Origin of the sequence: Serratia sp. FGI94 (genome assembly GCF_000330865.1) — a bacterium.
GTDB classification, from domain to species: Bacteria; Pseudomonadota; Gammaproteobacteria; order Enterobacterales; family Enterobacteriaceae; genus Serratia_B; species Serratia_B rubidaea.
The window spans coordinates 3376789-3434016 of the sequence record NC_020064.1 but is presented as its reverse complement, the minus strand read 5'-3'; the positions used below and the strand labels follow the sequence as shown (position 1 = coordinate 3434016).

At 61.5% G+C, this 57228-nt stretch carries 52 protein-coding genes (1 of these 52 only partly in view); 29 read left to right on the top strand and 23 right to left on the bottom strand.

Annotated features, from left to right (window positions below; genetic code table 11):
• From tkt to rpiB, 3 genes are all read right to left on the bottom strand, one after another.
• On the bottom strand, positions 1–1375 hold the 5' portion of the coding sequence (tkt, locus tag D781_RS15695) for a transketolase (protein ID WP_015673314.1). Its footprint begins 620 nt before the window's first position; 1375 of the gene's 1995 nt are visible here — the first part of the coding sequence; the start codon lies at positions 1373–1375; its stop codon lies off the left edge, out of view.
• A gap of 17 nt (positions 1376–1392) precedes the next feature.
• Positions 1393–2343: a transaldolase gene (tal, locus tag D781_RS15690; RefSeq protein WP_015673313.1), complete on the bottom strand. Its 951-nt coding sequence runs from the start codon at positions 2341–2343 to the stop codon at positions 1393–1395.
• A 228-nt stretch (positions 2344–2571) separates the two neighbouring features.
• A complete protein-coding gene (gene rpiB / locus D781_RS15685) occupies positions 2572–3030 on the bottom strand; it encodes a ribose 5-phosphate isomerase B (RefSeq protein ID WP_015673312.1) in 459 nt (152 codons plus the stop codon).
• A 317-nt stretch (positions 3031–3347) separates the two neighbouring features.
• Here rpiB and D781_RS15680 point away from each other — a divergent pair, with 317 nt between their 5' ends.
• The 6 genes from D781_RS15680 (at position 3348) to D781_RS15655 (ending at position 9404) form a co-directional block, all read left to right on the top strand.
• Positions 3348–4460 carry an erythritol/L-threitol dehydrogenase gene (locus D781_RS15680; RefSeq protein ID WP_015673311.1) on the top strand — a complete coding sequence of 371 codons (1113 nt, stop codon included), beginning with the start codon at positions 3348–3350 and terminating at the stop codon, positions 4458–4460.
• A gap of 65 nt (positions 4461–4525) precedes the next feature.
• Entirely contained in the window at positions 4526–5794 is a 1269-nt protein-coding gene (locus D781_RS15675) for an MFS transporter (protein ID WP_015673310.1), read from the top strand.
• Positions 5795–5828: 34 nt separating this feature from the next.
• Positions 5829–6599 (top strand): GolD/DthD family dehydrogenase, encoded by a 771-nt coding sequence (locus D781_RS15670; RefSeq protein WP_015673309.1) that lies wholly within the window; start codon positions 5829–5831, stop codon positions 6597–6599.
• A 26-nt stretch (positions 6600–6625) separates the two neighbouring features.
• Positions 6626–7627 carry a dihydroxyacetone kinase subunit DhaK gene (locus D781_RS15665; RefSeq protein WP_015673308.1) on the top strand — a complete coding sequence of 334 codons (1002 nt, stop codon included), beginning with the start codon at positions 6626–6628 and terminating at the stop codon, positions 7625–7627.
• A 4-nt stretch (positions 7628–7631) separates the two neighbouring features.
• Entirely contained in the window at positions 7632–8288 is a 657-nt protein-coding gene (dhaL, locus tag D781_RS15660) for a dihydroxyacetone kinase subunit DhaL (protein ID WP_015673307.1), read from the top strand.
• Positions 8289–8441: 153 nt separating this feature from the next.
• Positions 8442–9404 (top strand): sugar-binding transcriptional regulator, encoded by a 963-nt coding sequence (locus tag D781_RS15655; RefSeq protein WP_015673306.1) that lies wholly within the window; start codon positions 8442–8444, stop codon positions 9402–9404.
• Positions 9405–9474: 70 nt separating this feature from the next.
• On the opposite strand, the gene D781_RS15650 is transcribed toward D781_RS15655, so the two are convergent.
• Positions 9475–10068 carry a lytic polysaccharide monooxygenase gene (locus D781_RS15650; protein ID WP_015673305.1) on the bottom strand — a complete coding sequence of 198 codons (594 nt, stop codon included), beginning with the start codon at positions 10066–10068 and terminating at the stop codon, positions 9475–9477.
• Between the two features lie 354 nt (positions 10069–10422).
• Here D781_RS15650 and D781_RS15645 point away from each other — a divergent pair, with 354 nt between their 5' ends.
• Positions 10423–11352 carry a LysR substrate-binding domain-containing protein gene (locus D781_RS15645; RefSeq protein WP_015673304.1) on the top strand — a complete coding sequence of 310 codons (930 nt, stop codon included), beginning with the start codon at positions 10423–10425 and terminating at the stop codon, positions 11350–11352.
• A 275-nt stretch (positions 11353–11627) separates the two neighbouring features.
• Positions 11628–13907, top strand: coding sequence for an NADP-dependent oxaloacetate-decarboxylating malate dehydrogenase (maeB, locus tag D781_RS15640; protein ID WP_015673303.1), 2280 nt, complete (start codon positions 11628–11630; stop codon positions 13905–13907).
• Positions 13908–13964: 57 nt separating this feature from the next.
• Here maeB and mmuM read toward each other — a convergent pair whose 3' ends face one another.
• Both mmuM and mmuP read right to left on the bottom strand, forming a co-directional pair.
• On the bottom strand, positions 13965–14906 hold the full coding sequence (gene mmuM / locus D781_RS15635; RefSeq protein ID WP_015673302.1) for a homocysteine S-methyltransferase: 942 nt from the start codon (positions 14904–14906) through the stop codon (positions 13965–13967).
• A complete protein-coding gene (gene mmuP, locus D781_RS15630; RefSeq protein WP_015673301.1) occupies positions 14896–16317 on the bottom strand; it encodes an S-methylmethionine permease in 1422 nt (473 codons plus the stop codon). The genes mmuM and mmuP overlap by 11 nt, the downstream gene beginning before the upstream one ends.
• A 157-nt stretch (positions 16318–16474) precedes the next feature.
• Between mmuP and D781_RS15625 the strand changes: the two genes are divergently transcribed.
• Positions 16475–17317 (top strand): ChaN family lipoprotein, encoded by an 843-nt coding sequence (locus D781_RS15625; protein WP_015673300.1) that lies wholly within the window; start codon positions 16475–16477, stop codon positions 17315–17317.
• On the opposite strand, the gene D781_RS15620 is transcribed toward D781_RS15625, so the two are convergent.
• The 3 genes from D781_RS15620 to amiA all read right to left on the bottom strand — a co-directional run bounded on the left by D781_RS15620 (position 17314) and on the right by amiA (position 19633).
• Positions 17314–17763, bottom strand: coding sequence for a YaiI/YqxD family protein (locus D781_RS15620; RefSeq protein WP_015673299.1), 450 nt, complete (start codon positions 17761–17763; stop codon positions 17314–17316). The genes D781_RS15625 and D781_RS15620 overlap by 4 nt on opposite strands.
• Complete coding sequence (hemF, locus tag D781_RS15615; RefSeq protein ID WP_015673298.1) at positions 17763–18683, bottom strand: oxygen-dependent coproporphyrinogen oxidase; 921 nt, start codon at positions 18681–18683, stop codon at positions 17763–17765. The genes D781_RS15620 and hemF overlap by 1 nt, the downstream gene beginning before the upstream one ends.
• A gap of 65 nt (positions 18684–18748) precedes the next feature.
• Positions 18749–19633, bottom strand: coding sequence for an N-acetylmuramoyl-L-alanine amidase AmiA (gene amiA, locus D781_RS15610; RefSeq protein WP_015673297.1), 885 nt, complete (start codon positions 19631–19633; stop codon positions 18749–18751).
• A 202-nt stretch (positions 19634–19835) separates the two neighbouring features.
• Here amiA and D781_RS15605 point away from each other — a divergent pair, with 202 nt between their 5' ends.
• On the top strand, positions 19836–20261 hold the full coding sequence (locus tag D781_RS15605; RefSeq protein ID WP_015673296.1) for a GNAT family acetyltransferase: 426 nt from the start codon (positions 19836–19838) through the stop codon (positions 20259–20261).
• Between the two features lie 36 nt (positions 20262–20297).
• On the opposite strand, the gene D781_RS15600 is transcribed toward D781_RS15605, so the two are convergent.
• Positions 20298–20690: a YgiW/YdeI family stress tolerance OB fold protein gene (locus D781_RS15600; protein ID WP_015673295.1), complete on the bottom strand. Its 393-nt coding sequence runs from the start codon at positions 20688–20690 to the stop codon at positions 20298–20300.
• Between the two features lie 195 nt (positions 20691–20885).
• On the opposite strand from D781_RS15600, the gene D781_RS15595 reads away from it, so the two are divergent.
• The 10 genes from D781_RS15595 (at position 20886) to D781_RS15550 (ending at position 30308) form a co-directional block, all read left to right on the top strand.
• Positions 20886–21341 carry a DUF2919 domain-containing protein gene (locus D781_RS15595; protein ID WP_015673294.1) on the top strand — a complete coding sequence of 152 codons (456 nt, stop codon included), beginning with the start codon at positions 20886–20888 and terminating at the stop codon, positions 21339–21341.
• 152 nt (positions 21342–21493) lie between these two features.
• Positions 21494–22078: an RpoE-regulated lipoprotein gene (locus tag D781_RS15590; protein WP_015673293.1), complete on the top strand. Its 585-nt coding sequence runs from the start codon at positions 21494–21496 to the stop codon at positions 22076–22078.
• 136 nt (positions 22079–22214) lie between these two features.
• On the top strand, positions 22215–23117 hold the full coding sequence (locus D781_RS15585) for a Dyp-type peroxidase (protein ID WP_015673292.1): 903 nt from the start codon (positions 22215–22217) through the stop codon (positions 23115–23117).
• Positions 23118–23320: 203 nt separating this feature from the next.
• Positions 23321–24343: a sulfate ABC transporter substrate-binding protein gene (locus tag D781_RS15580; protein WP_015673291.1), complete on the top strand. Its 1023-nt coding sequence runs from the start codon at positions 23321–23323 to the stop codon at positions 24341–24343.
• Complete coding sequence (gene cysT / locus D781_RS15575; RefSeq protein ID WP_015673290.1) at positions 24343–25182, top strand: sulfate/thiosulfate ABC transporter permease CysT; 840 nt, start codon at positions 24343–24345, stop codon at positions 25180–25182. The genes D781_RS15580 and cysT overlap by 1 nt, the downstream gene beginning before the upstream one ends.
• A complete protein-coding gene (gene cysW, locus D781_RS15570; protein WP_015673289.1) occupies positions 25182–26051 on the top strand; it encodes a sulfate/thiosulfate ABC transporter permease CysW in 870 nt (289 codons plus the stop codon). Before cysT ends, cysW begins: the two co-directional genes overlap by 1 nt.
• Positions 26048–27136 carry a sulfate/thiosulfate ABC transporter ATP-binding protein CysA gene (gene cysA / locus D781_RS15565; protein ID WP_015673288.1) on the top strand — a complete coding sequence of 363 codons (1089 nt, stop codon included), beginning with the start codon at positions 26048–26050 and terminating at the stop codon, positions 27134–27136. Before cysW ends, cysA begins: the two co-directional genes overlap by 4 nt.
• 78 nt (positions 27137–27214) lie before the next feature.
• Complete coding sequence (gene cysM / locus D781_RS15560; RefSeq protein WP_015673287.1) at positions 27215–28096, top strand: cysteine synthase CysM; 882 nt, start codon at positions 27215–27217, stop codon at positions 28094–28096.
• A 206-nt stretch (positions 28097–28302) separates the two neighbouring features.
• Positions 28303–28983 (top strand): response regulator transcription factor, encoded by a 681-nt coding sequence (locus D781_RS15555; RefSeq protein ID WP_015673286.1) that lies wholly within the window; start codon positions 28303–28305, stop codon positions 28981–28983.
• A 5-nt stretch (positions 28984–28988) separates the two neighbouring features.
• Complete coding sequence (locus D781_RS15550; RefSeq protein ID WP_041412178.1) at positions 28989–30308, top strand: ATP-binding protein; 1320 nt, start codon at positions 28989–28991, stop codon at positions 30306–30308.
• A 42-nt stretch (positions 30309–30350) separates the two neighbouring features.
• Here D781_RS15550 and crr read toward each other — a convergent pair whose 3' ends face one another.
• The 5 genes from crr to cysZ form a co-directional block, all read right to left on the bottom strand.
• Complete coding sequence (crr, locus tag D781_RS15545; RefSeq protein ID WP_015673284.1) at positions 30351–30860, bottom strand: PTS glucose transporter subunit IIA; 510 nt, start codon at positions 30858–30860, stop codon at positions 30351–30353.
• A gap of 49 nt (positions 30861–30909) precedes the next feature.
• The gene (ptsI, locus tag D781_RS15540; protein ID WP_015673283.1) at positions 30910–32637 is read right to left on the bottom strand and encodes a phosphoenolpyruvate-protein phosphotransferase PtsI; all 1728 of its coding nucleotides are present in this window, start codon (positions 32635–32637) and stop codon (positions 30910–30912) included.
• A 46-nt stretch (positions 32638–32683) separates the two neighbouring features.
• The gene (gene ptsH / locus D781_RS15535; protein ID WP_004960145.1) at positions 32684–32941 is read right to left on the bottom strand and encodes a phosphocarrier protein Hpr; all 258 of its coding nucleotides are present in this window, start codon (positions 32939–32941) and stop codon (positions 32684–32686) included.
• Between the two features lie 402 nt (positions 32942–33343).
• The gene (cysK, locus tag D781_RS15530; protein ID WP_015673282.1) at positions 33344–34312 is read right to left on the bottom strand and encodes a cysteine synthase A; all 969 of its coding nucleotides are present in this window, start codon (positions 34310–34312) and stop codon (positions 33344–33346) included.
• Between the two features lie 240 nt (positions 34313–34552).
• Positions 34553–35314, bottom strand: coding sequence for a sulfate transporter CysZ (gene cysZ / locus D781_RS15525; protein WP_015673281.1), 762 nt, complete (start codon positions 35312–35314; stop codon positions 34553–34555).
• 223 nt (positions 35315–35537) lie between these two features.
• On the opposite strand from cysZ, the gene zipA reads away from it, so the two are divergent.
• From zipA to D781_RS15510, 3 genes are all read left to right on the top strand, one after another.
• Positions 35538–36527, top strand: a complete 990-nt coding sequence (zipA, locus tag D781_RS15520) for a cell division protein ZipA (protein ID WP_015673280.1) — start codon at positions 35538–35540, stop codon at positions 36525–36527.
• A 77-nt stretch (positions 36528–36604) separates the two neighbouring features.
• Entirely contained in the window at positions 36605–38626 is a 2022-nt protein-coding gene (ligA, locus tag D781_RS15515; protein WP_015673279.1) for an NAD-dependent DNA ligase LigA, read from the top strand.
• The gene (locus D781_RS15510; RefSeq protein WP_015673278.1) at positions 38626–38841 is read left to right on the top strand and encodes a DUF3820 family protein; all 216 of its coding nucleotides are present in this window, start codon (positions 38626–38628) and stop codon (positions 38839–38841) included. Before ligA ends, D781_RS15510 begins: the two co-directional genes overlap by 1 nt.
• A 31-nt stretch (positions 38842–38872) precedes the next feature.
• On the opposite strand, the gene D781_RS15505 is transcribed toward D781_RS15510, so the two are convergent.
• Positions 38873–39862 carry a bile acid:sodium symporter family protein gene (locus D781_RS15505; protein ID WP_015673277.1) on the bottom strand — a complete coding sequence of 330 codons (990 nt, stop codon included), beginning with the start codon at positions 39860–39862 and terminating at the stop codon, positions 38873–38875.
• A gap of 97 nt (positions 39863–39959) precedes the next feature.
• On the opposite strand from D781_RS15505, the gene D781_RS15500 reads away from it, so the two are divergent.
• Entirely contained in the window at positions 39960–40880 is a 921-nt protein-coding gene (locus D781_RS15500; protein ID WP_041412177.1) for a LysR family transcriptional regulator, read from the top strand.
• 2 nt (positions 40881–40882) lie between these two features.
• Here the strand turns inward: D781_RS15500 and D781_RS15495 are convergent, their stop codons facing one another.
• From D781_RS15495 to D781_RS15485, 3 genes are all read right to left on the bottom strand, one after another.
• Positions 40883–41323: a FlxA-like family protein gene (locus tag D781_RS15495; RefSeq protein WP_015673275.1), complete on the bottom strand. Its 441-nt coding sequence runs from the start codon at positions 41321–41323 to the stop codon at positions 40883–40885.
• Between the two features lie 59 nt (positions 41324–41382).
• On the bottom strand, positions 41383–41931 hold the full coding sequence (locus D781_RS15490; RefSeq protein WP_015673274.1) for a nucleotidyltransferase family protein: 549 nt from the start codon (positions 41929–41931) through the stop codon (positions 41383–41385).
• 62 nt (positions 41932–41993) lie between these two features.
• Positions 41994–42896 carry a LysR family transcriptional regulator gene (locus D781_RS15485; protein WP_015673273.1) on the bottom strand — a complete coding sequence of 301 codons (903 nt, stop codon included), beginning with the start codon at positions 42894–42896 and terminating at the stop codon, positions 41994–41996.
• Between the two features lie 391 nt (positions 42897–43287).
• Between D781_RS15485 and budA the strand changes: the two genes are divergently transcribed.
• Positions 43288–44067 carry an acetolactate decarboxylase gene (gene budA, locus D781_RS15480; RefSeq protein WP_041411843.1) on the top strand — a complete coding sequence of 260 codons (780 nt, stop codon included), beginning with the start codon at positions 43288–43290 and terminating at the stop codon, positions 44065–44067.
• 69 nt (positions 44068–44136) lie between these two features.
• Positions 44137–45822 (top strand): acetolactate synthase AlsS, encoded by a 1686-nt coding sequence (gene alsS / locus D781_RS15475; protein WP_015673271.1) that lies wholly within the window; start codon positions 44137–44139, stop codon positions 45820–45822.
• Between the two features lie 136 nt (positions 45823–45958).
• Here alsS and D781_RS15470 read toward each other — a convergent pair whose 3' ends face one another.
• Positions 45959–48244, bottom strand: a complete 2286-nt coding sequence (locus D781_RS15470) for a TonB-dependent siderophore receptor (RefSeq protein WP_015673270.1) — start codon at positions 48242–48244, stop codon at positions 45959–45961.
• A 313-nt stretch (positions 48245–48557) separates the two neighbouring features.
• On the opposite strand from D781_RS15470, the gene fes reads away from it, so the two are divergent.
• From fes to D781_RS15455, 3 genes are all read left to right on the top strand, one after another.
• The gene (gene fes / locus D781_RS15465; RefSeq protein ID WP_015673269.1) at positions 48558–49940 is read left to right on the top strand and encodes an enterochelin esterase; all 1383 of its coding nucleotides are present in this window, start codon (positions 48558–48560) and stop codon (positions 49938–49940) included.
• Positions 49918–50127, top strand: coding sequence for an MbtH family protein (locus tag D781_RS15460; RefSeq protein WP_015673268.1), 210 nt, complete (start codon positions 49918–49920; stop codon positions 50125–50127). The genes fes and D781_RS15460 overlap by 23 nt, the downstream gene beginning before the upstream one ends.
• 65 nt (positions 50128–50192) lie before the next feature.
• Positions 50193–54089, top strand: coding sequence for an enterobactin synthase subunit F (locus D781_RS15455; protein WP_102024980.1), 3897 nt, complete (start codon positions 50193–50195; stop codon positions 54087–54089).
• Positions 54090–54247: 158 nt separating this feature from the next.
• On the opposite strand, the gene D781_RS15450 is transcribed toward D781_RS15455, so the two are convergent.
• From D781_RS15450 to fepD, 3 genes are read right to left on the bottom strand one after another with little or no spacing between them, the layout of a single operon-like run.
• Positions 54248–55051, bottom strand: a complete 804-nt coding sequence (locus tag D781_RS15450; protein WP_015673266.1) for an ATP-binding cassette domain-containing protein — start codon at positions 55049–55051, stop codon at positions 54248–54250.
• Complete coding sequence (gene fepG, locus D781_RS15445; RefSeq protein WP_015673265.1) at positions 55048–56073, bottom strand: iron-enterobactin ABC transporter permease; 1026 nt, start codon at positions 56071–56073, stop codon at positions 55048–55050. Before fepG ends, D781_RS15450 begins: the two co-directional genes overlap by 4 nt.
• Positions 56070–57146 carry a Fe(3+)-siderophore ABC transporter permease gene (gene fepD / locus D781_RS15440; protein WP_015673264.1) on the bottom strand — a complete coding sequence of 359 codons (1077 nt, stop codon included), beginning with the start codon at positions 57144–57146 and terminating at the stop codon, positions 56070–56072. The genes fepG and fepD overlap by 4 nt, the downstream gene beginning before the upstream one ends.
• Between the last annotated feature and the right edge of the window lie 82 nt (positions 57147–57228).

The following is a 57228-nucleotide window of genomic DNA, read 5'->3' as shown; positions in this document are numbered from 1 at the left end:
AGACGAACACGTTGCGCTGCTTCATCAGCGCCGCCATGCGCACCGCGTTACGCGCGTATTCCACAAACATCAGGAAGGTCGCCGAGTACGGCAGGAAGCCGCCGTGCAGCGCGATGCCGTTGGTGATGGCGGTCATGCCGAACTCGCGCACGCCGTAGTGGATGTAGTTGCCCGCCGGGTCTTCGTTCAGCGGTTTGGAGCCGGACCACATGGTCAGGTTGCTCGGCGCCAGGTCGGCGGAGCCGCCGAGGAATTCCGGCAGCAGTTTGCCGAAGGCTTCCAGCGCGTTCTGCGACGCCTTGCGGCTGGCGATGTTGGCCGGGTTGGCCTGCAGCTGCTCGACGTAGGCTTTTGCCTGCGCCTGCCAGTCGGCCAGCAGCTCGCCGCTCATGCGGCGGGTGAACTCGGCGGCCAGCTCCGGGAAGGCCTGCGCGTAGGCGGCGAACTTGTCGTTCCAGGCGGCTTCACGCGCCTGACCGGCCTCTTTGGCGTCCCACTGGGCGTAGATGTCCTGCGGGATTTCAAACGGCGGATAGTGCCAGCCCAGCTGCTCGCGGGTGGCGGCCACTTCGGCCTCGCCCAGCGGCGCGCCGTGGGAATCGTGGGTGCCGGCCTTGTTCGGCGAGCCGAAGCCGATAACGGTCTTGCACATCAGCAGGGACGGCTTGTCGGTGACCTTGCGGGCTTCCTCGACCGCCGCCTTGATGGCGTCGGCGTCGTGGCCGTCCACGCCGCGCACCACGTGCCAGCCGTAGGCTTCAAAGCGCTTGGCGGTGTCGTCGGTGAACCAGCCGTCGACGTGGCCGTCGATGGAGATGCCGTTGTCATCGTAGAAGGCGGTCAGCTTGCCGAGCTTGAGGGTGCCGGCCAGGGAGCAGACTTCGTGGGAGATGCCTTCCATCATGCAGCCGTCGCCCATAAAGACGTAGGTGTTGTGGTCGACAATGTCATGGCCGGGACGGTTGAACTGGGCGGCCAGGGTGCGTTCGGCGATGGCGAAGCCGACGGCGTTGGCGATGCCCTGGCCGAGAGGACCGGTGGTGGTCTCGACGCCGGCGGTGTAGCCGTACTCAGGGTGGCCCGGGGTTTTGGAGTGCAGCTGACGGAAGTTTTCCAGCTCGCGCATCGGCAGGTCGTAGCCGGTGAGATGCAGGAGGCTGTAAATCAACATGGAGCCATGGCCGTTGGAGAGGACGAAGCGGTCGCGGTCGGCCCAGTGCGGGTTGGTGGGGTTGTGGCTGAGGTAGTCGCGCCACAGGACTTCGGCGATATCGGCCATACCCATCGGGGCGCCCGGGTGACCGGATTTTGCTTTTTGTACGGCATCCATGCTGAGGGCGCGGATGGCGTTGGCTAATTCTTTGCGTGAAGACATAGTAAAGCTCCGGATAATTACAGTTCTGCGGCCAGCATGTCTTCCAGCTTCTGCTGGTCAACGGCGAACAGGCGGATGCCCTCGGCCAGTTTTTCTACCGCCATCGCGTCCTGATTATGCAGCCAGCGGAATTCTGCTTCGGCCAGCGGTGCCGGCTGATGGAAACCTTCGGTGGACGGCGTTAGTTTGCGCTCAACCGGCTGTTCGCTGTGCTTCAGCTGTTCCAGCAGGTTTGGCGCGATGGTCAGGCGGTCGCAGCCGGCCAGCGCCAGGATCTGCTCAACCTTGCGGAAGCTAGCGCCCATGATCACGGTCTGATAGCGGTGCTGTTTATAGTATTCATAGATATCACGCACGGACTTCACGCCCGGATCCTGCTCGACGTCGTAGTCGGCGCTCGGCTGTTTTGCCTGATACCAGTCATAGATACGGCCGACGAACGGCGAGATCAGGTACACGCCGGCTTCGGCGCAGGCGCGGGCCTGGGCGAAGGAGAACAGCAGCGTCAGGTTGGTGTTGATGCCTTCTTTTTCCAGCTCTTCCGCCGCCTTGATGCCTTCCCAGGTGGCGGCCAGTTTGATCAGGATGCGCGACTTATCGATCCCTTGCTCCTGATACATGGCGATCAGCTTGCGCGCCTTGGTGACGCACATACCACGGTCGAAGGACAGGCGGGCGTCCACTTCGGTGGAGATGCGGCCCGGCACGCTTTTCAGAATTTCGACGCCGATATTGACCGCCAGTTTGTCACAGGCGTTGATCAGCTGGATTTCTTTATTGCCGCCCTGCTGGCGCGCGTAGGACAGCGCTTCGGTAATCAGCGCCTTGTACTGCGGCAGCGCTGCGGCTTTCAGGATCAGTGAAGGGTTGGTGGTTGCATCTTCCGGTTCGAACTGGCGAATGGACTCAATGTCGCCGCTGTCGGCAACCACTACGGTTAACTGCTTGAGTGCGTCTAATTGGTTCATGTATAGCTCCTTGATTTACCCTTCATCTCTAAGGGGGCAGCAGCGCAGCAGCGCGCTTTTGCGCCATCAGGTTAAACGTCTATTTAATAGGGTGAACACACTGCATCATAGGTGTGCCAAATAAAATGCGCTTTTTCTGATTGTTGCGATGGATAAGAACAATGGATCCCGAGTAAACGCAGGCAGGGCGCGCATTGGCGCGCGCCTGCCCCTGGCCGGAAAGCGGTGTCAGCGTGGTTGGGCCGCCTGTTCGTAGTGGCTGATCTTCGCCACTTTGGGCGCCGATCCGCCGCCTTCAAACTCGGAGGCCAGCCAAGCGTCGACGATGGTTTTCGCCAGTTCCGCGCCGATCACCCGCGCGCCCAGCGTAATGATCTGGGCGTCATTGCTCTTGCGCGCCCGCTGTGCCGAATAGGTATCGTGGCACTGGGCGGCGCGTATCCCCGGCACCTTATTGGCAACGATGCTCATGCCAATCCCGGTGCCGCATAACAGAATACCACGTTGATGCCGTTCGTTCCTGATGGCTTGCGCTACCTGGAAGGCGATATCGGGGTAGATCCCGTTATCGTCGCCGCGATCGCGGGTGTAATCGGTGACGGCGATATCGCGTTGCTGCAGATAGGCAACGATCACGTTCTTCAATTCAATGGCGGCATCATCGGCGCCGATGGCAATAGGCAACATAACGATCTCCTGGTTGATAGCGGAAAGGCTGACGATCCTCGCGGGTACGTCTGCTGTTGAAGATATCGCCAACGATACAAATGTTCAATACACGTTCTTTTGTTTTGTCTGTTTTAAGTGTGAATGTGGCATTTTAAGTGATGATGATCACGTAAATGACGCTTGATAGCGCTTTTGTCGCGTTGAAAGGCGAGTTTTTGAGCGTAATCACAGTTTGAAAAGTTCATGGTGGGCAAATCTGTCGGCTGAGTTTAGTGTTCATTTGTTCTTATTTTGTATTAATGTTCATGATAGTGACCCAGCCAGAGGATAAAACTATGTGTCAGACCTGTGTAACAGCGGCAAAAATGGCGGACGGCATCCCAGAAACCATGAAGGCGATCGTTGCCTACGCGCCAAAGGATTACCGCCTGGAAGAGGTAGCGGTGCCGAAGATCGGCCCGAAAGAGATCCTGGTGAAGATCGAGGCCTGCGGCATCTGCGCCGGCGATATCAAGGCGTTTGAAGGCGCGCCGAGCTTCTGGGGTGATGAGACGCAGCCGGCCTATATCAAGGCGCCGATGATCCCGGGGCATGAGTTTATCGGCCACGTGGTCGGCTACGGCGAGGGCGTGGAAGGGTTTGAGATCGGCGACCGGGTGATCTCCGAGCAGATCGTCCCCTGTTGGCAGTGCCGTTTCTGCAACCGCGGTCAGTACTGGATGTGTGAAAAACACGATCTGTACGGCTTCCAAAAGAACGTCAACGGCGGCATGGCCGAATACATGAAGTTCACCAAAGAGGCGATTAACTACCACGTACCGGCGGATCTGCCGATTGAAAAAGCCATTCTGATCGAACCTTACGCCTGTTCGTTCCATGCGGTGCAGCGCGCCAATATCAAACTGGGGGACGTGGTGGTGCTGGCCGGGGCCGGTACGCTGGGCCTGGGGATGATCGGCGCGATTAAAAAATCCGGGCCGTCGAAGCTGATCGTGCTCGATCTGTCGGATGACCGGCTGGCGCTGGCGAAGACCTTCGGCGCGGATCTGACGCTCAATCCGACCCGCGACGACGTACCGGCGATCGTCAAACAGCTGACCGACGGCTACGGCTGCGATATCTACATTGAAGCCACCGGCGCGCAGAAATCGGTGGAGCAGGGGCTGACGCTGATCCGCAAGCTCGGCACCTTCGTGGAGTTCTCGGTGTTCAAGGATCCGGTGACCGTTGACTGGAGCATCATCAGCGACCGCAAAGAGCTGGACGTGCTCGGCTCTCACCTTGGCCCGTACTGCTATCCGCTGGTGATTGAAGGCATCCACAACGGCGATTTGCCGACCGAAGGGGTAGTGACCCACACCCTGCCGCTGGAGCAGTTCGCCGAAGGTTTCGAGCTGATGAAACGCGGCATCGGGTCGATCAAAGTGGTGCTTAATCCAAACCTGTAAACCTGCGCCATTCCTCGGGTGCAGGCCTGCCTGCGCCTCCACAATGACATGTGTTGGGGTGTTCTATGTTGCACGGACTGATTCATCGCATTGGTCTTTCACCGAAACTGCTGCTGGGCTATGCCGGCGTGCTGGTGTTTATGATGGGGGAAGGGCTGGAGCAGGGCTGGCTGTCGCCCTATCTGATCGGCAAGGGGCTGAGCATTCAGGAGTCGGCGCTGCTGTTTAGCGTGTACGGCTTTGCCGCCGCCATCGCCGCCTGGTTCTCCGGCGTGCTGGCGGAAATTTTCACCGCCCGCCGGGTGATGCTGGCCGGCCTGCTGCTGTTCCTGTTCGGCTCGGTGTGTTTTCTGCTGTTTGGCCTGCCTAGCAATAACCTGTCGATTATGGTGCCGACCTACGCCCTGCGCGGGCTGGGCTACCCGCTGTTCGCCTACGGTTTTCTGGTCTGGGTGGCCTATGAGGCACCGCCGGAAAGGCTGGGCTCCGCCGTGGGCATTTTCTGGTTTGTCTACAGCGGCGGGCTGAGCGTGCTGGGCGTGCTCTACTCCAGCATCATGCTGCCGTATCTCGGCGAGATTCATACCCTGTGGAGCGCGCTGATCTTTGTGGTGCTGGGGGCGGCGATCGCTCTGTTGCTGAACCGCGGAACGCCTGACGGGCAAAGCGCCAATAAAGAGAAGGCGTCGCTGAGCTATGTGCTGAAGGGCATCACCATCGCGTTTGAAAATCCGAAGATTGGTCTGGGCGGCATCGTGCGCACCATCAATACCTCGGCGGCTTACGGCTTCGTGGTGTTTATGCCGATGTACATGATGGATATGGGCTTCACCCGCACCCACTGGCTGCAGATGTACGCCGCGCTGTGGACGGTGAACATTATTTTCAACCTGATTTTCGGCGTGATCAGCGACGGCCTGGGCTGGCGTAACGTGGTGATGTGGTTCGGCTGCGTCGGCTGCGCGATTACCACGCTGATGTTCTATTACGCCCCGCAGTTCTTCGGCGCCAATTACCTGATCACCGTGGCCGCCGCCGGCCTGTTCGGCGCCTGCCTGGCCGCCTTTGTACCGCTGTCGGCGATTATGCCGTCGCTGGCGCCGGAGAATAAAGGTGCGGCGATGTCGATTTTAAACCTCGGCGCCGGCCTGAGCACCTTCGTCGGGCCGGCGGTGGTGGGGCTGTTTATCGGCAGCCTCGGCGCGGTCGGGGTGATCTGGATCTTCACCGGTCTGTATCTGTTCAGCGGCGTGCTGATGAAATTCGTCACGCTGCCGAAAGAAGCGCCCGGCGGGGCCAAAGACGCCAACCCCAGTTTGGCGAAAATATCCTGATGCAACGTGATACCCATCGTTTAGGGAGAGAAAGATGAACAATCAGCAACGGGCAGGCGACAGCGCGCTGACCCTACAGGGCAAGGTGGCGCTGATCACCGGCGGCGGCGCCGGCATCGGCTACGCGATTGCCGAACAGTATGTGCAGCACGGCGCGCGCGTGGTGCTGCTGGACCGCGCCCCCGACGTGGCGGCCACGGCGCAGGGGCTTGACGCCGAACATGCGCTGGGCCTCGTCGCCGACGTGACCGATCGGGCCTCGGTGGAACAGGCGCTGGCCGACGCTCTGGCGCATTTCGGCCGGCTGGACGTGCTGGTCAACAGCGCCGGCATCGTGGCGCTGAATCCGGCGGAGGAGGTGACGGAGGCGGAGTGGGACGCCACGCTGGCGGTGAACCTGAAGGGCGTTTTTCTTACCAGTCAGGCCGCTGGACGGCATTTTATCCGCCAGCGCAGCGGCAGCATTATCAACCTGGCTTCGCAGGCGGGCGTGGTGGCGCTGCCCAACCATCTGGCCTACTGCGCCAGCAAGGCCGGCGTCATTGGCCTGACGCAGGTGCTGGCGCTGGAGTGGGGGCCGCACAACGTGCGGGTGAACGCCATATCGCCCACCGTGGTGCTGACCGAACTGGGGCGCAAGGCGTGGTCCGGCGAACCGGCGCGGCAGATGCTCGACAAAATCCCGCTGCGCCGCTTTGCCGAACCGCAGGATATCGCCGCCGGCGCGCTGTTTCTGGCCGGCGACGGCGCAGCAATGATTAACGGCGCGAATCTGGTGATCGACGGCGGATACACCATTCAGTAATTCATCTTCAGGCGAGAGAGGCAGCAATGAACAGAATTATCAACGACCCCGACCACGTGGTGGAAGACGCGATTCAGGGCTATCTGCAGGCGCATCCCGACTATTTCAGCCCTACCGAGAACGCCCGGGTGCTGAAGTATCCCGCCGCGCCGATCGGCGGCAAGGTGGGTATCGTCACCGGCGGCGGTTCCGGCCATGAACCGGCGTTTCTGGGCTATGTGGGCAAAAATATGCTGGATGCGGTGGCGATCGGCGAAATCTTCTCGTCGCCGACCGCCGGCGCTTTTCTTGACGCGTTTAAAGCCGCCGACGGCGGCGCCGGCGTCGCCTGCCTGTACGGCAACTATGCCGGCGATAATATGAACGTCAAAATGGCGATGAAAAAGGCCGCCGCCGCCGGCATTACGGTGAAAACCGTGGTGGCGAACGATGACGTAGCTTCAGCGCCGGCCAGTGAAATCGACAAACGCCGCGGCGTGGCCGGGGAAATCATGATGTGGAAAGTCGGCGCCGCCGCCGCCGCCAAAGGCTATGACCTGGACGGGGTGATCGGCGCGGCGCAAAAGGCGATCGACAGCTGCCGTTCGATCGGCGTGGGGCTGAGCTCCTGCACCATTCCTGCGGTGGGCAAGCCCAACTTCCACATCGAGGACGGCAAAATGGAGATTGGCATCGGCCACCACGGCGAGCCGGGCATTGAGGTGTCGCCGATCCAGCCGGCGTCCGGCATGGCGGCGACCATGCTGGATTTCATCCTCGGCGATATGCCGCTGGAGCAGGGGGATGAGGTGGCGGTGCTGGTTTCCGGCCTGGGAGCCACGCCGGTGATGGAGCTGTATATTTATTATGGCGAAATCGCCCAGCGTCTGGCGGCGCGCGGCATCACGGTTCACCGGCGCTACGTCGGCAACTACTTCACTTCGCTGGAGATGATGGGCGTGACGCTGACGGTGATGAAGCTGGATGATGAACTGAAAACCCTTATTGATATGCCAAGCCAGTCGCTGGGTTTGACCCAGGTGGAGTGACGTGATGACAGAACAGATTTCTACGCAGTACGGTAATGAGATGGTCGAAGGGCTAGTGACGGTGATCGTCAGCCACCGCGAGTTCCTGAGCGAGATCGACGGCGCAATCGGCGACGGCGATCACGGCATCAATATGGCCAAGGGTTTTACCCTGTGCGGCGAGGCGATGAAAGGCAAGACGCTGTCGCTGGCGCAGGCGTTTGATACGCTGTCCGATGCGCTGATGGAGGGCATCGGCGGTTCGATGGGGCCGCTGTACGGCAGCCTGTTTATGGGTATGGCGGACAGCGTGCGCGAGAAGGCGCAGCTGGATGCGCCGGCGTTTCTCGCCATGCTGCAGCAGGGGCTGAGCGAGCTGCAGGATATCAGCAGCGCCGGCGTTGGCGACAAGTGCCTGATGGATACGCTGATCCCGGCGGTGGCGGCGTTTGAGCAGGCGCTGCAGCGCGGCGACGACTTCTCCGGCGCGCTGGCGCAGATGAAGCAGGCGGCGGCGGACGGGCGCGACTCCACCCGCGATCTGGTGGCGAAAATCGGCCGCGCCAGCCGGCTGGGCGAGCGTTCGCGCGGCGTGCTGGATGCGGGGGCGGTCTCCTGCTGTTTGCTGCTGACCACGCTGGCGGAGGCGACGGAGCGGCGTTTGCAGACCGTGGCCGCCTGAGTTGCCGCGGCGTTTCGGCGCCGCCGTGATGCAACGCCAATTATTTAGGGTATATACTGGCGACAGTTAAGTTTTATCGCACAATGGGTTCAGAGACGCTGAACCCATTTTGCCGATAACCGGCCCAATCTGCCGTGGGGAATCGTGTAACGGATGGAAAAACAAACAGTGTCCCAGGATAACGAACTACTGACTGAAATTGCCGTTGCGTATTATCAGGACGAAATCACCCAGGAAGAGATCGCCAAAAAATTCGGCATCTCGCGCATTAAAGTGGGGCGTCTGCTCAAGCGTGCGAAGGAAGAGGGCATCGTTGAGATTACCGTGCGTTACCACCCGGTGTTCAGCACCCGGCTGGAACAGCAGATGCTGGAGCGTTTTCCCATCAGCCGTGCGCTGATCGCCCTTGACCATCAGGATGAAGATGAGCAGCGGCGGCAGGTGGCGGCGCTGGTGTCCAATTACCTGTCGATGTCGCTGAAGGATGATATGGTGCTGGCGGTCGGGCAGGGGCGCAACGTGGCGGCGATTGCCGATCACGTCGGCAGCGTGCCGGAACGCAACTGTCGGTTTATCAGCGGTATCGGCGGCACCCACCGGCCCGGCGATGCGATTAACGCCGATCATATCAGCCGCCGGCTGGCGAAAAAGTTCGGCGGCAGCAGCGAGACGCTGTACGCGCCGGCCTACGTGGAGAACCGCGCGCTGAAGCAGGCCTTTATGCAAAACGGCACCATCAAGGAGACGCTGGACCGGGCGCGCAAGGCCGACGTGGCGCTGGTGGGCATCGGCGATATGAACGAAAACAGCTACATGGTCAAACTGGGCTGGTTTACGCCGCATGAGATTATCGACGCCAGCCTCAATCAGGGGGTGATCGGCGATATCGCCGGCTATGATTTTTTCAACGCCCAGGGGCAGCACGTGGACACGGTGATGAACGACCGGGTGATCGGGCTGAGCATCGACGAACTGCGTAAAATCCCCTGCGTAATTGCCATCGCCTCAGAAAACACCAAGGCGCTGGCGATCCTCGGCGCGCTGCGCACCGGCGCGATTGATATTATCGCCACCAGCGCGTTGAATATCCGCACCCTGCTGAATATGTCGCAGTAGGCGACAATCCTCCCCGATTCGCCATAAAAAGGGTCAGCGCAGCGCTGACCCTTTGGCATTTCCTGGCCGGTTAATTGCTCAGGTTCACGTCAATCGCCTGGTAGAACGCGTTGGCGGTATCGGCTACGTCCCACACAGCAAGGATCACGTGCGAACCGCTGCGGTCCGCCGGTATGGTGCACTTATGCGACACCTTGGCCGCCGGAATGGCGCCGCCGTCATCGTACTGACAGAACGGCGTCAGATCGAAAGAGGCGCGGCTCAGCGGCTGTGAGGCGTCCCAACCCGGCTTGGTAATAAAGTAACGCCAGCTGGTGGTGCTGTGGCGTGCGGTGAGGTTCCAGGTGAAGGTGTTTTCGCCGGTGCGCAGATTCAGCTTGTTCCAGCGGGTTGGCGTTTGCTGATCCAGCTCGAAGAAGGTGGCTTTGTCGGCGCTGGCGATGTGACCGTCCGGCGGACCGGCCTGCGGGAAGCCCTTCAGGCCTTCCACGCTTTGCGGTTCATACTGCACGCTGCCGCACTGGGTGTTGAGCTGCTGTTTGCACTGGTAGGCGCGGCTGGCGGGAGACTCCACATAGCCGTGCGCGCTGGCGGTGTGGGAGACGCCCAGCGTGGCGGCGCTGAGCAGGCCAAGGGTCATCAGAGTCCGGGTCATAGTGTTCATGGTATTACTCCTGATTAAGGTTTGATGTTCGGGTAGTGCTTATTTCACCGACGCATTAGCAGACGAGAAGTTAAATAACCTGTCTGCATCGGCTGGTTATATTTTTGTCCGGGCGGAGGAGGTGAATAACGGAATTATTTGTTGATGATGAACTGAATTTATTATTGTGAACGGCATTGTCGGTCACGTTGAAATAAATGCCGGCACGGATGCGGATTGACGAATACGATGGTTTATTTATACCGCGCATGACTTGCCGTGTCCGGCAGGGTTGGCGGTGTGGCCTGTTTTTTATCTTTTTCACCGTGGGAAATTAGCGTCAATTTTTTCTTTATTCGTCAAAGAGGAATGTTTATGACCAGATTATCCCTGGATGCGATTAAAATAATCAGCACCATCAAAGAAACCGGTTCATTTTCTATGGCGGCGGACGTGCTGCATAAAACGCCGTCGGCCATCTCTTACCGCGTCGCCAATATTGAAAATAAACTGAATGTAAAACTGTTTCACCGCCACGGCCCGGTGGTCAGCCTGACGGAGGAGGGCGAGTTTTTATTAACGGAGGGACGCTGGATCGTCAACGCGGTGCAGGATCTGGAAAACCGCGTGCGCAATATCCCCAAACTGACGCACGAGATTCGCATTGTGGTCGACACCTTTTTCCCACACGCCTGCCTGACGCAGGATATCCGTGAATTTATTGGCCGCTATCCCCACGCCAGTATCAGCGTACGGCGCGAGACGTTGAACGGCGTCTGGGATGCGTTAAAAAGCAACCGGGCGGACCTGGCGATCGCCACCGGAGCGGTGCCGGATAACGTCGCGGCGAAAACGCTGATGCTGGGCAAGCTGGATTTTGCGCTCTGTATTTCTCCTTCGCACCCGTTTGCCGCCCATCGCAGGCCGGTGAGTAAACAGCAGCGGCTGGACGATATTCTGATCGCCATCGGCGACAGCAGCCACGAACTGCCCCGGCGGCAGGGCGAAGCGCTGCCGCTGCAGCGGCAACTGCAGCTGTGCGATGTGGAGAGCGCGCTGTCGCTGCTGAAACGCGGCGTGGGGCACGCGTTTCTGCCGCCGGCGCTGGTGGCCGCGGAGCTGGAGAAGGGCGAACTGGTGACGGCCGACGTCGACTGGGCGAAGGGGGATGAGATGCTGTGGCTGGCCTGGCACCCGGCCTGCCGGGGCGAGGCGTTTGACTGGTGGCGGCAGCGGCTGCGCGACAAGAGCGCACGGTTCGGCTGCGAAGGGTATGAAATGGTGCGCGAGGGGGGATGCCGCTAGTTGCTGCCGACGCCGGGCTGGTTGGGCCTGCGGAACGGCGGTTTTTTTCTTGTCCATTCTGTGTTACATGTTTTTAACCTAATGCATACCTTTCATACATGAAGTTGTCCGGAAGCGGCAGGGCGCAGCGCCTTGCCACAACTTCAATTATTTCAGGTATCTGAAAGTTTCGCGCAGGGTTATGGCAGGCTTCAAAGTTTGCGGCGATTCTCTCACTATACTGGTGTAACAAAACAGCCTTACCTCAGATAAAAGTAAAAACAAAGGACCCTATAATGGACGAACAGCTCAAACAGAGTGCCCTTGATTTCCATCAGTTTCCTGTTCCAGGGAAAATCCAGGTTTCCCCAACCAAACCGCTGGCCACCCAGCGCGATCTGGCGCTGGCCTACTCGCCGGGCGTCGCCGCGCCTTGCCTGGAAATTGCCGAAGATCCGCTGGCGGCCTACAAATATACCGCCCGCGGCAACCTGGTGGCGGTGATCTCCAACGGCACCGCGGTGCTGGGGCTGGGCAATATCGGCGCGCTGGCCGGTAAGCCGGTGATGGAGGGCAAAGGCGTACTGTTCAAGAAGTTTTCCGGCATCGACGTGTTCGATATTGAAGTGGACGAAAATGACCCGGATAAGCTGATCGACGTGATCGCCGCGCTGGAGCCAACCTTCGGCGGCATCAACCTGGAAGATATCAAAGCGCCGGAATGCTTCTATATCGAGAAAAAGCTGCGCGAGCGGATGAAAATCCCGGTGTTCCACGACGACCAGCACGGTACGGCGATCATCACTACCGCGGCGGTGCTGAACGGCCTGCGGGTGGTGAAGAAAAATATTTCCGATGTGCGTCTGGTGGTATCCGGCGCCGGCGCGGCGTCGATCGCCTGCCTTAACCTGCTGGTGGCGCTGGGGCTGCATCGGCAGAACATCACGGTGTGCGACTCCAAAGGGGTGATCTACCAAGGCCGTGACGAGAAAATGGAAGAAACCAAGGCCGCCTACGCCATCGAGGACAACGGGCAGCGCACGCTGGCCGACGCCATTCCGGACGCCGATATCTTCCTTGGCTGCTCTGGCCCGGGCGTGCTGACGCAGGAGATGGTGAAAACCATGGCGCGGGATCCGCTGATCATGGCGCTGGCCAACCCGGAACCGGAAATTCTGCCGCCGCTGGCGAAGGAAGTGCGCCCGGACGCGATTATCTGCACCGGCCGCTCCGACTACCCGAACCAGGTCAACAACGTGCTGTGCTTCCCGTTTATTTTCCGCGGCGCGCTGGACGTCGGCGCCACCACCATCAACGAAGAGATGAAGCTGGCCTGCGTGCATGCGATTGCCGACCTGGCGCTGGCGGAGCAGAGCGACGTGGTAGCCTCCGCCTATGACGATCAGGATCTGTCATTCGGCCCGGACTACATTATTCCCAAGCCGTTTGACCCGCGCCTGATCGTCAAGATCGCGCCGGCGGTGGCCAAGGCGGCGATGGATTCGGGCGTGGCGATGCGGCCGATTGAAGACTTCGACGCCTACGTGGAGAAACTGACCGAGTTCGTTTACAAAACCAACCTGTTTATGAAGCCGATCTTCGCCCAGGCGCGCAAAGAGATGAAGCGCGTGGTGCTGGCGGAAGGTGAAGAGGAGCGGGTGCTGCACGCCACGCAGGAGCTGGTGTCGCAGGGGCTGGCGTTCCCGATTCTGGTCGGGCGTCCGAGCGTGATTGAGATGCGCCTGAAAAAACTCGGCCTGCAGATGACGCCGGGCAAAGACTTTGAGGTGGTGAATAACGAATCCGATCCGCGTTTTAAAGAGTACTGGGGCGAGTATTACCAGATCATGAAGCGCCGCGGCGTTTCGCAGGAGCAGGCGCGTCGCGCGGTGATCGGCAACCCGTCGCTGATTGCCGCCATTATGCTGCATCGCGGCGAGGCCGACGCGATGATTTGCGGCACCATCGGCAGCTACCATGAGCACTATGAGGTGGTGAAAAACGTGTTCGGCTTCCGCGAGGGCGCGCACGTCGCCGGGGCGATGAACGCCCTGCTGCTGCCGAGCGGCAACACCTTTATCGCCGATACCTACGTCAACGACGATCCGACGCCGGAACAGCTGGCGGAAATTACCCTGATGGCGGCGGAAACCGTGCGGCGCTTCGGCATTGAACCGAAGGTCGCGCTGCTGTCGCACTCCAGCTTCGGCTCTTCCGACTGCCCGGCGGCGCGCAAAATGCGCAAAACGCTGGAGCTGGTCAACAGCATGGCGCCGGAGCTGGAAATTGACGGCGAAATGCACGGCGACGCCGCGCTGGTGGAAAGCATCCGTCACGATCTGATGCCGGACAGCCCGCTGAAAGGCTCGGCCAACCTGCTGATCATGCCGAATATGGAGGCCGCGCGCATCAGCTACAACCTGCTGCGCGTCTCCTCTTCTGAAGGGGTGACCGTCGGGCCGGTGCTGATGGGGGTGGCGAAGCCGGTGCACATCCTGACGCCGATCGCCTCGGTGCGACGCATCGTTAATATGGTGGCGCTGGCGGTGGTTGAGGCGCAGACCGCGCCGCTGTAATCGTCGCGCGGTGGCGTATATGAGAAGGGCGCAGCGGATGCTGCGCCCTTTTGTCGTTTAGCGTCCGGCGAGCTGGCCGGCGATAGCGCGGATATCCTGCGGCGTGGTGCGGCAGCAGCCGCCGATCAGACGCGCGCCGCTCTGCCGCCAGGCGTCCAGCTGGCCGATCAGGCTGCCGTGCTCGCCGTCGCAGGCGTGCCAGGTTTTGCTGACCGCGTCGTAGTGTTCGCCGGAGTTCGGGTACGCCAGCAGCGGCAGCGTGGTCAGCGCGGCCAGCGTGCGCAGCGCCGGGGTCACCTGTTCCAGCGCGATGCAGTTGACGCCGACCGCCAGCGCCTGCGGGCTGGCGTTCAGCAGGGCGGCGACCTCGGCAAGCGGCGTGCCGTCGCTCAGGTGCTCGCTGTCGCGCAGCGTAAAGGAGAACCAGGCGCCCAGCGTCGGATAGTCCGCCAGCAGCGTCAGCAGCGCCTGCAGTTCGGCAAACGAGGGCAGGGTTTCGCAGGCCAGCAGGTCAACGCCGGCGGCGGCCAGCGCCGCGATGCGCGGACGGTGGAAGGCGATCATCTCCGCCTGCGGCAGCTGATAATCACCGCGGTATTCGGAGCCGTCGGCCAGAAACGCGCCGTAGGGGCCGACGGAGCCGGCCACCAGCAGCGGCGCCGCCTGCGGCTGCTGCGCCAGATAGTCCGCGCGCGCCTGCTGCGCCAGCTGCACGCTGGTGGCAATCAGCGTCAGCGCCTGTTCCTCATTCAGGCCGCGGCGCAAAAAGCCCTGCGGCGTGGCCTGGTAGCTGGCGGTAATGGCGCACTGCGCGCCGGCGCGGAAATAATCCAGATGCACCTGATAGATAAGCGTGGGGTTTTCCAGCAACACCTTGGCGGACCAGAGCGGATCGCTTAAATCGCAGCCGCGCGCCTCCAGCTCGGTGGCCAGCGCGCCGTCGAGAATCAACGCGCGTTCGTCAGCCAACAGCGGGGCCAGAGGATTATTAACCGACATGTTTTTCTCCTGCATTGAGTTCGGTGGTTTTTTTGCCTGCGCCGTGGCTGACATAGTAGGCGACATAGCACAGTGCGACAAACGGCAGGCCGCAATAGAGCGCAATGCGCTGTTCGGCGTCGAAGGCCAGGCCGATGCACGCCAGCAGACAGAGTGCGAAGCCGGCGATCGGCGTCAGCGGGTAGGCGGGCGCGCGGAACTTGAGGCCGCTCAGCGGCTGGCCGCTGCGCAGATAGCTGCGGCGAAACGCGTAGTGGGCCGCGCAGATGCTTAGCCACACCGCCACCACGGCGAAGCCGGAAATCGCCGACAGCGCGACGAATACCGTATCCGGCGCAATCACGCTGGTCAGCAGCGCCAGTACGCCGCCGAGCATGCTGAAGGTCAGGGCGTTAAACGGGATGCCGCGGCGGTTGACCCGGGCAAAGTAGGCCGGCAGCGTGCGCTGATTGGCCAGCGACCACAGCATGCGCCCGGAGGCGTACAGCCCCGAGTTGGCGGCCGACAGAATGGCGGTCAGGATCACAAAGTTGAAGATATCGGCGGCGTAGGGCACGCCGATACGCTCAAAGACCAGCACAAACGGGCTTTTCACCACCCCGGCCTGCTCCATCGGCAGCAGGGCCGCCAGCACGAATACCGTGCCGATAAAGAACACCATCAGGCGGATCACCGTGGTGCGGATCGCCCAGGGCACGACTTTTTCCGGGTTTTCGGTTTCGCCGGCGGCGATGCCGATCAGCTCCGTGCCGGAAAAGGCGAAGTTCACCGCCACCATGGTCATCAGAATCGGCAGCGTGCCGTTCGGCAGCCAGCCGGAGGCGGTGAGGTTGTGCAGGAACGGCGCCGGCGTGCCGTCCTTCATCGGAATAATGCCGAACAGCGCCGCGCCGCCCAGAATGATAAACGCCAGAATGGTGACCACCTTGATCAGCGAGAACCAGAACTCGCTTTCGGCGAAGAAGCGGGTGGTGACCACGTTCAGCAGGAAAATCGCCGCGCAGAAAATCAGGCACCACAGCCACACTGGCGACTGCGGAAACCAGTACTGCATGCAGAAGCCGGCAGCGGTCAGGCTGGAGCCGAGCGCCACCGTCCAGGTCAGCCAGTACAGCCAGGCGACGGTGTAGCCGGTCGCCGGGCCGAGATAGCGCGAGGCGTAGACGTGGAACGCGCCGGTTTCCGGCATGGCGACGGCAAGCTCGCCGAGGCACAGCATCACCAAATAAACCACCAGCGCGCCGATCAGGTAGGCCAGCAGCGTACCGAGTGCGCCGGTGGAGGCGATGATATAGCCGGTGTTGAAGAACAATCCGGTGCCGATCACGCCGCCGAGGGAAAGCATCACCAGATGGCGGGCCTTCATGCTGCGTTTTAACTGCCCTTCATGGCTGACAGAAGATGTTTGCATTTCTTGTCCGTATAGACGTCTAAGTATCTAAATGGCTAGTCGTTATACCCGCTCCGCACGGCGAAATCAATGCGCAAAGCGGTTTAGCGCCAATTTGTTATTTGTAAATGATAATTGTTATCTATAATGGGCGCACGATCGGCAGAAGGATAACACTATGAAATTTTGGGTTTTCATCGCCGCGCTGGCGCTCAGTGCCTGCTCGCAGGTTCCTGCTGGGCAGAACAGCGGCAAGGCCGCGCCGCCGCCGGGCGTCATCACCGATTTGCGCAGCGGCGAAACGTTGACGCCGCCGCAGCTGCTGGCGCGGCTGGCGCAGGCGCCACGGCTGATCGTCGGCGAGAAGCACGATAACCCTTATCACCATCGCGCGGAGCTGTGGCTGGTGCAGCAGTTGCCGCAGCAGCGTCCGCAGGGCAGCGTGCTGCTGGAGATGATCAACCCCGACCGGCAGGCGCAGGTCGATGCGCTGCAAGCGCGTCTGCAGCGCGGCGAGCGGGTGGCGTCGGGCGAACTGCCGACGGAATTGGGCTGGCGGCAGAGCTGGCCATGGGCGCAGTACGGCGATCTGGTGACCGCCGCGCTGATGGCGCCGTATCCGCTGTGGTCGGCCAATCTGGACCGCAGTGAGATTAGGGCGATTTATCAGCGGCCGCAGCTGCCGCCGGGCCGGCTATCCACCCGCGCCGCGGTGCGTCAGGGGCTGGCGGAAACCATTCGCGCCGCCCACGGCGGCCAGATTGAGGCACCGCAGCTGGCGGCGATGGTCGCCATTCAACAGCAGCGCGATCGCCGTATGGCGCAGCGGCTGCTGGCGGCGCCGACGCCGAGCCTGCTGATTGCCGGCGGCTATCATGCTTCCCGGCTGGTGGGGGTGCCGCTGCATATGCAGGATTTACAGCCGGCGGTGCGGCCGGCGGTGCTGATGCTGGTGGAGCAGGGGAGCGAAGTGGGTAAGGAGCAGGCCGACTACCTGTGGGCGACGCCGGCGGCGGACTAGCGTTTACGCTGCTGCAGCCACTTATCCAGCTCGTTGGCGAACTGCTGGCGGTCGCGCTGGTTCAGGGCGTTCGGGCCGCCGGTCTGAATGCCGCTGGCGCGCAGGGTATCCATAAAATCGCGCATATTGAGCCGCTCGCGAATGGTGGCCGGGGTATAGCGTTCGCCGCGCGGATTCAGCGCCGCCGCGCCTTTTTCTATCACTTCCGCCGCCAGCGGAATATCGGCGGTGATCACCAGATCGCCCGCTTCGCAGCGGCGGACGATCTCGTTGTCCGCCACGTCGAAACCGGCGGCCACCTGCAGCGTGCGCAGATACTTCGACGGCGGCGTGCGCAGCGGCTGGTTGGCCACCAGCGTCACCAGCGTGGCGGTGCGATCGGCGGCGCGGAACAGCACCTCTTTAATCACGTTCGGACAGGCGTCCGCATCAACCCAAATCTGCATTACGCTTCCTCCTGCAGCCAGTCGCGTACCGGCAGGAAGTCGCGGTACAGCAGCGCTTCCGGGCTGCCTTCTTCCGGCTGATAGCCATATTCCCAGCGCACCAGCGGCGGCATCGACATCAGGATCGACTCGGTACGGCCACCGGTCTGCAGGCCGAACAGCGTGCCGCGGTCCCACACCAGGTTGAATTCGACGTAGCGGCCGCGGCGGTACAGCTGAAACGCACGCTCTTTCTCGCCCCAGCTCAGGGCCTTGCGCTTCGCCACGATCGGCAGATAGGCATCGAGGAAACCGTTGCCGACCGCGCGGGTAAAGGCAAAGCAGTGTTCAAAGCCCGGGCCGTTCAGATCGTCGAAGAACAGCCCGCCGATGCCACGCGCTTCGTTGCGGTGTTTGATAAAGAAGTAGTCGTCGCACCACTTTTTATACGTCGGGTAGACCTCGTCGCCAAACGGCGCGCACAGCTGCTGCGCGGTACGGTGCCAGTGCACCGCGTCCTCTTTAAAGCCGTAATAGGGGGTTAAATCAAAGCCGCCGCCGAACCACCACACCGGCGCTTCACCCGGCTTTTCGGCAATAAAGAAGCGCACGTTGGCGTGGCTGGTGGGGATATAGGGGTTCAGCGGGTGGATCACCAGGGAGACGCCCATCGCCTGGAAGCTGCGGCCCGCCAGTTCCGGGCGGTGCGCGGTGGCGGACGCCGGCAGCATCGCGCCGGAGACGTGCGAAAAGTTGACCCCGGCCTGTTCGAACACCGCGCCCTGGGTCAGCACCCGGCTGCGGCCGCCGCCGCCTTCCGCGCGCGTCCAGCTGTCTTCAACAAAGGCGCCGCCGCCGTCGGCCTGCGCCAGTTGTTCGCAGATGCGGTCTTGCAGCGCCAGCAGAAAGGATTTTACTTCAGCGATATCAGGTGAGCTCATCGGGTCGTTCGCACGTCAGTCTTAAACAGCCGACAAGTATATACCCAAAAGCGCCGCCGAGGCGATTAGGCCGTGCGCCGGCGGTCCGCCTCGCGCAAGAAGGCGAGAATGCCGTCGGCGATGGCGCGGGCGATCTTTTCGCGGAAGGCGGTGGTGCCGAGCAGCTGCTCTTCATGCGGGTTGGTGATAAACGAGGTCTCCACCAGCACCGACGGAATGGACGGGGATTTCAGCACCGCAAACGCCGCCTGCTCGGTGCTTTGGCTGTGCAGATGGTGCACCGGGCGGATCTGCCCCAGCACGTGGCGGCCAAGGGTCAGGCTGTTGTTGATGGTGTTGGTCTGCACCAGATCGAACAGCGCCTGCTGCAGATAATTATCCTGCTGCTTATATTTGGCGCCGGCCACCTCATCGGCGGCGTTTTCACGTTTTGACAGATAGCGTGCCATGGCGCTGCTGGCGCCGCGGTTGGACAGGGCGAAGACCGAGGCGCCGTTGGCCGACGGATTGGTGAAGCCGTCGGCGTGGATGGAAAGAAACAGATCGGCCTGATGCTGGTGGGCAATTTCCACCCGCTGGAACAGCGGAATAAAGTGGTCTTCTTCACGCGTCAGCCGCGCCTCGACGTGGTCGTGCTGGTGCAGAAAGCGGCGCACGTGATTGGCAATTTCCAGCACCACGTGCTTTTCCTGTGCGCCTTCGTGGCCGACCGCGCCCGAGTCGATGCCGCCGTGGCCGGGGTCGAGCATCACCAGCCGCTTGCTGCCGGCCGGCTTGGCGGCCGGTCTGGCGTGCGCGCTGCGCAGCATGCCGCCGGACTCCCGCGCCTGCGCTACGCCGGCTTTGCCACCGAGCAGGGCAAACGCCAGGCCCGACAGCAGCAGTTGGCGACGTGAGGACGAGGTGTTCAGCGGGGTGAAGTTAAGAAAGGGTTTTAGCTGTTTTTTCATGCCGTTGTGCTCCGTCGCTGCAAACTATTTGCAATGTTATATCGTATTGAACGGCGGCGTTCGAGATGATAACTATTTCCATTTATTAACAGGGTTTCCGTTGCCAAGGGCGAAAAAGGCGTTCTCTTTCAGCATCCTTGCGGCAGCGCCGCTTATTTGGGATATAATCAGAGAAATAACTCATTAACGGCGGCGAACAACGATGGAAATTCGCGTATTTCGGCAAGACGACTTTGAAGAGGTCATCACGCTTTGGGAAAGGTGCGACCTGCTGCGCCCGTGGAACGATCCGGAAATGGATATCGAACGTAAACTGCATCACGATGCCGATCTGTTCCTGGTGGCGGAAGTCGGCGGTGAGGTGGTCGGCTCGGTGATGGGGGGTTATGACGGCCACCGCGGCTCGGCCTATTATCTTGGCGTGCACCCGGATTATCGCGGCCGCGGCATCGCCAACGCGCTGATTAACCGGCTGGAAAAGAAGCTGATGGCGCGCGGCTGTCCGAAAATCCAGCTGGTGGTGCGCGAGGATAACGACACCGTGGTCGAAATGTATGAAAAGCTCGGCTATGAAATCCAGGGCATTACCAGCCTGGGCAAACGGCTGATCGAAGATCAGGAATACTGAGCCGAGAGGGCGGCGCTGGCCGCCGCCCCGTCAGCGTTACTGGATTTTCTTGAGGTTTTTCACATCCACTTCCAGCTTGCTCCACTCTTTATCAACCTTACCTTCCAGCTGAACTTTATCTTTCGGCGTAATAGTCTGGCCGTTCCAGCGTTTGTGGTCGATTTCCACCGTCAGCGTGCCGGTGGCGTCGCGGAAGGTGTAGGTGTCGTCGCCGACGCGCTGTTCAATATTGCCTTGCAGCATCACCCAGGCGTCATCGCTCATCGATTTCACCTTGTCGACCGTGGTCAGCGAAGCGCTGGGGCCGGAAAAACCGCCCTGCTGAGTCTGTTGCACGTTCTGCGCGCCGGGGCCGTCGAAGCCGCCCTGCTGCGCCAGAACCGGGGTGCTGCACAGGGCGATCAATGCTGCCAGAGTCAGTTTTTTCATTGTTAAGCTTCCTTTTCGTTTTGCAGTGAATCGTGCGCGCCGGCGAGCGGCGTCGCTCAGTTGATAGTGCTAAGTAAAGCACATCAATCTTAAGAGCTTCTTAAGCCGGCGCAGGAATTTCTGCCGGCAGGATTGAAATTGTCGTTGCGGACTCCCATCTGTGTCTGCACAACAACGGATAATAAGGAAACGGCCGTGAAGCCTTCTCCCGTACTTTCCCCGGATGATTACGACAGCCACGGCGTGTTGCGCCTGCCGCTGTGGTTCTGGGGCGTGTTAATTTTGCAGGCGCGCACCTGGCTGCTGTTTGTGATGGCCGGTGCCTCGCGTCAGCAGGGGGAGAGCATGTTGGCGCTGTTTTACCCCGACACCCGCTCTTTTTGGTACGGTATGGCGCTCGGCCTGCCGGCGGCGCTGGCGTTTTTGCTCAGCGGACGCCGGGCGCAGTGGCCGCGGCTGTGGCGCGCCTGGCGCTGGGTGTTGCTGCTGTCGCTGCTGGCGGCGCTGGGCGGTTCGCTGGCGGGCGTCTGGCAGGGGGAGGGCGCGCCGCTGCTTGACGGCGTGCTGGCGCTGCTGGATGCGCTGGCGCTGGGCTATCTGTTGATTAACCGCCGTCTGCGCGCCTGTTTCTCGGATTCCGCGCAACAGTAGCGCGCCGGTTTGCGGCACTTTTCGCATTTTCTGCACTCCAAGCAGGCAACCGATGGTGAAGCGCCGGCCAGTGTGAGAGGCTGGCGTTCACATAACGCGAATAACCGCGGAGGCGCAGCCCGCCCCCGCGACCGATGTTAAGGAGCTACGAAATGAATATTCGCCCGCTGTTGTTAGGGCTGCCGCTGGTGCTGACCGGCTGTTCGACGATGTCCAATTTCTCCTGGTCAAGCCTGTCGCCGTTCAACTGGTTCGGCAGCAGTCTGGAAGTCAGCGGCAAAGGCGTCGGCGACATTAACGGCGGCACGCCGATGCTGGAGCACGCGATCGACGAGGGCCTGGATGGCAATTATCGCCTGCGTAGCGGCATGGGCACCAATAACGGCCAGATCGTCGCCTTTTATCAGGCGATGGACGGCAACGACATCAAGCTGGTGATCAGCGGCGAGCCGAAAGGCAGCGTGCAGCGGGTCGACGTGATGGATCAGGACGTGGTGACCGCCTGGGGCAGCAAGCTCGGCACGCCGTTCAGCGAGCTGTACAGCAAGGCCTTCGGCGCCTGTAAGCCGGGCGAGGGCGAAGACGTCGGCAAGGTCGAGTGCGTCGCCGGCCAGAGCCGCTACGTCACTTATCTGTTCAGCGGCCAGTGGGCCGGGCCGAAGGATATCATGCCGCCGGACGATACCCTGCAGAACTGGACGGTCAGCAAAATTGTCTGGCACGCCAAGCCGCAGTAAACGCTCTGCGACGGCGTGAGTAATTTTCTTTGCGTTCAGGCAAGGTAATCCCGCCCGCTTGCGGTATGATTATGGCTGATTTTAACCGCGCGGGCGCGGCCTGCGCGGTGAGCGAATAAGGAACGAGGGTAACTACATGACACAGGTTCAGAGCGGTCTTTTGCTGGAGCACTGCCGTTTCGCCATTTTTATGGAAGCCATGGTTCAGGGGGAGTTTGCCGATCTGCGTCAGGGCTGCAAGCAGTTTTGCCAGACGCTGAGCGAACTGCAGCAACAATTCCCTGACGCCAAACTGGGGGCGGTGGTCGCCTTTGGTTACGACGTCTGGCACGATCTTTCCAACGGTCAGGGTGCGTCGGAGCTCAAGCCTTTCACCCCGCTCGGCAAAGGGCTGGCGCCGGCGACGCAGCGCGATCTGCTGATTCACATCCAGTCGTTACGTCATGATGTTAACTTTACCCTGGCGCAGGCGGCGCTGGCGGCCTTCGGCAACACCATCAAGGTGGAAGAAGAGACCCACGGTTTCCGCTGGGTGGAAGAGCGCGATCTGAGCGGCTTTATCGACGGCACCGAAAACCCGCAGGGCGAGCAGCGTGCGGAAGTGGCGGTGATTGGCGAAGACGACGCACAGGACGCCGGCGGCAGCTACGTGTTCGTCCAGCGTTATGAACACAACCTGCGCCAGTGGTCGCGCTTTAGCACCGAGCAGCAGGAACAGACTATCGGCCGCACCAAGCAGGACAGCGAAGAGCTGCCGCCGGAAGCGCGGCCAAATACCTCGCACGTCAGCCGCGTCGATCTGAAAGAGAACGGCAAGGGGCTGAAAATTCTGCGCCAGAGTCTGCCGTACGGCACCGCCAGCGGTAAGCACGGCCTGTTCTTTATCGCCTACTGCGCGCGTCTGCATAATATCGAACAGCAGCTGCTGAGCATGTTCGGTGAAACGGACGGCAAGCATGACGCCATGCTGCGCTTCACCCGCGCGGTGAGCGGCAGCTACTACTTTGCGCCGTCGCTGACGCGTTTGCTGGCGCTGTAATGCGCCGCGCGGGGCCGCAGCGCCGGCCCCGTCACCTCTCTTCAGCCCCACCCACCATACCGCTCCGCGCCTGCCTTATAGCATTTGATGCTTGTAAATCACCAAACGGTATATAAAAGCGTTACGGATCTGCACCGAGTTATAAATACACTGATCACCCGGGGGATAACACCCGACAGATTGATCGAGTAATAAGGTGCAAAATGAAACAGACGCGGGTTAAACATATGATGCTGAAAGGGTGGCTGGCGGCGGCGTTGCTGGCCAGCGGCACCGCTTCGGCCACTGAATTATTAAACAGTTCCTATGATGTTTCCCGCGAACTGTTTACCGCGCTGAACCCGGGCTTTATCCAGCAGTGGAATCAGCAGCATCCGGATGACAAGCTGACCATCAAGCAGTCGCACGCCGGCTCTTCCAAGCAGGCGCTGGCGATTCTGCAGGGGCTGCGTGCCGACGTGGTGACCTACAACCAGGTGACCGATGTGCAGATTCTGCACGATCGCGGCCGGCTGATCGCCGGCGACTGGCAGACGCGCCTGCCGAATAACAGCTCGCCGTTTTACTCCACCATGGCGTTCCTGGTGCGCAAGGACAACCCGAAAGGCATCCATGACTGGAACGACCTGGTGCGCGACGACGTAAAACTGGTGTTCCCGAACCCGAAAACCTCGGGCAACGGCCGCTACACCTATCTGGCCGCCTGGGGCGCAGCCAGCCAGGCCGACGGCAATGACGCGGCGAAAACGCGCGACTTTATGACCCGCTTTTTGAAAAACGTGGTGGTCTTCGACACCGGCGGCCGCGGTGCGACCACGACCTTTGTCGAACGCGGCCTCGGCGACGTGCTGATCAGTTTTGAGTCGGAAGTGAATAACATCCGCAAGCAGTACGGCGAGGATAAATATCAGGTGATCGTCCCGCCGGTCGATATTCTGGCCGAGTTCCCGGTGGCCTGGGTGGATAAAAACGTCGAGCGCAACGGCAGCGAGCAGGCGGCGAAGGCCTACCTGAACTACCTGTACAGCCCGGCGGCGCAGCAGGTGATCACCGGCTATTACTACCGCGTTAACGATGCGCAGGCGATGGCGGCGGCGAAGGACAAGTTCCCGCAGACCAAGCTGTTCCGGGTGGAAGATCAGTTCGGCGGCTGGCCGCAGGTGATGAAAACCCACTTTGCCAGCGGCGGTGAGCTGGACCAGTTATTAGCGGCAGGGCGTAAGTAATGTTGTCGTTAGCCCGCTCCAGTAAACGCGTACTGCCCGGCTTTGGTCTGAGCCTGGGCAGCAGCCTGTTTTATACCTGCCTGATCCTGCTGCTGCCGCTGAGCGCGCTGGTGATGCAGCTGTCGCAGATGACTCTGGCGCAGTATTGGGAAGTGATCGCCAACCCGCAGGTGGTGGCGGCCTATAAGGTCACGCTGCTGGCGGCCGGCGTGGCCAGCCTGTTCAACGCGCTGTTCGGCATGCTGATGGCGTGGATCCTGACCCGCTACCGTTTTCCCGGCCGTTCGCTGCTGGACGGCCTGATTGACCTGCCGTTTGCGCTGCCGACCGCCGTTGCCGGCCTGACGCTGGCCGGACTGTTTTCCACCACCGGCTGGTACGGTCAGTGGCTGGCGCACTTTGATATCAAAGTGACCTTTACCTGGATTGGCATTGCGGTGGCAATGGCGTTTACCAGCCTGCCGTTTGTGGTGCGTACCGTACAGCCGGTGCTGGAAGAGCTGGGGCCGGAGTATGAAGAGGCGGCAGAAACGCTGGGCGCCACCCGCTGGCAGAGTTTTCGCCGCGTAGTACTGCCGGAAGTTGCGCCGGCACTGCTGGCCGGCACCGCGATTTCCTTCACCCGCAGCCTGGGTGAGTTCGGCGCCGTGATCTTTATCGCCGGCAACATCGCCTGGAAAACCGAAGTGACCTCGCTGATGATTTTTGTGCGCCTGCAAGAGTTTGACTACCCGGCGGCCAGCGCCATCGCCTCCGTGATTCTGGCGGCGTCGCTGCTGCTGTTATTCAGCATCAACCTGCTGCAAAGCCGCTTCGGCAAGCGTATTGGGGGGCACTAATGGCTGATATCTCTGCCTTCAACGGCGCACAGCGGCAGCGCATCAACTGGGGAAAATGGGCGCTGATTGCCATTGGCGTGCTGTTTTCACTGTTGCTGCTGGTGATCCCGATGATTTCTATTTTCGCCGAGGCCTTCTCCAAGGGCGGCAGCGAGATGTGGCGCAACCTGATGGATGCGGACATGCTGCACGCCATCTGGCTGACGGTGCTGATCGCTTTGATCACCGTGCCGGTCAACCTGATTTTCGGCACTCTGCTGGCCTGGCTGGTGACGCGTTTCACCTTCCCGGGGCGCCAGCTGCTGCTGACGCTGATCGACATTCCGTTCGCGGTATCGCCGGTGGTGGCGGGCCTGATTTACCTGCTGTTCTACGGCAGCAACGGGCTGCTGGGCGGCTGGCTGGATGCGCATAACATCCAACTGATGTTCTCCTGGCCGGGGATGGTGCTGGTGACGGTGTTTGTCACCTGCCCGTTCGTGGTGCGTGAGCTGGTGCCGATGATGCTCAGCCAGGGCAGCCAGGAAGACGAGGCCGCTATTTTGCTGGGCGCTTCCGGCTGGCAGATGTTCCGCCGGGTGACGCTGCCCAATATCCGCTGGGCGCTGCTGTACGGCGTGGTGCTGACCAACGCCCGCGCCATCGGCGAGTTCGGCGCCGTATCGGTGGTTTCTGGCTCGATCCGCGGGGAAACCTACAGTCTGCCGCTGCAGGTTGAGCTGCTGCAGCAGGATTACAACACCGTCGGCTCGTTTACCGCCGCCGCGTTGCTGACCATTATGGCGATAGTGACCCTATTTTTGAAAAGCGCTCTGCAATGGCGTCTGGAACGACAGAACGTGCGCCGCGAGCGGGAGGAAAACCAATGAGCATTGAGATTAACAACATCAGCAAATATTTCGGTCGCACCAAAGTATTGAACGACATCTCGCTCGATATTCCTTCCGGCGAGATGGTGGCGCTGCTCGGGCCGTCCGGCTCCGGCAAAACCACGCTGCTGCGCATTATCGCCGGGCTGGAAGCTCAGAGCGGCGGTACGCTGGGCTTTCACGGCACCGACGTCAGCCGGATGCACGCGCGCGATCGCCGCGTGGGATTTGTGTTCCAGCACTATGCGCTGTTCCGTCATATGACGGTGTTCGATAACATCGCCTTCGGCCTGACGGTGCTGCCGCGTCGCGAACGTCCCAATGCGCAGGCGATCAAACAGAAAGTCGAGCGGCTGCTGGAGATGGTGCAGCTGGCGCATCTGGCCAACCGCTATCCTTCACAGCTGTCCGGCGGGCAGAAGCAGCGCGTGGCGCTGGCACGCGCGCTGGCGGTAGAGCCGCAGATCCTGTTGCTGGATGAGCCGTTCGGCGCGCTGGACGCGCAGGTGCGTAAAGAGCTGCGCCGCTGGCTGCGTCAGCTGCATGAAGAGCTGAAGTTCACCAGCGTGTTCGTTACCCACGATCAGGAAGAGGCGATGGAAGTGGCGGACAGCATTGTGGTGATGAGCCAGGGCAATATCGAACAGGTCGGCTCGCCGGTCGAGATTATGCGTGAGCCGGCCAGCCGCTTCGTGCTGGAGTTTATGGGCGAGGTGAACCGCCTGAACGGCGAAATCCGCGGTTCGCAGCTGTTTGTCGGTGCGCATCAATGGCCGCTGGCGTTCCAGCCGATGCACCAGGGCAGCGTCGAACTGTTCCTGCGCCCGTGGGAAATGGAAGTCAGCAGCGAGAGCAGCGCCCGCTGTCCGCTGCCGGTTCAGGTGCTGGAAGTCAGCCCGCGCGGCCATTTCTGGCAGCTGACGGTACAGCCGATCGGCTGGCATCAGGAGCCGATTACGGTGGTGCTGGCGGAAGGGCATGACACGCCGGTGCGCGGCAGCCGCTACTTTGTCGGCGGCCTGAATGCGCGTCTGTATGCCGGCGAGCAATTGCTACAACCGGTTGCGCTTGCCAAAAGCGCCTGATAGTTTTTAATTCCCCATTAGAAAAATAACAGGGTCCGGCAGCGCCGGACCCTATTACATTATGCACAGGCAAAGATTGTGACAACGCTGGAACAACACATCGGCAATACGCCGCTGATCAAATTACAACGTCTGGCTCTCGATTCGGGCAGTGAAGTCTGGGTCAAGCTGGAAGGCAACAACCCGGCCGGCTCGGTCAAAGACCGCGCGGCGCTGGCGATGATCCAGCAGGCCGAACGGCGTGGCGAAATCGCCCCCGGCGACGTGCTGATCGAGGCCACCAGTGGCAATACCGGCATTGCGCTGGCGATGATTGCCGCGATGAAAGGCTACCGGCTGAAGCTGCTGATGCCGGAAAATATGAGCATGGAGCGTCAGGCGGCGATGCGCGCCTACGGCGCCGAGCTGATTCTGGTCAGCCGCGAGCAGGGGATGGAAGGCGCGCGCGATCTGGCGCTGGAGATGGAGCGTCAGGGGCAGGGCAAGGTGCTGGACCAGTTTAATAACCCGGATAACCCTTACGCGCATTTCACCACCACCGGGCCGGAAATCTGGCGGCAGAGTGAAGGACGCGTGACGCACTTCGTTTCCAGCATGGGCACCACCGGCACCATTACCGGCGTCGGCGAGTATCTGAAGCAGCAGAACGCCGCGGTGCAGATTATCGGCCTGCAGCCGGCGGAGGGCAGCAATATTCCCGGCATTCGCCGCTGGTCGCCGGCCTACCTGCCGGGGATCTTCCGCCCGGAGCTGGTGGATCGGGTGCTGGATATCAGCCAGGACGCTGCTGAAACCACCATGCGTCAACTGGCGCAGCGTGAGGGCATCTTCTGCGGCGTCAGCTCCGGCGGCGCGGTGGCGGGGGCCTTACAGATAGCCGCCGCCCATCCCGGCAGCGTGGTCGTGGCGATTATCTGCGATCGCGGCGACCGCTATCTGTCCACCGGGGTGTTTGCCTAAGGCTGTCCCGCGGCCTTGCTCTTCACTATCTCTTCGTTTCGTCCGGTATTTTCCGGACGAACATCGCCTGCTTTAAATGTATTTTCCGTCTTTTAGCACCCCGGCTATGCTTTAGTCGGGGCCGCAGAACTGTAAGGATTGAGTAAAACCGGCTGCGCAGTAAACGATTTGGCGGGAAGATAGCGCAAATAAGTGAAGGAGTAGTCATGAAAATTTTACTGGTCGATGATGACCTCGAATTGGGCACCATGCTGAGTGAATATCTGACGGCGGAAGGCTTTAACGCCAGCCTGGTGCTGACCGGTAAAGCCGGCGTGGAAGGGGCGCTGTCCGGCGACTATACCGCGATGATCCTCGATATTATGCTGCCGGATATGAGCGGCATCGACGTGCTGCGCGAAGTGCGCAAGAAGAGCCGCCTGCCGGTAATTATGCTGACGGCGAAAGGCGACAATATCGACCGGGTGATCGGGCTGGAGATGGGCGCCGACGACTACATGCCCAAACCGTGCTATCCGCGTGAGCTGGTGGCACGGCTGCGCGCCGTGCTGCGCCGCTTTGAGGAGCAGCCGGAGACGCAGGATGGCGATGCCCCCATCGTGCTGGCGGATTTGACCTTGAACCCTTCAACCCGCAGCAGCGAATGGCGCGGGCAGAGCTTCGATCTGACCGCCTCGGAATTCAACCTGTTGGAGCTGCTGCTGCGTTCGCCGGAGCGTGTGGTGTCCAAGGATGAGCTGTCGGAGAAAGGGCTGGGACGGCCGCGGGAAGCCTACGATCGCAGCGTGGATGTGCATATCAGCAATATCCGTCAGAAACTGGCGGCGCTGCCGGGCTGCACGCTTGGCATTGAAACGGTGCGCAGCATCGGCTATCGCGTCAGGTAAGCATGATGCGCGGCAGACTGTTTTGGAAAATCCTGCTGGGTTATTGGCTGATTTTTATCATCATGATGCAGGTCATGTGGGTTTCTTTCGCCGTTTACGGCAACCGGGAGCCGCCGGAGAATGCGCTGGCCCGTCGTTTGGTGAATATGCAGATCACCTCGGCGGTGTCGATGCTGCAAAGCGGCGGCATGCCGGCGCTGAACGCGATGATCGCCGACTGGTCGGCGGAGGACCGGCGCTTCCTTCGCGTGACGCCGGCGTCGCAGCCGCCGGCTGAGCAACTATCGCCGCCGGTTGAGTCGGGGCGGATGCCGAAAAAAATTGTGGAGTGGGTGCGCGGCGCCGACCAGCAGGGCTATCTGCTGAGTTATGACGTGGAAGGTTTACGCGCCCAATACCGGATGAACAAGCGCTGGCACCTGTTCCATATCCCGGAGCCGATGGTGTGGATTGGCGGCATCGGTGGCCTGCTATTTAGCGCCCTGTTGGCTTGGAACCTGACGCGGCCGATGCGCCAGCTGCGCGGCGGCTTTGACCGTTTGGCGCAGGGCGATTTGGCGATCCGCCTGTTCCCCCTGATGCGTCGGCGTCATGACGAACTGTCGGAAGTAGCGCGCGATTTTGACTCGATGGCGGAACGGCTGGAAGTATTGGTCAGCGCGCGCGAAGAGCTGCTGCACGATGTGTCGCACGAGCTGCGCTCGCCGCTGGCCAGGCTGCAGCTGGCCATCGGTCTGGCGCGGCAGAACCCGGATAACGTAGAGAACTCGCTGCAGCGCATCGAGCATGAAACCGGGCGGCTGGATAAGATGATCGGCGAACTGCTGGCGCTGTCGCGCGCCGAAAACGGCAGCCAGGCGGGCGAGGAGTACTTTGACCTGTACGGCCTGGTGGCGGCGGTGGTGAACGATGCGCGCTATGAGGCGCAGGTGCCGGGCGTGGAGATAGCGCTGCAGGCCGATGACGAGCAGGAGTACACGGTGAAGGGCAACGCCGAGCTGATGCGCCGGGCGATCGATAACGTGGTGCGTAATGCGCTGCGTTTTTCCGGCAGCGGCCAGCGGGTAACGGTGACGCTAAAGCGCGTGGAGCAGCAGTTCCATATCGTGGTGAGCGATCAGGGGCCGGGCGTCGAGGAAGCCAAACTGTCCAGCATTTTCGATCCCTTTGTGCGGGTGAATTCGCCCAAATCGGGCAAAGGCTATGGCCTGGGGCTGGCGATTACCCGCAAGGTGCTGCTGGCGCACGGCGGCCAGGCGGAGGCGCGCAACGGCGAGCAGGGCGGGCTGGTGATCACCCTGAGGGTGCCCGGCTGGCAGGCATAAAAAACGGCGCCGATGGGCGCCGTTGTTTTATCTTATCCGCGCTTACTTCTTGATGCGGATGATCGGGGTCTCGCCCACGGTAACGCTGCCGGACAGTTTGATCAGCTCTTTGATCTCGTCCATGTTGGAGATAACCACCGGCGTCAGGGTAGACTTGGCTTTCTCTTCCAGCAGAGGCAGGTTGAACTCGATAACCACATCGCCTTTCTTGACCTTCTGGCCTTCTTCGGCAATGCGTTTGAAACCTTCACCTTTCAGTTCTACGGTATCGATGCCGAAGTGCACGAACAGCTCAATGCCGCTGTCGGATTCGATAGAGAAAGCGTGGTTGGTTTCGAAAATTTTGCCGATAGTGCCGTCAACAGGGGCAACCATTTTGTTGCCGGCAGGTTTGATGGCAATACCGTCGCCGACGATTTTTTCAGCGAAAACTACATCAGGCACATCTTCGATGTTGACGATTTCGCCAGAAAGCGGAGCGACGATCTCAATAGTGCCCGTGTCTTTCTTGTCATCTGAAACCAGAGATTTCAACTTATCGAACAAACCCATGATCTTCTCCTAAGCATTTAATTGGGCGGCGTTCCAGTGTCGTGGAAGTTTAGCAGAGTGTCTTCTCTTCGATGAACTTATTCACGCAGTTCATCAGATCTTGCGCCGTTGGCTGTGCCAACGCCTGCGCTGCCAACGCCTTCACATCTTCGAAATTGGTATTACGAATAATTTTCTTGATGCGCGGGATTGAAATCGCACTCATGCTGAACTCATCCAGCCCCATGCCCAATAACAACAGTGTAGCACGTTCATCGCCAGCCAGTTCACCGCACATGCCGGTCCACTTGCCTTCTGCGTGAGATGCGTCAATAACCTGTTTGATCAGGCCAAGCACTGATGGGGACATCGGGTTATAGAGATGAGAAATCAGCTCGTTGCCGCGATCTACCGCCAGAGTATACTGGGTTAGATCGTTTGTCCCAATACTAAAGAAGTCGACTTCTTTCGCCAGGTGGTGAGCAATCACCGCCGCGGCCGGGGTTTCGACCATCACGCCGACCTCGATGGTTTCGTCAAACGCCTTGCCTTCTTCACGCAGCTGCGCCTTCAGCGTCTCCAGTTCGCCCTTCAGATCGCGCACTTCTTCCACGGAAATAATCATCGGGAACATGATGCGCAGCTTGCCGAAGGCGGAAGCGCGCAGGATGGCGCGCAGCTGGGCGTGCAGGATTTCCCGGCGGTCCATGGCGATACGGATCGCGCGCCAGCCGAGGAACGGGTTCTCTTCTTTCGGCAGGTTCATGTACGGCAGGTCTTTATCGCCGCCGATGTCCATGGTGCGGACGATAACCGCCTGGGCGCCCATGGCTTCCGCAACGGCCTTATACGCCTGGAACTGCTCTTCCTCGGTCGGCAGCGCGTCGCGGTCCATGAACAGGAATTCGGTACGATACAGGCCCACGCCTTCCGCGCCGTTGCGTTCAGCGCCGGCGACGTCGCGCACGGTGCCGATGTTGGCGCAGACCTCAACCTGATGGCCGTCCAGCGTGATTGCCGGCAGGTCCTTCAGTTTGGCCAGATCGTTTTTCTCGGTGATATACAGGTTCTGCGCGGCTTTCAGTTCGTCGATCACGTCCGCGGTCGGGTTAACGTAAATTTTGTTGTTAACCGCGTCCAGAATCAGGTAGTCGCCGTTTTTCACCTGCTGGGTCACGTCGGTGGTGCCGACGATGGCCGGCAGCTCCAGCGAGCGCGCCATGATTGAGGTGTGGGAGGTGCGGCCACCGAGATCGGTAATAAAGCCCAGCACCTTGTCCAGGTTCAGCTGTGCGGTCTCGGAAGGCGTCAGGTCGGCGGCGACCAGAATGACTTCATCCTGGATGGAGCCCAGATCGACGATTGGCATCCCCAGAATGTTTTTCAGCAGACGTTTACCGATGTCGCGCACGTCGGCGGCGCGCTCTTTCAGGTATTCGTCGTCCAGCTCTTCCAGCGCCTTCGCCTGACCTTCAATTACGGTATAGGCGGCGGCGTCGGCAGAAGCCAGCTCGTCTTTGATTAGGGCTATGATTTCCTGCTCAAGCTCTTCATCTTCCAGCAACATGATGTGGCCTTCGAAGATGGCTTCTTTTTCTTCACCGAAGGTTTCACCAGCTTTGGTCTTGATGGCTTCCAGCTGTTCTGACGCCTTGGCGCGACCTGCCAGGAAACGTGCGACTTCCTGCTCCACAAGGTCTGCGGAGATTTTCTTCCGGTTGATGACAATTTCATCTTCTTTCAGCAGGAGAGCCTTACCAAAAGCGATGCCCGGTGATACTAAAATGCCTGAAATCATAACCCTACCTTACTCTTGACTGGTGTTAACTAAAAAGACGGGCCGATTACTCAAGCTCTGCCATCAGTTTAACCAAGTGCTCAACGGCTTTCTGCTCGTCTTCGCCTTCAGCAGAAATGGTTACTACGGTCCCTTGGGTCAGGCCCAGAGTTTGCAGCTTGAACAGGCTTTTGGCGCTGGCGCTTTTGCCGTTGGAGGTCACGGTGATTTCAGACGCGAAGCCTTTAGCTTCCTTCACGAACTGAGCGGCTGGGCGGGTATGCAGACCATTCGGAGCGGTAATAGTAACTTCTTGCTGGAACATTGATGTTTCCCCAACTTATTGGATTAATATTGTGGAGCTAAAGTTTAGCCTAGCGGGGCGACTTTAGCTTGTCCGTCTAGCGCCTGACTATGGTACAGGGGCGAGGTTTGATGCAACCGAAAACGACGCTTTACCCCGTCCAGATCAAAAAAACAGTACCGGCGGGCGTCGTTTCAATCCGCTCCCCATTATGCCGTGTTTTGCGCCACAGCGACAAATGCGTAAATCGATTCAGCGCAAATCAGGGACGGGGAGACGATTAATTTTGTGCACCGAAATAATGGAAGGGTTAAATACTAGAGCCAAGGGGTAAAATCAATCTTTGGCGGGTATAAACTTTGATCCAGTCCACAAAAAAGCACCCCGTGAGGTGCTTTTTTAGCTTTTTGTGCACCGCCTGAATTATTGCTGTAATTCCTGCTCGGTGAACAGATCGGCAAATAGCGCGGTGCTCAGGTAGCGCTCGCCGGAAGAGGGCAGGATCACCACGATGGTCTTGTCGGCGAACGCCGGCTCCTGGCTCAGTTTGACGGCGGCTTCCACCGCGGCGCCGGAGGAGATGCCGGCCAGAATGCCTTCTTCTTCCATCAGGCGGCGCGCCATGCTAATGGCTTCGTCATTGGTGATTTGCACCACGCGGTCAACCTGGTCCAGATCGAGGTTGCCCGGAATAAAGCCGGCGCCGATGCCCTGGATCTTGTGCGGACCGGGCTTGAGTTCTTCACCCGCCAGCGCCTGGCTGATCACCGGCGAGTCGGTCGGTTCGACGGCTACGGTGGTGACGGCCTTGCCCTTGGTGTTTTTCAGATAGCGACTGACGCCGGTCAGGGTGCCGCCGGTGCCGACGCCGGAGATAAATACGTCCACGTCGCCGTCGGTGTCTTCCCAGATTTCCGGGCCGGTGGTCTTTTCATGAATTTCCGGGTTCGCCGGGTTGCTGAACTGCTGCAGAATAATGTAGCGGTCCGGGTCGGTGGCGACGATCTCTTCCGCCTTGGCGATGGCGCCTTTCATCCCCTTGGCGCCTTCGGTCAGCACCAGGTTGGCACCCAGCGCCTTCAGCAGCTTGCGGCGTTCGATACTCATGGTTTCCGGCATGGTCAGCGTCAGCTTATAGCCGCGCGCCGCGGCGACATAGGCCAGCGCGATGCCGGTGTTGCCGCTGGTCGGTTCAACCAGTTCTTTGCCCGGCGTCAGAATGCCGCGCTTTTCTGCATCCCAAATCATATTGGCGCCGATGCGGCATTTGACGCTAAAGCTCGGGTTGCGGGATTCGACCTTGGCGAGGATACGTCCGTTACCGATACGGTTCAGACGAACCAGCGGCGTATGGCCGATTGTTAATGAGTTGTCTTCATATATCTTGCTCATAGCCCGTCCTTTAACTCTATGAATAATGTAGGGAACCTCGAAAGCATACGCTAACGCTCCCGTCAGGGAAGTAAGGAATTGGTATATTCATATGTTATTAGAGAATATGTGCTAGAAGGGTTAATTTTTCAAATTATATGTAAATTCAAGTCATTATTGGTGTTTGGCGTGCTTGCGCGGCGGAGAAGAACGGGGGCAACGGCCCGTCAGCGGGGCCGTTGGTCAGGGTAGGGCAGGGGATTAGTGGGCGACGAACTGGTGGCGGTAGCGGTCTACCCACATCGCCGTGGCGCCGCAGACCGCCACCGGCAGGATCACCAGATTGAGGACCGGGATCAGGGTAAACAGGCTGACCAGCGCGCCGAACTGCAGGTTATGCACCTTGTTCTGCCGCAGGGCGCGGCGCATATCGGCAAAGCTGACCTTGTGGTTGTCGAACGGGTAGTCGCAGTACTGAATCGCCAGCATCCAGGCGCTGAACAGGAACCACAGCACCGGCGCCGCCGTCTGGCCGACGACCGGCACAAAGTACAGCAGCAACAGCACCAGCGCGCGCGGCAGGTAGTACGCCAGCTTGCGCCATTCGCGCGCCATAATGCGCGGCACGTCTTTAATCAGGCCGACCATGCCGCTGTCCGGCAGCGGTTTACCGGTCAGCTGGCCTTCCAGCTGTTCGGCCAGCAGGCCGCAGAACGGCGCGGCAATTAGGTTGGTGATGGTGCTGAACAGGTAGCCGGCTACCAGCACCACGGAGATGACGGTGATTGGCCACAGCAGGTAGCTGAGCCACTGCAGCCAGTCCGGCACGTGCTCCATCATCTGCGGGATCCAGCCGCCGAGCTTGCTGAACAGCCACCAGAAGGCAGAGCCCATCAGCAGTACGTTGACCAGCAATGGCAGTACCACATAGCGCTTGATGCCGGGGCGTGAAATCAGGCGCCAGCCTTCGGCAAAGTAATGCACGCCGCTGGCGGAGGAGGAAGTTTGCTGCGAATAAGACATATCTTAAGTCATCTCGTTAACAGAACGGGCAAGCTGGCTATCATATAGGGATGATTTTCTGCTGACTAGCGTGTTGTTGGCTGAAAAAAAAGCAAAAAAGGCAGAATTATCATCTTTATTAGCATAAAGTTCAGCACGGACTTGCACTTGTCTGCACAGGCAAATAGAGTTAAAGAGTGAATGTTTGCCGCGGTGGCAATGTATTGGAACAACAGAGATAGCAATGATGCAGGATTTGCGTCTGATATTAATCGTTGTTGGCGCGATCGCCATAATAGCGTTGTTATTACATGGTCTGTGGACCAGCCGTAAGGAACGCTCGTCCCTTTTCCGCGATCGCCCAGCCAAGCGTTCTAAAAAAGAACGTGAACCAACTTCTGACGACGACTTCGACGACGGCGTGGGAGAAGTGCGCGTGCGCTCTGCCCATCCGCAGGAAGAGCCGTCGTTCGGCGATTTCGATGCCGCTCGCGAAGAACCGACGGCTGCGCCGAAGCCCGCTCCGGCGCCGCGCGAGGTTCAGCCGGCTGCTCATCAGCCCGCGCCGCTGTCTCAGCGTCCGGACTACGATGATGTGCTGCTGGACGACTACGCGCCGGAAGCGAAACCCGCCGAAGAACCGGCCGAAGAGCAGCCTGCGCCGCGTCGTGAGCCGCGCGTTGACGATCTGCCGCCGGCAGAGCCGGAACCTGCCTTTGCGCCGGAAGCCGCGCCTGCGCCGCAGCCGGAAAGCCAACCGGCCGAACCTGAACCGGTAGCGGAACCCGCGCCGGCTCCGGAGCCTGCCAAGCGCAAGGAAACCGTACTGGTGCTGCACGTTGCGGCGCATCAGGGCGGCGTTATCGGCGGTGAAGTCTTGCTGCAGAGCGTGCTGCAGTCCGGCTTCCAGTTCGGCGAGATGGGCATTTTCCATCGCCATATCAGCCCGGCCGGCAGCGGCCCGGTGCTGTTCAGCCTGGCGAATATGGTCAAGCCCGGCTCTTTCGACCCGGATTCAATGTCTGACTTCTCCACGCCGGGCGTGTCGATGTTTATGATGGTGCCGTCCTACGGCGACGCCAATCAGAACTTCAAGCTGATGCTGCAGTCGGCGCAGCGCATTGCCGACGACGTTGGCGGCGTGGTGCTGGATGACGAGCGTCGCATGATGACGCCGCAAAAGCTGGAAAGTTACAAGGCGCGCATTCGTGAAGTGTTGGAAAACAACGCCTGACGGTTGCGATGCGCACTGAACATGACGTCTTCTGAAACCCCCACTCGCTGGGGGTTTTTTATCTCTGATGGTGAGCTATGGCCACAATAATCGAAACAATCAATCAACTGCGAACCCAATTACGCCATCATGAATACCAGTACCACGTGCTGGACGCGCCGGAAATTCCCGATGCGGAATATGACCGCCTGATGCGCGAGCTGCGCGCGCTGGAAGAGGCGCATCCCGAACTGATCACCGCCGACTCGCCGACCCAGCGCGTCGGTGCAGCGCCGCTGGCGGCGTTTGACCAGGTGCGCCATGAGGTGCCGATGCTGTCGCTGGACAACGTGTTCGACGATGAGAGCTTCCTGGCGTTTTATAAGCGGGTGCAGGACCGGCTGAAAAGCAGCGAGGCGCTGACCTTCTGCTGCGAGCTGAAGCTGGACGGGCTGGCGGTCAGTCTGCTGTATGAAGACGGCGAACTGGTGCGCGCCGCCACGCGCGGCGACGGCACCACCGGTGAGAACATCACCGCCAATGTGCGCACCATCCGCGCCATTCCGCTGCGCCTGACCGGCGACAATATTCCGCGCCGGCTGGAAGTGCGCGGCGAAGTGTTTATGCCGCAGGCCGGCTTTGAAAAAATGAATGAAGAGGCGCGGCGCAAGGATGGTAAGGTGTTTGCCAACCCGCGCAACGCCGCCGCCGGATCGCTGCGTCAGCTGGATCCGCGCATCACCGCCAAACGCCCGCTGACCTTCTTCTGTTACGGCGTCGGCCTGCTGGAAGGCGGCGAGCTGCCGCGCAGCCACTGGCAGCGCCTGATGCAGTTTAAAGCCTGGGGGCTGCCGGTCAGCGATCGCGCCAGACTGTGCAGCGGCAGCGACGAGGTGCTGGCCTTTTACCGCCAGGTTGAACAGGATCGCGGCGGGCTGGGGTTTGATATCGACGGCGTGGTGGTGAAGATTGACGATATCGACCTGCAGGAACAGCTGGGGTTTGTCGCCCGCGCGCCGCGCTGGGCCACCGCCTTTAAGTTCCCGGCGCAGGAGCAGATTACCCAGGTGCGTGAGGTCGAATTCCAGGTCGGCCGCACCGGGGCGATTACGCCGGTGGCGCGGCTGGAGCCGGTGTTGGTGGCCGGCGTTACCGTCAGCAACGCCACGCTGCACAATGCCGATGAAATTGAGCGCCTCGGGCTGCGCATCGGCGATACGGTGATCGTGCGCCGCGCCGGCGACGTGATCCCGCAGGTGGTGGGGGTGGTGGAAGAGCGCCGTCCTCTCGATGCGCGCGAAGTGGTGTTCCCGCAGCACTGCCCGGTATGCGGCTCCGACGTCGAGCGGGTGGAAGGCGAAGCGGTCGCGCGCTGCACCGGCGGTTTGATCTGCGCGGCGCAGCGTAAAGAGGCGCTGAAGCACTTCGTCTCCCGCCGGGCGCTGGACGTTGACGGCATGGGCGACAAAATCATCGAACAGCTGGTGGAAAAAGAGTACGTCAAAGATCCTGCCGATCTGTTCGGTCTCTCTGCCGGCCTGCTGACCGGGCTGGATCGTATGGGGCCGAAGTCGGCGCAGAACCTGGTGAACGCGCTGGAAAAGTCCAAACAGACCACCTTCGCCCGTTTCCTGTATGCGCTGGGCATCCGCGAGGTCGGCGAAGCGACGGCGGCCAACCTGGCGGCGCATTTCGGCTCGCTGGACGCGCTGCGTGCGGCGGACGTAGAGGCGCTGAAACTGGTGCCGGACGTGGGCGAAGTGGTGGCGAAGCACGTGGTGAATTTCTTTGCCGAAGCGCTGAATCAGCAGGTAATCGACAAACTGGTCAGCGCGGAGATCGGCATCAGCTGGCCGGCGCCGGTAGTGGTGGCGGCAGAAGAGATCGACAGCCCGTTCGCCGGTAAAACCGTGGTGCTGACCGGCTCGCTGAGCCAGCTGTCGCGCGATGAGGCTAAAGACCGCCTGACGGCGCTGGGGGCGAAAGTCAGCGGCAGCGTCTCGAAGAAAACCGATCTGGTGATCGCCGGCGAGGCCGCCGGCTCCAAGCTGGCCAAGGCGCAGGAGCTGGGCATCGCGGTGATCGACGAAGCGGAAATGATCCGCCTGCTGGGTGACTGATGGAAAAGGAAAACCTGATTGAAATCGCCAATACGGTGATGCCGTTCGGCAAATACCAGGGGCGGGTGCTGATTGACCTGCCGGAAGAGTACCTGCTGTGGTTCGCCCGTAAGGGCGAATTCCCCAAGGGCAAACTGGGCATGCTGATGGAGATGACGCTGGCGCTGAAGATTGAAGGATTGGACGCGCTGGTGAAACCGCTGAAACGCGGTTGACCACGGGGACGCATCGGCGTCCCCGTTTTTTTTACAGGGCTTTCGCCTGCGCCGCCTGCTGCTGTTGCCGCTGCTGCTTCTGCTGATAGCGCCGCGCCAGCATGGCGCAGGTCATCAGCTGCACCTGGTGGAACACCATCAACGGCAGCACCATGACCCCGACGCTGGCTGCCGGAAACAGAATATTGGCCATCGGGATGCCGTTCGCCAGGCTTTTCTTCGAGCCGCAGAACACGATGGTGATCTCATCCGCTTTATTGAACCCCAGCCAGCGCGCCATCTGGATATTGATCAGCAGCACGATGGCCAGCAGCGCCAGGCTGACGAGCAGAATAAACAGCAGCGCCTTCCAGCCCACCTGATGCCAGATGCCGTGCGTTACCGCCTCGCTGAAGGCGGCGTACACCACCAGCAGGATGGAGGTCTGGTCGGTTTTGCCGATCCACTTGCGGTGGCGGTCGATCCATTTGCCGATCAGCGGCCGCGCCAGGTGGCCGGCGACAAACGGCACCAGCAGCTGCAGCACGATACTGCCGACCTGCTGCAGGCCGCCGGTTTCGCCGTGCACGTTCAGCAGCAGGCCGACCAGCAGCGGCGAGACGAAGATGCCAAGCAGGCTGGAAGCGGAAGCGCTGCACACCGCCGCCGCCACGTTGCCGCCGGCCAGCGAGGTAAAGGCGATGGCGGATTGCACCGTGGCGGGCAAAATGCACAGGTAGATAAAGCCGTTATACAGCTCCGGGCTGACGGCCACCGGCGACCACCACTTAAACAGCACGCCGAGCAGCGGGAAAATGATAAAGGTGCTGCACATCACCCACAGATGCAGACGCCAGTTATTGCTGCCGGCGAGAATCGCCTCGCGCGACAGTTTGGCGCCGTGCATAAAAAACAGCAGGGCGATGGCGGCAACGGTCAGGGTATTCAGCCAGCCGACCGCCACGCCGCGCGCCGGCAGAAAGGAGGCCAGCAGCACGGTGGCGAGCAGCGTCAGGGTGAAGCGGTCGGGGAGAAATCTCATAGCGCTAAACTCGTGCGGGAAAATAATAGGCAATAGTGTGGCGCGTCGGCATATAATAATAAAATTGATTTATTTAATTTATATATGAATGAAAATCATAAATTACTCTCTGAAGCAGCTGCGGGTGTTTGTCGCCATTGCGCGCCACGGCAGTTTTAGCCGCGCCGGCGAAGCAATAGGGCTGACGCAGTCGGCGGTCAGCCACAGCGTGAAAGAGCTGGAGGCGGAAATCGGCGTGCGTCTGCTGGATCGCACCACCCGTGAAGTGCTGCTGACCGACGCGGGGCGCCGGCTGGCAAACCGCGTTGAGCGCCTGCTGGATGAGCTGCAGGCGTCGCTGCTGGACGCGCGCAGCTTCGGCGTGCAGCGCAGCGGCACCGTAAGGGTGGCCTCCAGCCAGACCATTTCGGCGCACCTGATGCCGCAGTGCATCGCCGCCGGCGAGCGGCAGTATCCGGATATCCGTATCCTGCTGCGCGATCAGGCGCAGCAGTGGGTGTTGAACAGCATCCGCAACGCCGAGGTGGATTTCGGCATCGTGGTCGATCCGGTGCAGGCGATCGATCTGGATTGCGAACCGATTCTGCATGAGCCGTTTTTACTGCTGTGCCGGGAGGACCACCCGTTTGCCGACCTGCCGCAGGTACATTGGTCGGCGCTGAACGGCAGCCGGCTGGTGCTGCAGGACTACGCCTCCGGCAGCCGCCAGTTGATCGACAGCGCGCTGCGTCAGCAGGGCGTGGAGGCGGAGGTGGTGCAGGAGATTGGGCATCCGGCCACGCTGTTCCCGATGGTGGCGGCGGGCATCGGCATCAGCATTTTCCCGGCGCTGGCGTTGCCGCTGCCGCAGGGCGGGCAGCTGCGGGTGAAACGGCTGCAGCCGGAGATCCATCGCGCCCTGATGCTGGTGCGGCGCAAAAACCGTTCGCTGTCGCCGGCGGCGGAGGCGGTCTGGCAGGTGGTGCGGGAACAGGCGGCGCTGCTGCAGCAGCAGCGTCAACGGCAGCCGGCCGGTTAACGTCAGATATAGACGTCCAACGCGTTGTGCGGCGTTGGGCGGTTGACGCCGTCGGCCACCTTCATCTGCTCTGCCTGCTGTTTTTCCAACTCTTCTTTGCGGATGCGCGCGATCTCCGCCTGCAGCATGGCGATGCGCGCCTGAATCAGCTGTTTTTGCTGTTCGATCTGTTTGGCGTCGCCGTCCGCGTCTTTTAACGCCAGCAGCTGCTGCTGTAAATCCTGAATCTGTTGCTGCAGCGCCTTGATGCGCGCCGGCGCGCCCTGTTCTACGGGCGCTGCGGGCTGATTGCCGTCGCTCTTCTTCGCCTTGCCGGTCTCGACGTGGTTATTCTGCGGCGTGGCCATCAGCAGCTGGCCGGTTTTGCCCGGCGCGCTGACCAGATGGCCGACCGCCGGCAGGGCCGGTTTGAGCGGAACGGGGGAGATGATGCTGTTTATCATGGCGCTGCTCCTGCGTCGGGTGAGGGTTCACTCTATCATCGGCAGGCAGCGCATAAACTTTAGCCGGCGAGCTGCCGCAGACGCGGCCAGCGCTGCAGCCAGCCTTTATCGGCCACGCGCTGCTGATAGGCGGCAACGTTGGCGCTTTTGGCATTGAAGGTAATGCTGTCGGCAAACAGCGCCTGCAGACCGAAGGGCGCAACCAGCGTAATGCCGTCGTCGGCGTTGAGGCGCGCGCCGACCGCGGTTTCGATCTCCGTCCAGTAGCTGATGGCGTCTTCGCTGCTGTGGTAGGGCGCGCGTCCGGCGCGCAGGTGCATCCGCGCCTGGTTCTTCACCGACCAGGGCTGCGGCAGCCAGCCCTGCAGGCGTGCTTCCAGCATGCGGTCGCGTTCGGGCTGCGTGCGCAGCGGATCAAAGTGGATCACGTCGATATCGTTCAGCGGCGTCGGCTGCGTATAGCCGTGCAGGCGATCCCAGACCAGATTGCGTACAAAACCGGCGCCGAGGCACCAGTCGCTCAATCCCAGACGGCGTGCGGTGCGCAGGGCGTTCATCCGCGCGTCATCTTGTTGTAACCACTCAATAATTTGCTGCTCTGGCTGCATAAGGTCTCCTTGGCTGCGGCTACTGTACCCTGAAGCGAAGAAGGATGAAATAACCCGGCGTATCAGGCCCAGCTGGGCGGCTGGCCGATATATTGCTGCAGCAGCGCGGTGAAGGCCGCCAGCCTGGCGGAAACCCGGGCTACCGGGCGCAGCAGATAAATCCCTTGTTCCTCGCCGCGCGGGTCGTCCATCAGCGGCAACAGCGCGCCGCTTTGCACGTCCGGTCCCACCACCCAGTTGGGCAGGAAGGTGATGCCGATACCGCTGAGCGCCGCCATCCGCTGGGCGGTGAAGTCATCGCAGCGCAGCACCAGGTTGCAGCGGTTCAGCAGCGCGGCGTCGAGAATTTGCCCCCAGCAGGTTGGCTGTTGCTGATGCAAACGCGCGATCAGCCGGTGCTGCGGCAGGTCGGCCAGCGTATCCGGGCGGCCATAGCGGGCGACGTACGCCGGGCTGGCGCACATCAGCCAGCGCTGGGTGGCGATGCGGCGGGCGTAGAGCGAACTGTCTTTCTGCTCGCCGATACGCAGCGCGGCGTCGAGGGACTCCTGTTTGGGGTCGGCGGGGCGTTCGGTGAAATCCAGCTCCACCGCCAGCTGCGGATAACGCCGCGTCAGTTCCGGCAGCAGCGGCAACAGATAGGTTTTGCCGAAGGTCGGCAGGCAGCTGATGCGCAGTACGCCCTGCGGCACCTCGCCGAGCGAGTGCAGCTCGGCGCGCAGGGTCAGCATATCGGCCTGCAGCACCGCGGCGCGGCTTTGCAGCATCCTGCCGGCGTCGGTCAGCTGCAGGCCGCGGGTTGAGCGGATAAACAGCGTGACCGCCAGCTGTTGCTCCAGCGTATCAATGTGGCGCACCAGCGACGAGGGCACCATACCCAGCTTGCGGGCCGCGGCGGAGAAGCTGCCCAGTCGGGCGACTTCCAGGAAAATCGGCAAATGTTCGGCATAACGGGTGTCGTTCATCTTTGCATTATATGCAAAAGCGTTTCTTATGAATATAGGGTTCTCAGCGCGGCGGCTTAAGCCTACTCTTTTTAAGGCGATAGGACGGCATAATCGCCGGTTTATCAAGAAGAAATGTATAAATATTACTGCTGTCATAACTTGTTACGTGGTTGCGGCGGATAGCCTCCGGCACGCCATTTTTTGCTTCAACACCAGAAAACGTTTTTATCACGACGGGTTTGGCGAAATTAAAGGTTAATAATGTTAATCATTTGTTTCCGCCCGCGTGGTTTCGACCCTGGCGGTCGATTTTTTGTTGCCGGCGGCTGAATCGTGCCAACACGAAACAGGCCGTGCAGCATAGCAAACGCGCGGACGCTGTATGTCCGCGCTGGTGGAGGAGTATTGCATGAACCAGAACCACGGGTGTTCCTGCGCGCAGCATTTGGCGCAGGGGTTTGCCAGCCAGTCGGCGACCACCGGCGAAGGGGAGATTTACCAGATATCGTTGATGAGCGCGCTGATCGGCGGGGTGTACGAGGGAGACGTCACCATCGCGGAGCTGCTGCGCCACGGCGATTTCGGTCTGGGAACCTTCAACCATCTCGACGGCGAACTGATCGCCTTTGATCAGGAAATTCATCAGCTGCGCGCCGACGGCAGCGCACGTCCGGCGCGGCAGGATCAGAAAACGCCGTTTGCCGTGGTGACCTTTTTCAAACCCAGCGTCACACAGCATTTCGAACGTCCCATCACCAAGGCCCAGCTGCATCAGTGCATCGACGAACAGGTGGCCTCGCCCAATCTGTTCTGCGCGCTGCGCGTCGACGGCGAATTCAGCCATGTGGAAACCCGCACCGTACCGCGCCAGGAACGTCCCTACAAGCCGATGCTGGAGGCGATAGAGGCGCAGCCGACCTTCGCCTTTACGCAGAGTCGCGGCACGCTGGTGGGCTTCCGCTCGCCGGATTATATGCAGGGTATCGGCGTGGCCGGCTACCACGAGCATTTCGTCACCGACGACCGTAACGGCGGCGGCCACGTGCTGGATTATCAGCTGGAGCGGGGCCGTTTGCAGTTCGGCGTGATCACGCGTCTCAACCTTCAATTACCGCACGATGCGGATTTTCTGCGCACCAACCTCTGCCCGGAGGATTTGGACAGCGCCATTCGTTCTGCCGAAGGCTAAACAGGCCTGCGCCGTACTGGCTGCGGCGCAATAGCGGCGGTCGATTTTTTTACTTTATGAGGTGGAACCATGAAACAGCTTACAACGGATGAAAACTGGCAGTGCGGCGCCGATTTGGTGGTGAAAAATCTGGAAGCGCAGGGGGTGAGGCACGTGTTCGGCATCCCCGGGGCGAAAATCGACCGGGTGTTTGATTCGTTGGAGGATGCGCCGTCTATTGAGACCGTGGTGGTGCGCCACGAGGCCAACGCTGCTTTTATGGCGGCGGCGGTTGGCCGCCTGACCGGCAAGGCCGGGGTGGCGTTGGTCACCTCCGGCCCCGGCAGCTCCAACCTGATCACCGGCCTGGCGACCGCCACGTCGGAAGGCGATGCGGTGGTGGCGCTGGGCGGGGCGGTGAAACGCGCCGATAACCTCAAGCAGACCCACCAGAGTATGGACACCGTCAGCATGTTCCGCCCGGTGACCAAATACTGCGCCGAGGTGCACGCCGGCTCGGCGATTTCCGAAGTGATCGCCAATGCCTTCCGCAGCGCCGAGTTCGGTCGCCCGGGAGCCTCCTTTATCAGCCTGCCGATGGATATCGTCAATGAGCCGGTGAGCGCGCCGGTGCTGGCCGGCTGCCCCGCGCCGCGCATGGGTGCCGCGGCCGGCGAGGATATTCAGCGGGCGGCGGCGCTGATTCAGCAGGCCGCATGCCCGGTGCTGCTGCTGGGGCTGCAGGCCAGCCGGCCGGAAAACAGCGAGGCGGTGCGTCAGTTGCTGTACCGCACGCAGATGCCGGTGGTCGGCACCTATCAGGCGGCCGGGGCGATTGATGTCAATCACTTTGCCCGTTTCGCCGGCCGCGTCGGCTTGTTCAATAACCAGCCGGCGGATCAGCTGCTGCAGAAGGCCGATCTGGTGGTCAGCGTTGGTTACGGGCCGATTGAGTACGACCCGTGCATGTGGAACGGCGCACGCCACCTGAAACTGGTGCATATCGACGTACAGCCGGCGGAGATTGACTGCTGTTACCGGCCGGATGTCGAACTGGTGGGCAATATCAGCGCCACCATTCAGGCGCTCGGCGCCAGCCTGCCGGGGCGGCTGGCGATCCCGACCGAGGTGGAAACCATTCTGTCCGATCTGGGCCGTCAGCGCAGTGAACTGGCCGAGCGCGCGGCGCGCCGCGGCGGCATGCCGATTCACCCGCTACGCATCGTCAAGGAGCTGCAGGATATCGTCAGCGATGACGTGACGCTGTGCGTGGATATGGGCAGCTTCCATATCTGGATCGCCCGCTATCTGTACAGCTTCCGTGCGCGTCAGCTGCTGATTTCCAACGGCCAGCAGACCATGGGCGTGGCGCTGCCGTGGGCCATCGGTGCTGCGCTGGTGCGGCCGGGGGACAAGGTGCTGTCGATTTCCGGCGACGGCGGCTTTATGCAGTCGAGCATGGAGCTGGAAACCGCGGTGCGGCTGAAAACCAATATCGTGCACGTTATCTGGGTGGACAACGCCTATAACATGGTGGAAATGCAGGAGGTGAACAAATACCAGCGTAAATCCGGCGTGTCATTCGGGCCGATTGATTTTAAAGCCTACGCCGAATCCTGCGGCGCGGTGGGCTTTGCCGTCCAGTCGGTGGACGATCTGCGGCCGATGCTGCGTAAGGCGATGGAGATTCAGGGGCCGGTGGTGGTGGCGATTCCGGTGGATTACGCCGATAACTACAAGCTGATGGCGCAGATGAACTTCAGCCAGATGATTTAAGCGGGTTTATTTCAGCCATCGAAAGGTGACGGACTCGTTGTAGAGATCGCCGATAATAAAAAACCGGTCAGCGTGGCGACCGGTTTTTTCATTGCACTGCCGGGGAAAGATGTTTTCAGCCCGGCGTGGCCCACGATCAGAAGTGGGTGTTGATGCTCATATAGAAGGTGCGGCCCGGTTCGTTGTAGGTGGCCGCCCCGGCGCCGGCGATATTGACCGCGCCGGTGGTCGGGTTGCCGACGTTCTGCGCGTTGCCGGCGCGGAACTGGCGTTTGTCGAACAGGTTGTCGACCCCGGCGGTCATGCTGACGTTTTTGCTGACGTCGTAGGTGGCGCTGAGGCCGACGATGGCGTACGGGCTGACCTCGCGTCTTTCACTGCCGGTGGTGGCTTCCCCTTTGTAGTTGTACTTCTTCGGCTTCTGACGGCCGTACCAGGTCAGGGTGCTCTGCATCGACAGATCCTGCGTCGCCTGCCAGCTCAGGGTGGAGTTGAGCGTGTACTTGGGAATCACCGACAGGTAATCGCCGGTGGCCTTATTTTTGTTCTCAATCATATAGGTCAGGTTATTGGTCCAGGAGACCGTTTCGCTGATCGGCACGTTCAGCGATCCTTCCAGACCCTGCACCACCGCCTTGGGCACGTTCTCCCAGCGATAGACATCGGTTTTACCGTTGCTGGTCTGGCTGACCGGGGTATAACCGGCCTCGATCTTGTTGCGGTAGTCGTTGCGGAAGTAAGTGACGCCGGCCAGCCAGCCGTCGTTGTGGAACTCCAGCCCGATCTCTTTGTTGACGCTGGTTTCCGCTTTCAGATCGTCGTTGCCCATCAGGTAGCAGCCGACGCCGCTGGAGCTGTTGGCGCAGCCCTGGCCCTTGCTGTACAGGATGTAGTTCGGGTTGGTCTGGAACAGGTTCGGCGCTTTATAGGCGCGGGCGATGCCCATCTTCAGGGTGAAGTACTCCCCCAGCTCCTGCGACAGGTTCAGCGACGGGCTCCAGTTATCGCCGGACACCGAGTGGTGGTCATAGCGCATGCCCGGCGTCAGCATGGTGGTGTCGGTGAGCTCGATATTATCTTCGGCAAACAGCGAGAAAATGCGCGCGGACGAGTAGGGGCTGCGGTCCGCGCTGGAAACGCCGTCAATATCGCCGCCCTGCAGCGCCTGGCTGACGATCGAACTGCTCTTCATCTTCTGCTGGTTCCACTCGGCGCCCAGCGTGGCGGTTTGCGGCACCCACATGTCGAACGGCACGCTGACTTCGCTGTGCAGCAGGATATCGTCCAGATCGGTGTCGTTAAAGCCAGCGTTTTTCTCGTTGAAGATCCCTTCGGTACCGCCGGCCAGCCCTTCGTTCATCCGCGAGTTGCGGGTGTTTTCATATTGCACGTAGTTATTGGTGCTGACGCCGTTGTCCCAGGCACCCTGGTAGCGTAAGGCGTAGGTTTCGCGATACATACGGTTAGTCTCTTTACCGTACATCTCCTTCACCAGATCATTGGTGTTGGTGTTCTGGGTATCGCCGGCGTACAGGTTGCCCTGGCGGCCATAACCGTATTCGAACTCCAGCGATTGCAGGTGGGCGAAGTCCCAGTGCAGCAGGCCGTTGATGTTTTTATCGATCACCCCCTCACGGCCGGCCGGCAGGCTGTCGGCATAGTCGCCGTAGCGGGCGGACTGATGGCCCTGGTTGATATCCTGGGCGTCGGCCTGGGTTTTGCTGTAGCCGCCGAACAGGCGGAAGCTCAGCGTATCGGTTAACGGCCCGGACAGGCTGAAGTCGGTGCGTTTGGTGGCGCCCTCGTCTTTATGCTGCGGAATGTTGTAGTAGGCGTTCAGCGAGCCGTGCAGCTCTTTGGTCTGTTTCTTGGTGATGATATTGACCACGCCGCCGGCGGCACCGCTGCCGTAGCGGGCGGCGGCCGGGCCGCGCAGTACTTCGATGCGCTCAATCATTTCCGGCGGCACCCAGGCGGTATCGCCGCGGGTATCGCGCTCGCCGCGCCAGCCCTGACGCACCGAGTTGCGGCTGCTGGCCGGCATGCCGTCGATCAGCACCAGCGTATTTTCCGGCCCCATGCCGCGGATATCCAGCTGACGGTTGTTGCCGCGCTGGCCGCTGGTGGAGTTGCCGGTCAGGTTGACGCCGGGCATGGTGCGCACCAGTTCGCTGATATCGCGTGCCGGCGGGCGCTTTTTGATTTCATCGGCGGTGATGGTGGAGACGCCGGGCGCCTGTAGGTTCTGCTTGGCGGCGGTGACTAAAATGGTGTCTTCAGCCGGCTTTTTATCGTCTGCGGCGGCGGTTTTTTCCGCGTTTGAGGGGGTGTCCGTTTGCTGTGCGGCGTGCGCCAAAGTGGACGCGCCTAATCCCAGGCCGATCAAGGTCGCCAGGGAATAACGAGAAAGTGTGTGATTCATTGTGAATTCCTGCCGTTTTGCCATCCCTGCGGCGTAGCTCATGCCGACAGGGCAGCCGGTTGTCGTTTTTTATGTCTTCAATGATTCATGGATTGAATAAGCCGGAGACGCTCCCGGCATTCGACCCGCTGTCAATAATCGGCATCCGTTCCCGATGAAGAATACCGGCCCCGTTTATGAGCCTGTACACACTATTGCAAATGAAAATAATTATCAATAGTATTCGATTTACCGTATCTATATATGCGGTAGGGCAGCCGGATATTTTCCGTGCGCACAATGTGTTATGCCAACGACCAGGTGAGTGGGTGTTTTGAAAACAGAACAACAGCCAGCAAGCAGTACGTTATTAACAAGCAAGCACGTCGGGAGCCATGGCTGGTGGCTGGAGATAGCCCGGCGCGGCACGCCGCTGGTGGAGCCGGCTGACAACGGCCGCTGGACGGTGACCTTCCTCTGGCGCGATCCGCAGGGTTGCGAATTGACCTCCGCCTACCGGCGCGTCTGGATCAACATTAATTGTCTGACCGACCATCATCAGCCGAATCCGCCGCAGAGTCTGCAGCGTCTGAGCGGCAGTGATGTGTGGTACTGGCAAACTGAACTGAACGCCGACTGGCGCGGCAGTTACTGCTTTATTCCCAGCATGGATGACCGGCCGCTGCGCGTCGACGGGGCGGATGCCCATGCCAATATGCATGCGCGACGCCACTGGTGGCATCAGGTGTTCGCCGGGGCGACGCACGACCTGCTGAACCCTTACCGCTCCTGGCCCGCCGCCGGCGGCAATATCGTCTCCGGGCTGCATATGCCAAAAGCGCCGCCGCAGCCCGCCTGGCGCGACTTTGACAACTATGACGTCGCCAGCGGCCGCTGCGTTCCGCCGGCGCCGGCGCGTCTGCAGCACCATACCTGGCACAGCGAACGGCTCGGCAACAGCCGCAAAGTGTGGGTATACACCACCGGCGACGCCGATGCGGCGCAGCGGCCGTTGGCGATTCTGCTCGACGGCCAGTTCTGGGCGCAGCAGATGCCGGTGTGGGACCCGCTGATGCGGATGACCCGCGAGGGCCAACTGCCGGCAGCCGTCTATGTGCTGATCGATATTATCGATTTGCCGCATCGCGCCCGGGAGTTGGGCTGTAACGCCGAGTTCTGGCTGGCGCTGCAGGAAGAGCTGCTGCCGCAGCTGGCGCAGTGGGCGCCGCACAGCGCCGAGGCTGCGCGCACCGTGGTGGCCGGGCAGAGCTTTGGCGGCCTCTCCGCGCTGTACGCCGGGCTGAACTGGCCGCAGCGTTTCGGCGCGGTGGTTAGCCAGTCCGGCTCTTTCTGGTGGCCGCGACGCGATATGCTGCAGCTGCCGACCCCGCCGGAAGACGCCTGCTGGCTGCAGCGTCAGGTTGAAGAAGGGCTGGGCAACCACGGTTCGCTGAAAGTGTTTATGGAAGCCGGCATGCATGAACCGCTGGTGCATCAGGTCAGCGGCCAGATGGCGACCCTGCTCAGCCGGGGCGGCCACCGGGTGCATTACCGGGCGGTTGAAGGCGGCCACGATGCGCTGTGCTGGCGCGGCGGCCTGCTGGACGGCCTGCAGGCGCTCTGGCAGCCGGCTTTCGCCACCGCCCACCAGGCCACGCCGGCCGCCGATCCCCGTCTGATTCAAGGAGCCCGCGATGGACATGCAGAACCCGTTTGACGACCCGCAGCAGCGTTGCCTGATTCTGTGCAATGCGCAGCAGCAGTACAGCCTGTGGCCCGACTTCAGCCCGGCCCCGGCCGGCTGGCGTACGGTGTTCGGCCCGGCGGAGCGCACCGAGTGCGTCGGCTGGCTGGAAACGCACCCGCAGGACATGCGGCCCGCCGCGCAGCGTGAGCAACAATAATAACTGGAGCAAGTACGGTGTCAGAAATTTCTACATTAGCGGCGGGGCAGCAGGCAGGCCCGGAGATGCCGCTGGTTGCGGCGCAGCCCGGTATCTGGGTTGCCGATCAGCTTTCACCGCATGGCAATGCCTATGCGGTGGCGCATTATATTGAACTGAACGGCGTGCTGGACCCAGAGTGCCTGCTGTGCGCCATCGGCCTCGGACTGTCCGAAGCCGATACCCTGCGCCTGCGCTTTGAAGAGCGCGACGGCGTACCGCTGCAGTGGCTGGACGCGGAGTTTGCCATCCACGCGGCGGAATATGTCGACTTTACCGATTCGGCAGACGCCGAAGCCGCGGCGACGGCGCTGATGGATATCGATCTTAACGGCGAACTGCGGGTGAGCAGCGGCAAACCGCTGTACCGCAACGTGCTGATGCGCGTGGCGGACGACCGCTGGTTTTGGTATCAGCGCTATCACCATCTGCTGGTTGACGGTTTCAGCTTTACCGCCATTACCCGGCGCGTCGCCCATATTTACAGCCGGCTGCGCCGCGGCGAAACGCCGGATCCGACGCCGTTCAGCGGCTTTGGTGAGGTGGTGGCCGAATATCAGGCCTATCAGCAGTCCGCCGGCCGGCAGCGCGACGCCGATTACTGGCGCGACAAGGCCGCCCAGCTGCCGCCGCCGGCGACCCTCAGCCCGCAGCCGCTGGCCGGGCAGGCGCCGACCACGCGCATTCACCGCCTGAGCCAGCACTGTTCGGCGGCCGATTTTGCGCCGCTGACGGCGCTGGGCCAGCCGCATCAGCTCAACGCCGCCGATATGGCGGTGGCGCTGCTGGCGCTGTGGGTGTCGCGCCTGAGCGGCCAGCCGCACTTCAGCGCCGGCTTTATCTTTATGCGCCGCACCGGTTCCGCCGCGCTGTGCGCCACCGGGCCGGTGATTAACGTTTTGCCGATGGCGATGCGGGTGGATCCGCAGGCGACGCTGACGGAGGTGGCGCTCACCCTCAGCCGCGAGCTGAAAAAGGTGCGCCGCCATCAGCGGTATGATGCCGAGCAGGTGCAGCGCGATCTGGGACGCATCGGCGATGCCGAGCCGCTGTACGGCACGGTGTTCAACTTCAAGATGTTTGATTACCAACTGGATTTTGACGGTATTACCGGCATTACGCACGATCTGGCTTCCGGCCCGGTGCGCGATCTGGAAATTGCGCTGTTTATCGGCGACGACGGCCGGCTGAAGGTGGAACTGTTGGCCAATGCCGAGCGTTATCAGCGTGATGAACTGGCGGCCCACCTGCAGCGCCTGCCGCTGTTGCTGAGCCAGTTCAGCGCCCGGCCGCAGTTGCCGGTGGGGGAGGCCGATATGCTGACCGCCGCCGACCATGCGCTGCTGGCGCGGGTCAATGATACCGAGCACCCGGTAGCGCCGCAGACGCTGAGCGGCCTGCTGGCGCAGCAGGCGCAGCGTACGCCGGACGCGCCGGCGCTGTCCGATGCGCATTTCCGCTTTAGCTACCGGGAAACCCGTGAACAGGTGAGCGCGCTGGCGCGTCAGTTGAGCGCACAAGGCGTACGGCCGGGCGATATCGTCGCCGTGGCGCTGCCGCGTTCGGTGTTCCTGTCGCTGGCGCTGATGGCGATAGTCGAAGCCGGCGCCGCCTATCTGCCGCTGGATACCGGCTATCCCGATGAGCGCCTGGCGATGATGCTGGAAGACGCTGCGCCGCGGCTGATTATCACCGAACCGTCGCAGCAGGCGCGTTTTGCCGGCCAGGGGGAGATCCTTTTGTACGATGCGCCGCTGGCCGCCGACCACGCCGCGCAGGTCGCGCTGACGGGGCCGACGCCGCATCATCCGGCCTACATTATTTTTACCTCCGGCTCCACCGGCCGGCCGAAGGGGGTGCTGGTCGGCCATCAGGCGATCGTCAACCGCCTGCTGTGGATGCAGAATCATTATCCGCTCAATGCGCAGGACGTGGTGCTGCAGAAGACGCCGTGCAGCTTCGACGTGTCAGTCTGGGAGTTCTTCTGGCCGCTGATGGTCGGCGCGCAGCTGGTGATGGCGCCGCCGGAAGCGCACCGCGACCCGCAGCAGCTGCAGCAGCTGATCGCCCGCCACCGCGTCACCACCCTGCACTTTGTACCCTCGATGCTGGCGGCGTTCGTCAGCGCGCTGGAGGGGCGGGAGGCGGTTGAGCAGTGCGGCAGCCTGCAGCGGGTGTTCTGCAGCGGCGAAGCGCTGCCGGCCGAGCTGTGCCGCCAGTGGCAGAGCCGCACCGCGGTGCCGTTGCATAACCTGTACGGCCCGACGGAGGCCGCGGTGGACGTGACCTGGCATCCGGCCTGGGGCGACGCCTTGGCGGCGGTGATCGGCGCCAACGTGCCGATTGGCCTGCCGGTATGGAATACCGGGCTGCGTATTCTGGATGCGCGTCTGCGCCCGGTGCCACCGGGCGTCGCCGGCGATCTGTATCTGACCGGCGTACAGCTGGCGCACGGTTATCTGGGGCGTCCGGAGCTGACCGCCAGCCGCTTTGTCGCCGACCCGTTCGGCGACGGTGGTCGCATGTACCGCACCGGCGATGTGGCGCGCTGGCTGCCCGACGGGACGGTGGAATATCTGGGGCGCAGCGACGATCAGCTGAAGATCCGCGGCCAGCGTATTGAACTGAGCGAGATCGACCACGCGCTGTTGTCGTTGCCGGGCGTACAGCAGGCGGTGACCCACGCGCTGGTGCTGACCGGGACGCCGGCGGATGCCGGCGGCGACGCACGTCAGCTGGTGGGTTATCTGGTGCCGCAGGCCGGGGTGACGCTGGATCCGGCAGCGCTGCGCGCCGCGCTGGCCGACCGTCTGCCGCCGCATATGGTGCCGGTCGCGCTGGTGGAAATGGCGGAGCTGCCGCTGAGCGCCAACGGTAAACTGGACCGCAAAGCCTTGCCGCAGCCGCAAAGCGGCACGCGCAGCGCCGGCCGAGAACCGCTGCCGGGGCTGGAAAGTGAGATTGCCGCGGTGTTCGCCCGTCTGCTGCAGCGTGAGCAGGTATTTGCCGACGACGACTTCTTCGCCCTGGGCGGCCATTCGCTGCTGGCGATGCGCCTGGCGGCGGAACTGCGCCGCGATCTGGGTAAGGCGGTATCGGTGGGGCAGGTGATGGTGGCGTCGAAGGTGGAGCAACTGGCGGCGCTGCTGGCGGAAGAGCGCACGCAGGAAGAGGCCGACCGCTGCGGTTTCGACAGCGTACTGCCGCTGCGCACCACCGACGGCCCGACGCTGTTCTGTCTGCACCCGGCCTCCGGTTTCTCCTGGCAGTTCAGCGTGTTGCCGCGCTATATCGATCAGAACTGGTCGCTGGTAGGCATTCAGTCGCCGCGGCCTGACGGCCCGCTGGCGCTGAGCGAGGATATGGATCAGGTGTGCGAGGCGCACCTGGCGACGGTATTGTCGGTACAGCCGCACGGCCCGTACCACTTTATCGGCTATTCGCTGGGCGGCACGCTGGCGCAGGGCATCGCTGCCCGACTGCAGGCGCGCGGTGAAGAGGTGGCGTTCCTCGGGCTGCTGGATACCTATCCGCCGGAAACGCAGAACTGGGACGTGATGCTGGACGATAACGTGCTGAAGGAAGTGCAGCGCGAGCGCGAGCAGTTCCTGGCGGTATCGGAAGATACGCTGGATCCGGCGTTGGGCGAGACCCGTACGGCGATGTTCGACAATATCGAGGCTAACTACGCCGATTCGGTGCGTTTGCTGTCCCGCACCCATACCGCCAATTTCCGCGGCCAGGCGACGCTGTTTGTCGCCAAGCGCACGCTGCAGGCGGGAATGGACGTGCAGCAGACCTGGGCGCAGTATGTCGATGCGCTGCAGGTGCATGAGCTGGACTGCGCGCACGTGGATATTGTGTCGCCGGCGTCGTTCAAGGTGCTGGGGCCGCTGCTGAACCGTATCTTGCGTACGCTGTAGGCGGGCAGGGGCGATGCCCCACGGGTGATGACGTATAAAAAAGGCGCGTAAGCGCCTTTTTATCGTTAACCGGCTGTCGTTGCCGCCAGATTAGATTAAAGGGCGCTCGGTCGGGCGGCAAACAGAGGTGTTTAAATCAGGAAAGCGGATCGCAAAATTTAGGGCTTACCCAACGGCACCACCAGCGGAGTATGCGACACCGGATCGTCAATGATCATGCATTTCAGGCCGTACACCTCCTCGATCAGCTGCGGCGTGACGATATCTTTCGGCGCGCCTTCGGCGATCACCTTCCCGCCGCGCATGGCGATCAGGTGGGTGGCGTAGCGGCAGGCGTGGTTCAGATCGTGCAGCACCACCACCAGCGTATGGCCGCGCTCGCGGTTCAGCTGGCGCATCAGCTCCAGCAGTTCGATCTGGTGGGTGATATCCAGCCAGGTGGTCGGCTCATCCAGCAGCAGCAGCGGCGTTTGCTGCGCCAGCACCATGGCGATCCAGACGCGCTGACGCTGTCCGCCGGAGAGCGTATCGACCGCCTGTTCCGCCAGCTCCGCCACGCCGGTGGCGCGCATGGCGTCTTCCACCGCCTGCTGATCCTCTTCCCGCCAGCGGCTGAACAGGCGCTGATGCGGATAGCGGCCGCGGGCTACCAGATCGAACACGGTAATGTCGCCGGGGGCGACCGACGTTTGCGGCAGCAGCCCGAGCTGGCGCGCCACCTCTTTGGTGGCATAGTCGCGGATGGGTTTGTCGTTCAGCCATACCTGCCCCTGCTGCGGCTGCATCAGGCGGCTGAGGGTGCGCAGCAGCGTCGACTTGCCACAGGCGTTGGGGCCGATAATGACCGTCAACTCGCCGTGGGGAATGGCGACGGACAGGTCGCTTGCCACGATTTTTTTGTCATAGCCCAGCGTCAGGTTTTCGGCGCGCAGCGGCGCGGACAGCGGCGTTACAGTATTCATTTTTTACGTGACTCACGAATTAATAGCCAAATCAGGTAAATGCCGCCCAGAGAAACGGTCAGTACGCCGACCGGCAGCTGATACGGCATAAACAGCCGCTGGGCGGCGACGTCGGCCGCCAGCAGCAGCAGGGCGCCGGTCAGCGCGGTCAGCAGCAGCACGTGGCGGTTGGCGCACAGGCGGCGGGCGATCTGCGGCGCCACCAGCGCGATAAAGGAGATTGGCCCGGCGACGGCGGTGGCCGCGGCGGTCAGCACCACGCCAAGCAGCAGCAACAGCATGCGCGAACGCTCAACCGAGACGCCCAGCGCGCAGGCGGCGTCGTCACCCATCTCCAGCAGACGCATGCGGCGCGACAGGCCGCACAGCAGCAGCGTTGCCAGCGCCACCGCCAGCAGCGCCGGCTGGCTTTTGGCCCAGGTGACGCCGTTCAGCGAGCCGGCGCTCCACAGGCCGGCGGTCATTGACGCCTCCAGCGACGCGCTGACGATCATCCAGGTATTGGCGCCCATCAGCAGCGCGCGCACCGCGATGCCGACGATGATCAGGCGGAAGGCCTCAACGCCGTTGCGCCAGGCCAGCAGATAAATCAGCAGCGCGGTTAGCAGGCCGCCGGCCAGCGCGCCGCTGGTGATGCCGAGGATGCCGCTGTTAAACAGCACCACGGCCACCAGCACGCCGCTGTAGGCGCCGGTATTGAAGCCGATAACGTCAGGGCTGCCCAGCGGGTTGCGCAGCAGCGACTGAAAGATCGCACCGCTGATGCCGAGCGCCGCGCCAATCAACAGCGCCATCACAACGCGCGGCAGACGCCACTGGGTCACGATTACCGCCAGATTGGCGGGTCCTTCGCCGCGCAGGGCGTCAATCACCTGTGCGGCGCTCAGTGACAGCGTGCCGGCGCCGAGGGCATAGACGGCCAGCGCGGCGCAGGCCGCGATCAGCAGCAGTACGGTCAGGGTGGCGCGCGACAGGCGGGCGGCGCGCTTCGGCGCGGACAAAACCTCGCTATGGCTGCTCATCCGCGGCTCCTTCTGAACATATGGCGCTGGCGCACCAGCGCAATCAGCACCGGTGCGCCGATCAGGGCGGTGACGATAGAGACGCGCAGTTCGCCCGGCACCAGAAAACGACCGATTAAATCGGCGCTGAGCAGCAGGATCGGCGTCAGCACCAGCGTCCAGGGTAAAATCCAGTGCAGCTCGGAGCCGGCCAGACGGCGGGCGATATGCGGCATCATCAGGCCGACGAAGGCGATGGGGCCGACGGCGGCGGTAGCGCCGCCGCACAGCAGGGTGATGGCCAGCAGGCCGAGCAGCTGGGTGCGTACGATGCCGGTGCCCAGCGCGGTGGCCAGATCGCTGCCCATGCTCAGGCTGTTGAGGGCCTTGGTCAGCCACAGGGCGATCAGCGTGCCGAGGAGTATCGGCAGCGCGACGGTGCGTACCACCTGCATATTTTGTATATCCAGCGAGCCGGCCTGCCAGAAGCGCAGCTGGTCGAACACCTGCGGGTTAAGCAGCGAAATCCCGGTGGTCATGCCGTCCAGCACCGCGCCCAGCGCCACGCCGGCCAGCGTCAGGCGCACCGGATTGAGCGTGCTGCGCCCGAGCGCGCCCACCAGCGCCACCAGCAGCGAGGCGCAGAGCGCGCCGCCAAAGGCAAACCACAGATACTGGTCGATGTCGCTGGCGCCGAACAGCGACATGCCCAGCACCACGGCGAAGCCGGCGCCGGCATTGACGCCGAGAATGCCCGGATCCGCCAGCGGGTTGCGCGACAGGATTTGCATCAGGGCGCCGGCCAGACCGAGCGCGATGCCGGCCAGCACGCCGATCAGCGTGCGCGGCAGGCGGGCGTCGGTGATGATCACGCAGTCAACGCCGCTGCACTGGCCGCTTAAAGCCTGCAGAACGGTGGATAAAGGGATGGATTGCGCACCCAGCGCCAGGCTGAGCGCCATGACCAGCAGCAGAATCAGTATGGCGAACAGCAGCGCATAAAGCCGGCGGCGAAAAGCGCGCGTAGTGCCTAAAAACAGAGCTTCCTGGTGCGCTGAAGCAGCGTGCGAGCAATTGTGTGTAAGCCGGAACATAACAGCCCATTATTCAATTGAATATTAATGATATTTATTATCATTATTGATTGTATTCATCTATGGTAGCATGAGTCGCTGC

Coding starts and splice junctions, on each gene's coding strand:
- tal (WP_015673313.1), bottom strand. CDS start 2,343: ATGAACCAATTAGACGCACTCAAGCAGTTAACCGTAGTGGTTGCCGAC.
- rpiB (WP_015673312.1), bottom strand. CDS start 3,030: ATGTTGCCTATTGCCATCGGCGCCGATGATGCCGCCATTGAATTGAAG.
- D781_RS15680 (WP_015673311.1), top strand. CDS start 3,348: ATGTGTCAGACCTGTGTAACAGCGGCAAAAATGGCGGACGGCATCCCA.
- D781_RS15675 (WP_015673310.1), top strand. CDS start 4,526: ATGTTGCACGGACTGATTCATCGCATTGGTCTTTCACCGAAACTGCTG.
- D781_RS15670 (WP_015673309.1), top strand. CDS start 5,829: ATGAACAATCAGCAACGGGCAGGCGACAGCGCGCTGACCCTACAGGGC.
- D781_RS15665 (WP_015673308.1), top strand. CDS start 6,626: ATGAACAGAATTATCAACGACCCCGACCACGTGGTGGAAGACGCGATT.
- dhaL (WP_015673307.1), top strand. CDS start 7,632: ATGACAGAACAGATTTCTACGCAGTACGGTAATGAGATGGTCGAAGGG.
- D781_RS15655 (WP_015673306.1), top strand. CDS start 8,442: ATGGAAAAACAAACAGTGTCCCAGGATAACGAACTACTGACTGAAATT.
- D781_RS15650 (WP_015673305.1), bottom strand. CDS start 10,068: ATGAACACTATGACCCGGACTCTGATGACCCTTGGCCTGCTCAGCGCC.
- D781_RS15645 (WP_015673304.1), top strand. CDS start 10,423: ATGACCAGATTATCCCTGGATGCGATTAAAATAATCAGCACCATCAAA.
- maeB (WP_015673303.1), top strand. CDS start 11,628: ATGGACGAACAGCTCAAACAGAGTGCCCTTGATTTCCATCAGTTTCCT.
- mmuM (WP_015673302.1), bottom strand. CDS start 14,906: ATGTCGGTTAATAATCCTCTGGCCCCGCTGTTGGCTGACGAACGCGCG.
- mmuP (WP_015673301.1), bottom strand. CDS start 16,317: ATGCAAACATCTTCTGTCAGCCATGAAGGGCAGTTAAAACGCAGCATG.
- D781_RS15625 (WP_015673300.1), top strand. CDS start 16,475: ATGAAATTTTGGGTTTTCATCGCCGCGCTGGCGCTCAGTGCCTGCTCG.
- D781_RS15620 (WP_015673299.1), bottom strand. CDS start 17,763: ATGCAGATTTGGGTTGATGCGGACGCCTGTCCGAACGTGATTAAAGAG.
- hemF (WP_015673298.1), bottom strand. CDS start 18,683: ATGAGCTCACCTGATATCGCTGAAGTAAAATCCTTTCTGCTGGCGCTG.
- amiA (WP_015673297.1), bottom strand. CDS start 19,633: ATGAAAAAACAGCTAAAACCCTTTCTTAACTTCACCCCGCTGAACACC.
- D781_RS15605 (WP_015673296.1), top strand. CDS start 19,836: ATGGAAATTCGCGTATTTCGGCAAGACGACTTTGAAGAGGTCATCACG.
- D781_RS15600 (WP_015673295.1), bottom strand. CDS start 20,690: ATGAAAAAACTGACTCTGGCAGCATTGATCGCCCTGTGCAGCACCCCG.
- D781_RS15590 (WP_015673293.1), top strand. CDS start 21,494: ATGAATATTCGCCCGCTGTTGTTAGGGCTGCCGCTGGTGCTGACCGGC.
- D781_RS15585 (WP_015673292.1), top strand. CDS start 22,215: ATGACACAGGTTCAGAGCGGTCTTTTGCTGGAGCACTGCCGTTTCGCC.
- D781_RS15580 (WP_015673291.1), top strand. CDS start 23,321: ATGAAACAGACGCGGGTTAAACATATGATGCTGAAAGGGTGGCTGGCG.
- cysT (WP_015673290.1), top strand. CDS start 24,343: ATGTTGTCGTTAGCCCGCTCCAGTAAACGCGTACTGCCCGGCTTTGGT.
- cysW (WP_015673289.1), top strand. CDS start 25,182: ATGGCTGATATCTCTGCCTTCAACGGCGCACAGCGGCAGCGCATCAAC.
- cysA (WP_015673288.1), top strand. CDS start 26,048: ATGAGCATTGAGATTAACAACATCAGCAAATATTTCGGTCGCACCAAA.
- D781_RS15555 (WP_015673286.1), top strand. CDS start 28,303: ATGAAAATTTTACTGGTCGATGATGACCTCGAATTGGGCACCATGCTG.
- D781_RS15550 (WP_041412178.1), top strand. CDS start 28,989: ATGCGCGGCAGACTGTTTTGGAAAATCCTGCTGGGTTATTGGCTGATT.
- crr (WP_015673284.1), bottom strand. CDS start 30,860: ATGGGTTTGTTCGATAAGTTGAAATCTCTGGTTTCAGATGACAAGAAA.
- ptsI (WP_015673283.1), bottom strand. CDS start 32,637: ATGATTTCAGGCATTTTAGTATCACCGGGCATCGCTTTTGGTAAGGCT.
- ptsH (WP_004960145.1), bottom strand. CDS start 32,941: ATGTTCCAGCAAGAAGTTACTATTACCGCTCCGAATGGTCTGCATACC.
- cysK (WP_015673282.1), bottom strand. CDS start 34,312: ATGAGCAAGATATATGAAGACAACTCATTAACAATCGGCCATACGCCG.
- cysZ (WP_015673281.1), bottom strand. CDS start 35,314: ATGTCTTATTCGCAGCAAACTTCCTCCTCCGCCAGCGGCGTGCATTAC.
- zipA (WP_015673280.1), top strand. CDS start 35,538: ATGATGCAGGATTTGCGTCTGATATTAATCGTTGTTGGCGCGATCGCC.
- ligA (WP_015673279.1), top strand. CDS start 36,605: ATGGCCACAATAATCGAAACAATCAATCAACTGCGAACCCAATTACGC.
- D781_RS15510 (WP_015673278.1), top strand. CDS start 38,626: ATGGAAAAGGAAAACCTGATTGAAATCGCCAATACGGTGATGCCGTTC.
- D781_RS15505 (WP_015673277.1), bottom strand. CDS start 39,862: ATGAGATTTCTCCCCGACCGCTTCACCCTGACGCTGCTCGCCACCGTG.
- D781_RS15495 (WP_015673275.1), bottom strand. CDS start 41,323: ATGATAAACAGCATCATCTCCCCCGTTCCGCTCAAACCGGCCCTGCCG.
- D781_RS15490 (WP_015673274.1), bottom strand. CDS start 41,931: ATGCAGCCAGAGCAGCAAATTATTGAGTGGTTACAACAAGATGACGCG.
- D781_RS15485 (WP_015673273.1), bottom strand. CDS start 42,896: ATGAACGACACCCGTTATGCCGAACATTTGCCGATTTTCCTGGAAGTC.
- budA (WP_041411843.1), top strand. CDS start 43,288: ATGAACCAGAACCACGGGTGTTCCTGCGCGCAGCATTTGGCGCAGGGG.
- alsS (WP_015673271.1), top strand. CDS start 44,137: ATGAAACAGCTTACAACGGATGAAAACTGGCAGTGCGGCGCCGATTTG.
- D781_RS15470 (WP_015673270.1), bottom strand. CDS start 48,244: ATGAATCACACACTTTCTCGTTATTCCCTGGCGACCTTGATCGGCCTG.
- D781_RS15460 (WP_015673268.1), top strand. CDS start 49,918: ATGGACATGCAGAACCCGTTTGACGACCCGCAGCAGCGTTGCCTGATT.
- D781_RS15455 (WP_102024980.1), top strand. CDS start 50,193: ATGCCGCTGGTTGCGGCGCAGCCCGGTATCTGGGTTGCCGATCAGCTT.
- D781_RS15450 (WP_015673266.1), bottom strand. CDS start 55,051: ATGAATACTGTAACGCCGCTGTCCGCGCCGCTGCGCGCCGAAAACCTG.
- fepG (WP_015673265.1), bottom strand. CDS start 56,073: ATGAGCAGCCATAGCGAGGTTTTGTCCGCGCCGAAGCGCGCCGCCCGC.
- fepD (WP_015673264.1), bottom strand. CDS start 57,146: ATGTTCCGGCTTACACACAATTGCTCGCACGCTGCTTCAGCGCACCAG.